This window comes from Paenibacillus cookii, assembly GCF_018333375.1.
GTDB lineage: Bacteria > Bacillota > Bacilli > Paenibacillales > Paenibacillaceae > Paenibacillus_AQ > Paenibacillus_AQ cookii.
The window spans coordinates 1-57,671 of the sequence record NZ_BORW01000019.1; the positions used below are offsets into that span (position 1 = coordinate 1).

51 protein-coding genes and 1 pseudogene (1 of these 52 running past the window's edge) are annotated in these 57,671 nt (G+C 53.3%); 43 read left to right on the forward strand and 9 right to left on the reverse strand.

The features are described 5' to 3' along the window. The first annotated feature begins 292 nt into the window (after positions 1-292). Genes KI367_RS16520 through nhaC form a run of 3 tightly spaced genes read left to right on the forward strand, consistent with a single transcriptional unit; the run spans position 293 to position 3,681 of the window. On the forward strand, positions 293-967 hold the full coding sequence (locus tag KI367_RS16520; protein WP_036713705.1) for a helix-turn-helix transcriptional regulator: 675 nt from the start codon (positions 293-295) through the stop codon (positions 965-967). An 11-nt stretch (positions 968-978) separates the two neighbouring features. Continuing rightward, positions 979-2,154 (forward strand): MalY/PatB family protein, encoded by a 1,176-nt coding sequence (locus KI367_RS16525; protein WP_212950994.1) that lies wholly within the window; start codon positions 979-981, stop codon positions 2,152-2,154. A 33-nt stretch (positions 2,155-2,187) separates the two neighbouring features. Beyond that, positions 2,188-3,681 carry a Na+/H+ antiporter NhaC gene (nhaC, locus tag KI367_RS16530; RefSeq protein WP_212950996.1) on the forward strand — a complete coding sequence of 498 codons (1,494 nt, stop codon included), beginning with the start codon at positions 2,188-2,190 and terminating at the stop codon, positions 3,679-3,681. 165 nt (positions 3,682-3,846) lie between these two features. Here nhaC and KI367_RS16535 read toward each other — a convergent pair whose 3' ends face one another. Next, on the reverse strand, positions 3,847-4,800 hold the full coding sequence (locus tag KI367_RS16535) for a metallophosphoesterase family protein (protein ID WP_212950997.1): 954 nt from the start codon (positions 4,798-4,800) through the stop codon (positions 3,847-3,849). A gap of 19 nt (positions 4,801-4,819) precedes the next feature. Next, complete coding sequence (locus KI367_RS16540) at positions 4,820-5,641, reverse strand: alkaline phosphatase family protein (RefSeq protein ID WP_036713707.1); 822 nt, start codon at positions 5,639-5,641, stop codon at positions 4,820-4,822. 229 nt (positions 5,642-5,870) lie between these two features. On the opposite strand from KI367_RS16540, the gene KI367_RS16545 reads away from it, so the two are divergent. The 5 genes from KI367_RS16545 (at position 5,871) to KI367_RS16565 (ending at position 12,831) form a co-directional block, all read left to right on the forward strand. Beyond that, complete coding sequence (locus KI367_RS16545; RefSeq protein ID WP_212950999.1) at positions 5,871-6,797, forward strand: ABC transporter permease; 927 nt, start codon at positions 5,871-5,873, stop codon at positions 6,795-6,797. A gap of 27 nt (positions 6,798-6,824) precedes the next feature. Next, positions 6,825-7,715, forward strand: coding sequence for a carbohydrate ABC transporter permease (locus KI367_RS16550; protein WP_052147268.1), 891 nt, complete (start codon positions 6,825-6,827; stop codon positions 7,713-7,715). Between the two features lie 94 nt (positions 7,716-7,809). Then, a complete protein-coding gene (locus KI367_RS16555) occupies positions 7,810-9,321 on the forward strand; it encodes an ABC transporter substrate-binding protein (protein ID WP_212951001.1) in 1,512 nt (503 codons plus the stop codon). A gap of 148 nt (positions 9,322-9,469) precedes the next feature. Next, entirely contained in the window at positions 9,470-11,221 is a 1,752-nt protein-coding gene (locus tag KI367_RS16560) for a cache domain-containing sensor histidine kinase (RefSeq protein ID WP_212951002.1), read from the forward strand. Positions 11,222-11,244: 23 nt separating this feature from the next. After that, entirely contained in the window at positions 11,245-12,831 is a 1,587-nt protein-coding gene (locus tag KI367_RS16565) for a response regulator transcription factor (RefSeq protein WP_212951004.1), read from the forward strand. A 59-nt stretch (positions 12,832-12,890) separates the two neighbouring features. Here the strand turns inward: KI367_RS16565 and KI367_RS16570 are convergent, their stop codons facing one another. Further along, positions 12,891-13,940 (reverse strand): Gfo/Idh/MocA family protein, encoded by a 1,050-nt coding sequence (locus KI367_RS16570; RefSeq protein ID WP_212951006.1) that lies wholly within the window; start codon positions 13,938-13,940, stop codon positions 12,891-12,893. Positions 13,941-14,064: 124 nt separating this feature from the next. Between KI367_RS16570 and KI367_RS16575 the strand changes: the two genes are divergently transcribed. Further along, complete coding sequence (locus tag KI367_RS16575) at positions 14,065-14,958, forward strand: helix-turn-helix transcriptional regulator (protein ID WP_212951007.1); 894 nt, start codon at positions 14,065-14,067, stop codon at positions 14,956-14,958. Positions 14,959-15,060: 102 nt separating this feature from the next. On the opposite strand, the gene KI367_RS16580 is transcribed toward KI367_RS16575, so the two are convergent. Beyond that, positions 15,061-15,771, reverse strand: coding sequence for a G1 family glutamic endopeptidase (locus KI367_RS16580; RefSeq protein WP_052147269.1), 711 nt, complete (start codon positions 15,769-15,771; stop codon positions 15,061-15,063). Positions 15,772-16,283: 512 nt separating this feature from the next. Between KI367_RS16580 and KI367_RS16585 the strand changes: the two genes are divergently transcribed. The 18 genes from KI367_RS16585 to KI367_RS16670 all read left to right on the forward strand — a co-directional run bounded on the left by KI367_RS16585 (position 16,284) and on the right by KI367_RS16670 (position 38,939). Continuing rightward, positions 16,284-17,333 (forward strand): P-loop NTPase family protein, encoded by a 1,050-nt coding sequence (locus tag KI367_RS16585; protein ID WP_212951009.1) that lies wholly within the window; start codon positions 16,284-16,286, stop codon positions 17,331-17,333. A gap of 45 nt (positions 17,334-17,378) precedes the next feature. Continuing rightward, a complete protein-coding gene (locus KI367_RS16590; RefSeq protein WP_212951011.1) occupies positions 17,379-18,332 on the forward strand; it encodes an acetamidase/formamidase family protein in 954 nt (317 codons plus the stop codon). A gap of 73 nt (positions 18,333-18,405) precedes the next feature. Beyond that, a complete protein-coding gene (locus KI367_RS16595; protein ID WP_212951012.1) occupies positions 18,406-18,912 on the forward strand; it encodes a DinB family protein in 507 nt (168 codons plus the stop codon). Between the two features lie 135 nt (positions 18,913-19,047). Continuing rightward, positions 19,048-20,808: a sensor histidine kinase gene (locus KI367_RS16600; RefSeq protein WP_212951014.1), complete on the forward strand. Its 1,761-nt coding sequence runs from the start codon at positions 19,048-19,050 to the stop codon at positions 20,806-20,808. After that, positions 20,793-22,133, forward strand: coding sequence for a response regulator transcription factor (locus KI367_RS16605; protein WP_212951016.1), 1,341 nt, complete (start codon positions 20,793-20,795; stop codon positions 22,131-22,133). The genes KI367_RS16600 and KI367_RS16605 overlap by 16 nt, the downstream gene beginning before the upstream one ends. Positions 22,134-22,295: 162 nt before the next feature. Continuing rightward, positions 22,296-24,023 (forward strand): extracellular solute-binding protein, encoded by a 1,728-nt coding sequence (locus KI367_RS16610; RefSeq protein WP_036713756.1) that lies wholly within the window; start codon positions 22,296-22,298, stop codon positions 24,021-24,023. Between the two features lie 111 nt (positions 24,024-24,134). Next, complete coding sequence (locus KI367_RS16615; protein ID WP_212951018.1) at positions 24,135-25,025, forward strand: ABC transporter permease; 891 nt, start codon at positions 24,135-24,137, stop codon at positions 25,023-25,025. Between the two features lie 15 nt (positions 25,026-25,040). After that, positions 25,041-25,928, forward strand: a complete 888-nt coding sequence (locus tag KI367_RS16620) for a carbohydrate ABC transporter permease (protein WP_212951020.1) — start codon at positions 25,041-25,043, stop codon at positions 25,926-25,928. A gap of 30 nt (positions 25,929-25,958) precedes the next feature. Continuing rightward, positions 25,959-27,236, forward strand: a complete 1,278-nt coding sequence (locus tag KI367_RS16625; RefSeq protein ID WP_212951021.1) for a Gfo/Idh/MocA family protein — start codon at positions 25,959-25,961, stop codon at positions 27,234-27,236. A 354-nt stretch (positions 27,237-27,590) separates the two neighbouring features. Beyond that, positions 27,591-28,004 (forward strand): YciI family protein, encoded by a 414-nt coding sequence (locus KI367_RS16630; RefSeq protein ID WP_212951023.1) that lies wholly within the window; start codon positions 27,591-27,593, stop codon positions 28,002-28,004. Next, complete coding sequence (locus KI367_RS16635) at positions 28,001-29,254, forward strand: RNA polymerase sigma factor (protein ID WP_212951025.1); 1,254 nt, start codon at positions 28,001-28,003, stop codon at positions 29,252-29,254. Before KI367_RS16630 ends, KI367_RS16635 begins: the two co-directional genes overlap by 4 nt. A 123-nt stretch (positions 29,255-29,377) precedes the next feature. Further along, positions 29,378-29,794, forward strand: a complete 417-nt coding sequence (locus tag KI367_RS16640; protein WP_212951027.1) for a YciI family protein — start codon at positions 29,378-29,380, stop codon at positions 29,792-29,794. An 87-nt stretch (positions 29,795-29,881) separates the two neighbouring features. After that, positions 29,882-30,223, forward strand: coding sequence for a DUF1801 domain-containing protein (locus KI367_RS16645; RefSeq protein WP_212951029.1), 342 nt, complete (start codon positions 29,882-29,884; stop codon positions 30,221-30,223). 515 nt (positions 30,224-30,738) lie between these two features. Next, positions 30,739-32,652: a threonine--tRNA ligase gene (thrS, locus tag KI367_RS16650; RefSeq protein WP_212951031.1), complete on the forward strand. Its 1,914-nt coding sequence runs from the start codon at positions 30,739-30,741 to the stop codon at positions 32,650-32,652. Between the two features lie 180 nt (positions 32,653-32,832). After that, the gene (locus KI367_RS16655; RefSeq protein ID WP_212951033.1) at positions 32,833-35,235 is read left to right on the forward strand and encodes a BclA C-terminal domain-containing protein; all 2,403 of its coding nucleotides are present in this window, start codon (positions 32,833-32,835) and stop codon (positions 35,233-35,235) included. A gap of 119 nt (positions 35,236-35,354) precedes the next feature. Next, positions 35,355-35,819: a DUF1259 domain-containing protein gene (locus tag KI367_RS16660; RefSeq protein ID WP_052147106.1), complete on the forward strand. Its 465-nt coding sequence runs from the start codon at positions 35,355-35,357 to the stop codon at positions 35,817-35,819. A gap of 25 nt (positions 35,820-35,844) precedes the next feature. Beyond that, positions 35,845-37,551, forward strand: a complete 1,707-nt coding sequence (locus tag KI367_RS16665) for an alpha-keto acid decarboxylase family protein (RefSeq protein ID WP_212951035.1) — start codon at positions 35,845-35,847, stop codon at positions 37,549-37,551. A 284-nt stretch (positions 37,552-37,835) separates the two neighbouring features. After that, entirely contained in the window at positions 37,836-38,939 is a 1,104-nt protein-coding gene (locus KI367_RS16670; RefSeq protein WP_212951037.1) for a DNA alkylation repair protein, read from the forward strand. A 29-nt stretch (positions 38,940-38,968) separates the two neighbouring features. On the opposite strand, the gene KI367_RS16675 is transcribed toward KI367_RS16670, so the two are convergent. Beyond that, a complete protein-coding gene (locus KI367_RS16675; protein WP_246537021.1) occupies positions 38,969-39,457 on the reverse strand; it encodes a hypothetical protein in 489 nt (162 codons plus the stop codon). A 173-nt stretch (positions 39,458-39,630) separates the two neighbouring features. Between KI367_RS16675 and KI367_RS16680 the strand changes: the two genes are divergently transcribed. The 13 genes and pseudogenes from KI367_RS16680 to KI367_RS16740 all read left to right on the forward strand — a co-directional run bounded on the left by KI367_RS16680 (position 39,631) and on the right by KI367_RS16740 (position 52,618). Continuing rightward, the gene (locus KI367_RS16680; RefSeq protein WP_036712029.1) at positions 39,631-40,713 is read left to right on the forward strand and encodes a LacI family DNA-binding transcriptional regulator; all 1,083 of its coding nucleotides are present in this window, start codon (positions 39,631-39,633) and stop codon (positions 40,711-40,713) included. Between the two features lie 37 nt (positions 40,714-40,750). Next, the gene (locus tag KI367_RS16685) at positions 40,751-41,911 is read left to right on the forward strand and encodes a Gfo/Idh/MocA family protein (RefSeq protein ID WP_036712030.1); all 1,161 of its coding nucleotides are present in this window, start codon (positions 40,751-40,753) and stop codon (positions 41,909-41,911) included. 31 nt (positions 41,912-41,942) lie between these two features. Then, positions 41,943-42,662 carry a ThuA domain-containing protein gene (locus KI367_RS16690; RefSeq protein WP_212951039.1) on the forward strand — a complete coding sequence of 240 codons (720 nt, stop codon included), beginning with the start codon at positions 41,943-41,945 and terminating at the stop codon, positions 42,660-42,662. A 31-nt stretch (positions 42,663-42,693) separates the two neighbouring features. Continuing rightward, the gene (locus tag KI367_RS16695; RefSeq protein WP_212951040.1) at positions 42,694-43,797 is read left to right on the forward strand and encodes a Gfo/Idh/MocA family protein; all 1,104 of its coding nucleotides are present in this window, start codon (positions 42,694-42,696) and stop codon (positions 43,795-43,797) included. A 156-nt stretch (positions 43,798-43,953) separates the two neighbouring features. Beyond that, on the forward strand, positions 43,954-44,343 hold the full coding sequence (locus KI367_RS16700; protein WP_212951042.1) for a hypothetical protein: 390 nt from the start codon (positions 43,954-43,956) through the stop codon (positions 44,341-44,343). Between the two features lie 179 nt (positions 44,344-44,522). Continuing rightward, positions 44,523-44,729 carry a hypothetical protein gene (locus KI367_RS16705; protein ID WP_036712033.1) on the forward strand — a complete coding sequence of 69 codons (207 nt, stop codon included), beginning with the start codon at positions 44,523-44,525 and terminating at the stop codon, positions 44,727-44,729. Further along, positions 44,719-44,994 carry a LexA family transcriptional regulator gene (locus tag KI367_RS16710; RefSeq protein ID WP_036712035.1) on the forward strand — a complete coding sequence of 92 codons (276 nt, stop codon included), beginning with the start codon at positions 44,719-44,721 and terminating at the stop codon, positions 44,992-44,994. Before KI367_RS16705 ends, KI367_RS16710 begins: the two co-directional genes overlap by 11 nt. A gap of 512 nt (positions 44,995-45,506) precedes the next feature. Beyond that, positions 45,507-45,770, forward strand: a complete 264-nt coding sequence (locus tag KI367_RS16715) for a hypothetical protein (RefSeq protein WP_036712037.1) — start codon at positions 45,507-45,509, stop codon at positions 45,768-45,770. Between the two features lie 113 nt (positions 45,771-45,883). Further along, positions 45,884-46,945, forward strand: coding sequence for a hypothetical protein (locus KI367_RS16720; RefSeq protein WP_212951044.1), 1,062 nt, complete (start codon positions 45,884-45,886; stop codon positions 46,943-46,945). A gap of 69 nt (positions 46,946-47,014) precedes the next feature. Next, entirely contained in the window at positions 47,015-47,761 is a 747-nt protein-coding gene (locus tag KI367_RS16725; protein ID WP_306433247.1) for a metallophosphoesterase family protein, read from the forward strand. Between the two features lie 159 nt (positions 47,762-47,920). Beyond that, positions 47,921-49,924, forward strand: coding sequence for a Na+/H+ antiporter (locus KI367_RS16730; protein ID WP_036712043.1), 2,004 nt, complete (start codon positions 47,921-47,923; stop codon positions 49,922-49,924). Between the two features lie 348 nt (positions 49,925-50,272). Then, positions 50,273-50,505, forward strand: a pseudogene (locus KI367_RS16735) (glutamate--tRNA ligase family protein); the annotation flags it as partial. 130 nt (positions 50,506-50,635) lie between these two features. Next, positions 50,636-52,618 carry an elongation factor G gene (locus KI367_RS16740; RefSeq protein WP_212951046.1) on the forward strand — a complete coding sequence of 661 codons (1,983 nt, stop codon included), beginning with the start codon at positions 50,636-50,638 and terminating at the stop codon, positions 52,616-52,618. A 64-nt stretch (positions 52,619-52,682) separates the two neighbouring features. Here KI367_RS16740 and KI367_RS16745 read toward each other — a convergent pair whose 3' ends face one another. The 4 genes from KI367_RS16745 to KI367_RS16760 all read right to left on the reverse strand — a co-directional run bounded on the left by KI367_RS16745 (position 52,683) and on the right by KI367_RS16760 (position 55,669). Continuing rightward, on the reverse strand, positions 52,683-53,297 hold the full coding sequence (locus KI367_RS16745; RefSeq protein ID WP_036712046.1) for a diadenylate cyclase: 615 nt from the start codon (positions 53,295-53,297) through the stop codon (positions 52,683-52,685). Between the two features lie 36 nt (positions 53,298-53,333). Further along, positions 53,334-53,951, reverse strand: a complete 618-nt coding sequence (gene cdaS, locus KI367_RS16750; RefSeq protein ID WP_036712049.1) for a sporulation-specific diadenylate cyclase CdaS — start codon at positions 53,949-53,951, stop codon at positions 53,334-53,336. Between the two features lie 177 nt (positions 53,952-54,128). Further along, on the reverse strand, positions 54,129-54,641 hold the full coding sequence (yraA, locus tag KI367_RS16755) for a cysteine protease YraA (RefSeq protein ID WP_212951048.1): 513 nt from the start codon (positions 54,639-54,641) through the stop codon (positions 54,129-54,131). Between the two features lie 161 nt (positions 54,642-54,802). After that, on the reverse strand, positions 54,803-55,669 hold the full coding sequence (locus tag KI367_RS16760; protein WP_036712052.1) for a pentapeptide repeat-containing protein: 867 nt from the start codon (positions 55,667-55,669) through the stop codon (positions 54,803-54,805). A 244-nt stretch (positions 55,670-55,913) separates the two neighbouring features. On the opposite strand from KI367_RS16760, the gene KI367_RS16765 reads away from it, so the two are divergent. From KI367_RS16765 to KI367_RS16775, 3 genes are all read left to right on the forward strand, one after another. Next, entirely contained in the window at positions 55,914-57,047 is a 1,134-nt protein-coding gene (locus KI367_RS16765; protein ID WP_212951050.1) for a glycosyltransferase family 2 protein, read from the forward strand. A gap of 82 nt (positions 57,048-57,129) precedes the next feature. Next, complete coding sequence (locus tag KI367_RS27640; RefSeq protein ID WP_081992523.1) at positions 57,130-57,225, forward strand: hypothetical protein; 96 nt, start codon at positions 57,130-57,132, stop codon at positions 57,223-57,225. A 402-nt stretch (positions 57,226-57,627) separates the two neighbouring features. Beyond that, a protein-coding gene (locus KI367_RS16775) for a MarR family winged helix-turn-helix transcriptional regulator (protein ID WP_036712055.1) crosses the window boundary here: on the forward strand, positions 57,628-57,671 show its start. Its footprint extends 400 nt past the window's final position; the window shows 44 of its 444 coding nt (coding positions 1-44); it begins with the start codon at positions 57,628-57,630; its stop codon lies beyond the right edge, outside the window.

Here is a 57,671-nt window from a genome sequence, read left to right on the forward strand (position 1 = left end):
CAATTGAGCCTGAACATCTCAATTTTATCGGGATGGTCTTGTTGGTCAAACCCTCGTTCCCTCCACCCGCATAGCGGGTGGTTTTTTGTTTCGCACGCTTCGCGAGCTCAACTGGCTAAAGCCTAAATCAGAAAAACTCCGCCAACCGCGCGGAGTTTTTTCTTTTCGCATTTTAGGGATTGAAACCGTTTTATGAATATAATATAATCTTATCAAGATAATAATTTATTATAACGATAATTTAAATGCAGACACATCCTTCAACGCTAGAAGAAAGGAACGGAATCGATCCATGAGCGAAAATCGGCAGTACCTTGAGAAGTTTTTTCCCATCGCTTCATTTATCGCCGCGATCGTCGGCCCGAAATGCGAAGTCGTCATCCATGATATCAGCGACTTGGAACGGTCCATCATTTTTATCGAAAACGGCCACATTACCGGGCGGAAAGTCGGAGACGCCTCTACCGACCTGGTGTTGAAGCTGCTTAAAGCCGAAGCCTACCACGAGCAGCAATTCATCGCGAATTACAAAGCTTCCGGCAAGCTGGGGCAAAGCTTCAGGTCATCGACATATTTCATTAAAAACGACAGCGGCACCTTGGTTGGCCTGATGTGCTTGAACATCGACGTCACCCATATGGAGGTGGCCGCGGAATGGGTGCAGCATGTGCTGCAGGGCGGTTCGCTGGTTCCTCCGGCTGCCATCGATTCTCCCCAGGAGGACAAGCAGCAATCGAAGGAATATCTGCAGGGCAATGCGGACGATTTGCTGCAGCATATGATATCGAACGTGCTCGGAAAAATCACGATTCCGATCGACCGCCTGTCTTCCAAGGAGAAAATCGAAATCGTCAAGGAATTGAACGATCAAGGCGTATTTCTTCTTAAAGGCGGCGTTTCGCAAGTCGCGGCGTCTTTATCGATCTCGGAGCCGACGGTTTACCGGTATTTGCAAAAATTGAAATAGAAGGTGACAGCATGACATACGATTTTGACCGAATCATCAGCAGATTCGGCACGAACAGCGCCAAATGGGACGGAATGGCCCAGGCGCACGGCAAAGATATGATTGCGCTTTCCGTAGCGGATATGGATTTGCAGGCGCCGCCGAAGGTGGTCGAGCAAATAGTCGAATCGGCGCGGCACGGGATTTATGGATATACGGATCCGTTTCCGCCTTACTTTGAGGCTGTGCAGCATTGGCTGGACAAAGCTTACGGCTGGCAGGTTCCGCAGGAATGGATCGTGTTCAGTCCCCGCATCGTCCAGGCGGTGTCGGTCCTGATCCAGAGATTTACGAATGAGGGCGACCGGATTTTGATCCATACGCCGGCTTATCAGCCGATTGCGAAAGCGGTTGCGATCAACGGCAGAAAGCTTGCGGAAAGCCCGCTTCGTCTGGTCGACGGCCGGTACGAAATCGACTTTGAGGATATGGAACGGCAAATGCAGCAAGGCGTAAAAATGGTGCTTCTGGTGTCGCCGCATAATCCGACGGGCCGGGTATGGACGCGGGAGGAGCTTGAACGACTTGCCGAGCTTTGCATCACATATGACGCGCTGATCGTGTCGGACGATATTCATGCGGATTTTATCCACGAAGGCCATGAGCATACGATCATCGCCAAATTATCGGAGGAGATCGCGGACCGTTCGATCATCTGCACTTCGCCGGGGAAAACCTTCAACCTCGCCAGCCTTGAAATCGCCAACATCGTCATTCCGAATGAAGGGCTGCGGGAACGGTTTAAGGATGGATTGCAGCAAGCCGGAATGCACAATCCGACGTTTTTTGCGGTACCGGCTTTGGAGACGGCGTATACGGCATGCGATGACTGGCTGCAGGAGCTTCGCGCATATATTACCGACAATATTTCGTTTGCGGAGTCGTTTATGGCCGAGCATATGCCGGAATTGAAAGTGATGAAACCGGAAGGCACGTATTTATTGTGGGTCGACTGTACGGCTTGCAGCCGGAATGAAAGCGATTTAGTGAAGTGGATAGAGGAACAAAGCAGGGTTAGCGTCAGCTTCGGAACATCCTTCGGACAGGCCGGGGAAGGTTTTGTGCGCATCAACGTTGCGGCTCCAAGACCGCTTCTTCGCGAAGCGCTGGAGCGCATGGCGGCACATTATCCTTTAAGCAAAAACTAACCAGATTTTTATCACACCCAGGGGGAATACAAAATGGCTGAGCCGAAACAAGTAAAAACCATCAAGAAACCGACATTATTCCTGGCCTTGCTTCCGATCATCACCATGGTTTTGCTGCTTTGCTTGGGATACGTCATGTTCGAGCTGCCGCCCGAGCCGCTGATCATCGCGTCAACGGTCGTCGCGGGGATCATCGCGATCAAGCTTGGATACAGCTACAACGATATTTTGGAGTCCATTTCGCAAAAAATCGCCAAAACGATGCCGGCGATACTCATCCTCATCTGCGTTGGTCTGATGATCGGCGCGTGGATGGTCGGCGGCACGATCCCGATGATGATTTTTTACGGACTGAAGATCATTAACCCGCAATTTTTGCTGATTACCGCATTTCTCGTGACCTCCGTCGTTTCCATCTGCACAGGCACATCCTGGGGGTCGGCGGGCACGATCGGGGTAGCGTTTATGGGCGTCGGCGCAGGACTCGATGCCAACCTGGCTGCCGTCGCCGGCGCCGTCGTGGCCGGTGCATACTTCGGGGACAAGCTGTCTCCGCTGTCGGATACGACGAATATCGCGTCTTTGTCCACGGGCGTGAACCTGTACGAGCACATCGGCCACCTTTTGTATACGACGCTGCCATCGTTTGTCGTCGCCGGGATCGCCTATGTCATTACGGGTCTCAATACGGACGGAGCAGGCGCCTCGATTCCGGAAAAAGTCGGCACGATCATGGATACGCTGAGCACGATTTACCATTGGAACTTCTGGCTTGTCATTCCGGTATTGATCGTATTGTACGGATCGATCCGCAAAAAACCGACGCTTCCGGTCATGCTGGTGTCCTCCGCCTTTGCGATGGCCAACGCCCTCATTTTCCAAGGATTTTCCCTGCATGACGTCGTCAGCTCCGTGATTAACGGATTCGACATTTCGATGGTTCATGCTCAAGGTTTCGATGCGGCGAAAGTCATTCCGGACATCCCGAAATTGCTCAATCGCGGCGGCATGAACTCGATGATGGGAACGCTGCTCATCTGTTTCAGCGCAATCACGTTCGCGGGCACGATTTCGCTTACCAAATCGCTTGAACTTATCGTCGATAAAATTTTGAAATTCGTTCGTTCCACGGGTTCCCTCATCGTAGCAACGATCGTCACCGGGTTGACGATGATCGGGGTAACGAGCAACGGTCAGGTTTCCATCCTGATGCCGGGCGAAATGCTGCGGGAAGCTTACATCCGCCGCGGCTTGCATCCGAAAAACCTGGGACGGACGATCGAAGACTCCGCCACGATCATCGAACCGATCCTGCCTTGGACGGCGGCCGGGGCTTACATGGCGGGAACGCTGGGCGTCGCAACGCTTTCGTATTTGCCGTGGGCGATGCTGTGCTGGACGGGAATCATTTTCGCAACGATCTGGGGATTTACCGGATTCGGGATCGCGAAGCTTTCTCCTGAGCAGCAGAAGGAAATGATGAAAGAGTATGAGGAAAAGGATACGGCCGAAGCGCAAAAAGCATAACAAGAAAGCCGAATCCTCATAAATAAATGTTGGCGAAGGGATATAAAACAGCCATGGATAGGCCGTACGGCACTTATCCATGGCTGTCTTCGTATATAGACAAGACATTGAGAAAAGAGGGATACCTGCGAGCATATACATTCGGCCGGTTCTAGCCGCTGCGGGTTAGACCTGAAGCGGACGCCCCTCCGGCCGATGTTCCGGCTGATCCGCAATGAGCGTACCGTCTTCGAGATGAAGCCAGGTATCGAAGCTCCGCTGCCCTTCCGTCAGTTCAATGACCCGCGCTCCCGTCAGGAAAGGCTGATTCAAATAGGCATTTCGGGTCGTGCGTCCGTAACAGAGACGGATACCATGCAGCGTTCCCCAGAAGTCATTTCCGTGGTCATGTCCGACGAAGGTCCCCATGATATCTCCCATTTCCACCATGGCGGCAAAAAAGCCGGAGTTAATCCATGGCGCGCAGCAATATTTGTCGAGCTTTTGCCCATAACATACCGCAAAATCCCAAACGTCGTTGTATTCGGGAAGAGGAATATGGAAAAAGCCGAGGGAAGGGAGGGGGGAGCCTCCGTTCCTGACGGTCAACCGGTAAGAGGTTTCCGTATACCAAGCGATCTGGCTTCTGCGGATCCAATCGTAAAAACCTAACCGCAGGTGTTCCAGCGGCGAGTAACTCCCCGAATCGAGAAAATACAGCGCAGCCGCGGCCTGATGGTCTCGCCCCAAAATTTCGAGCACGTAATTTCCGGATCCCTGGACATTCGGCGGATCGGGCTGGGCGTAGCAGTAACGATGGGCGAGCTGAAGGTTGTGCAGCTGTTCGCGCGTGACGTTCGGCGCCTCGGAATCATGGTTCCCGAACACGGCGGCCCACGGCAACTGCATCTCTTCGGGCACGGACACGGCGTCTTTGAATGCCTGAACCGGATCCGGACTTCCGCCGCTTGCGATCACATCCCCGGTATAGACCGCCAAATCGGGTTTTTCGGCCTCCAGGATTTTTGCCATCATCGCTTTCATTCGCGTTTCTTCTTCGCTTGCCCGCGAAAATTCCGTATCCGTAAACTGAACGATCTTAAATTTGCCGTCCGAATTAAAATGAAGTGATTTTCTCATGCCGGATTCTCGTCCTTATTCATTGAAGGAAAGAAGGGAGTTTGGCATCCCAGCTCTCCGGCCGTTCGAGACCCAGCGCATGCGCAGCCACGGCAGCCGTATCCACGATATACAGGCCCGATACTTCCGTGCCGGGTTCAATCCCGGGAGCCACGCAGCCCCAGAACACGTTTTTATCCATCGGATGGTCGCTGCCATGGCTGTATTTGTTGTCTCCGCCTCCGCCGTGATCGGTCAGGAGGATGATGAGGCTGTCCTCCAGCAGTCCCAATCTCTCGATGGCGCCAAGCACGCGTCCGAACAATTCGTCGTTTTTGGAGATCGCCTGCAGGTACAGCTTGGAGTCCGGGCCGTAGCCGAATTTATGCCCTGCCGCATCCGGCTCGTCGAGCTGCATGAACAACAGCTTCACGTCGCGGTTTTGTTCCAGGTAGGATTCGATGGCGCCGACAAGTTCCTCATCCGGCAGCGATTCCTTATGTATCCCCAGATCTTCCTCGATAATTCCGCTGTTGATCGGCCTCCAGCTGGAGAAGGCGGCCAGCTTCGCTTCGGGCCACGCTTCCCGCGCCAAACGGAAGATGGAAGGGTACGGGGAATCGCCAGGGAACGTAGTCGTCGCGGCCGCTTCATTATTTAATCGATGTTTTTCCGGCGTTACTCCGTGAAGGATCGAACCCCAGCATTCCGCGCTGATCGTCGGCGATTGCGCCTGCGCCATGTAGGTGTACGCCCCTTTTTTCAAAAATGCGTCAATGATCGGGGTTTCGGTGTTTTGAATGAAGTTTCCGGCCCCGTCCATCCCCAAAATAAATACTCGCTGAATTCCGTTGCTGCCCATGAATCGAAATACCTCCCTCGGATGAAATGCAATGAAAGCGTTATTATGACCCTTAGCATATAGAGTACGGCGAAGGCTGTCAATAACTTCCGGCCAACTCGCCGCGCAGGTTCGGAAGAAGTCATGATCGTGGCATCAGAAAGTCACGAAGATGGTGGTGAACCGGACGAGCCGCAAGATAAAATGTGTATGAAAAGGTTTACATGACATGCTGCGAAGGGGCTGGAACATGAGGAATACGTCATATCTGCGAAGAAGCTTAAAAAAGTATAAGTGGCTGCTGTTGATGACGCTGCCCGGGGTCGTATATTTGTTCATCAACAACTATATCCCGATGTACGGCGTGATCCTTGCGTTCAAAAACTACAATTACGTCGACGGCATCTGGGGAAGCGAGTGGGCGGGACTCGATAATTTCAAATTCCTGTTCAATTCGGAAAACGCGTACGTCATCACGCGGAACACCTTTCTGTACAACTTCGTTTTTATCGTGCTGAATCTGGTTTTGTCGGTTTTTGTCGCGCTGCTGATCAACGAGATCAAGGATAAGGTGATCAGCCGATTTTACCAAAGCACGTTTTTGCTGCCCCATATCATTTCGATGGTCGTCGTGGCCTACCTGGTATACAGCTTCCTGAACGTGGACAGCGGTCTCGTCAACCGGCTGCTGATCAAATGGTTCGGGGCGGAAGCCGTCTCCTGGTACGGGGAACCGAAATACTGGCCGTACATCCTGGTCATCGTCAATGCATGGAAAAACGTCGGCTATTTGTCGATCATCTACTTCGCCTCCATCATCGGCATCGACAAGGAATATTACGAAGCGGCCACGATCGACGGCGCAAGCAAGTGGAAGCAGATGACCCGCATCACCATCCCGCTCATTTTGCCCGTCATCACCACGATGACGCTGCTGGCGGTCAGCGGCATTTTACGGTCGGACTTCGGCTTGTTCTACCAGGTGCCGATGAACACGGGAGCGCTTATTCCGACGACGAATACGATCGATACCTTCGTGTACCGCGCCATGGTCCAATCCGGCGATATCGGCATGTCCACGGCCGCGGGATTCTACCAATCCGTCGTCTGCTTCGTGCTCATCCTGGTTGCGAACGCGGCGGTCAGACGCATCAACAAACGGGATGCCTTATTCTAAAACCGGGAGAGGAGACACAGTGAGGGAATGAACTTAACGAAACGCATCGGACCTGCTTTGATCCACCTGTTTTTTTGGGGATTCACCATCGCATCCTTGGTTCCTTTTGTATTGGTGTTCATGGTGTCCATTTCGAGCGAGGATTCCATTTTGAAAAACGGCTATTCCTTGTTTCCGAGCACGATCAGCTTTGCGGCCTACCGGTTTTTGTTCAACGATTTTTCGGAAATCGCCAAAGCTTACGGGGTCACGATTGTGAGCACGCTCATCGGGACGGTCGTCAGCCTGCTGATCACCGCGCTGTTTGCGTATCCGCTGTCGAGGCCGGATCTGCCGTTTCGGCGCACGCTTTCCTTCTATATCTTTTTTACGATGTTGTTCGGCGGGGGCATGGTGCCCTGGTACATTACTTATGTCAACATGTTCGACATGAAAAACACGATTTTCGCGATGATCATCCCGAACCTGCTGTTGAGCGCGTTTAACGTGCTGCTGATGCGAAGCTTTTTCGCTTCGAGCATTCCGGAGTCGGTCATCGAATCGGCAACGATCGACGGGGCGGGCGAGCTCAAAATCTTTTTCAAAATCGTCGTTCCGCTCTCGCTGCCCATCATGGCGACGATCGGGCTGTTTAATACGCTGTCCTACTGGAACGATTGGTATAACTGCATGCTGTTTATCGACAAGCCGGAGCTGTACAATATCCAGTATTTGATGACCAAAACGCTGACGAATATCCAGTATCTTTTGATGAAATCCAACAGCACGGCCCAGGTCGGGGAGCTGCTTGCCAAAATGCCGCAGGAAACCGTCCGCATGGCGCTTGCCGTCGTCGGGATCGCCCCTTTATTGTTCGCTTACCCGTTTTTCCAAAAGTACTACATCAGCGGGATTACCAGCGGCGCAGTCAAAGGTTGATATACCTTATTACGCAGGAGGGGGTGGGACAAACGTCTTCGATGCATCTCCATGAATTCCAAAAGCCATTATCGAGAGGGGAACGTCAGTGAACATGAAAAAAGCCTATCATTTGGTTCTGATGATCATGCTGAGCAGTATGCTGGCTTTGGCAGGCTGCGGCAAAGGGGATCCCGGCAAGCCGGCGGATTCCGCATCGGCAGGGGGAAGCGGTTCGGACGCGGGGCTGAAGCCTTACAAAATTACGCTCGTCTATCCGGCCACGGCGCCTAAAGATTTGCAGCTGGTGCAGGATGAAATGAGCAAATATTTGACCGAAAAAATCAATGCCACGATCGAGCTCAAGCCGATCGAATGGGCGTCCTGGGACGACAAAACCAACCTGATGAAAATTTCGAACGAACCGTTCGACCTGATGTTTACGGCCAGCTGGTTCTCTTACGCGAAGGATGCCGCCAAAGGGCAATACTTGGAGCTCGACGAGCTCATGTCCCAATACGGCAAAGATATTCCCGGCGTTCTTGGCGAAGATTTTATCAAAGGATCGAGAATCGACGGCAAGCTGTTTGCGCTTCCGACCAAAAAGGAGTTCGGCCAAGGGTTCGGTTTCCTGTTCGACAAAAAGCTGGTGGACAAATACAAGTTCGATATCAGCGGCGTAAAATCCCTGGAAGACCTGGAAGCGATATTCAAAACGATCAAAGAGAACGAACCCGGCGTGACGCCGATCGTATCCAGCAAATTCACGAATATTTGGGAGGCGGCCAACTATGACGGGGTCGTCGCCAATCTTGCCATTCCGCGGGGAAGCAAGGAACTGAAAGTGGTGGATACGCTCGAAGATCCGAAGTTCATCGACTTCTACAAACGGATGCACCAGTGGAATCAGAACGGCTGGTTCGACAAGGACATTTTGACCTCCGACGCGGACCAAGGCGTCAACATGATTAAAGCAGGCAAGGCGTTTGCGGTGGCCCAATCGTTGAAACCGGGCAAAGACAAGGAAATGAGCATAAGCGCGGGCGTCGAACTGGTGCAGGTGGAAACGGCGGAGCCGTTCACGACGACCGGCGACGCGCAAGGCGCGATGCTCGGCATCTCTCGGACTTCCAAAGACCCTGCACGGGCGATGATGTTCCTGAATCTGCTGTACACCGATCCGAAGCTGCTCAACATGCTGGATTGGGGGATCGAAGGCAAACATTACGTCAAAAAATCCGAAAACATGATCGATTATCCGGAAGGCGTCAACGCGGACAACCAAGGATATCCGAATCCGGGCGGCTGGATGTTCGGCAACCAGTTCAATTCGTACCTTTGGGCCAACGAGGATCCGAACAAATGGGAAGAATTCAAGAAATTCAACGAAAGATCGGAGCATTCCATCGCCCTCGGGTTTGCGTTCAACCAGGAACCCGTGAAGTCGGAGCTGGCCTCGATCAGCAACGTGGAGCAAGAATTCGGGTCGACCTTGAGATCGGGCGCAGCCGATCCGGAAGAGATCATCGCCAAGTGGAAGAAAAAACGCGATGCGGCAGGTTTCGCAAAAGTGAAGGCGGAAGTGGAAAAACAGCTTGCCGAATGGGCCAAAACCCAAAGCAAGTAACAGAAACGGATGACGCAACATCGGGAATTTCCGAAGGCGGGACTATGGATTGGAGTCCTTCGTCAGGGATTCCCTTTTTTTCCGTATGTCACTATACTCAAAAGGTAGGGACTGATCCTACCATTTTTTGAAAGAGCCGGGGAAGTGCATGAAACTGCTGAACATTAAACATTCGCTACGCTTCAAGCTGATTATCGGTTTCGTTACGGTGGCGGTTCCGCTTGTGGCGCTGCTTCTGTACAACAACTATTATGCTTCCAACACGATCCGGGAACAGGTGGCCGATTCGAATAAAAACTCGATGATTCTTTATTCCCACCAGATCGAAGCGGCACTGAACAAAGAAACGAATTTTTTGTACAACATCGCCCTGGAAGACCCCAATATCGTTGCGTTTTCGCAGCTGCGTGAACATACGGACGAATATTACTTGGCCAAAGCAAGGATTTTGAATACGCTTACGAGGTATCACCGGTTCGATAAAAGCGTCGATCTGCAATTCATTTATTCGGTGAACAAACAGGATCTGTTTCATACGCCGATCAAAACCTCGTCTTATGAAGAATTGGAATCGATCCAAACGACGATCGAAAAGCTGGTCAAAAGCGTCCGTCCCGAAAGCGAATATTTCAGGGAATGGAAGGCGGTCGAATACGGTCCGGACCGATTTGCGCTGATCCGTTTGGTCGATGCGGGGGACGGGTTTTATCTCGGCGCTTTCGTGCAGCTCGAAAATTTGATGATCCCGCTGGACCTGATCCATTTGGAGGACGGATTCGCCGGCTTCGTCAATCGCCAAGGAGAATTGATCACCAATGCGGCGGCCATCGGGCGGCATAGGCTCGATATATCGCTCGCTTCTGAGGCAAACGAGGTCTATCAGGTCGTCCGGAAGGATGACCGGAAATATGTCGTCGTCATGAATCCCATCCAGGGAACGGACGTTATCTTGAGCGCGTTTGTGCCTGAATCCCAGATGCTGAAAAACTTATATCATTTTCGCAGGGTCATCGTCCTCATCTCCATTGCGGCACTGATCACCCTGATCATTTATTTGGTCTACCTCAACGATATCCTATTAAAGCCGTTGAACAATCTCGTGCGCGGAATGCGGCGGATCAAACACGGGGACTGGGAAACGCGCCTGCATTCGTCGAAGGCGAAGGAGTTTGCCATCATCAACGAAACGTTCAACGGCATGGCAGCCGAAATCCATGACCTCAAAATCAGCGTATATGAAGAACAGATCAAAGCCCATAAAGCCGAGCTTAAACATTTGCAGCTTCAAATCAACCCTCATTTTTTATTGAACTCGATCAACATCGTATACAATTTGGCCGAAATCAAAAATTACGGCGTCATACAGCTTATGTGCATGAATCTGGTCAAATATTTCCGTTTTACGACCAAAACCCATCAGGTTGCCGTGACGATCGCCGAAGAAATGGAGCATATGGAAAGCTACATCAAAATTCAGCAGGTCCGTTTCCCGGAGCGCATCACATACGCGTTTCACATCGCCGAGCAGGCGCAGAAGGCGGCCATCCCGCCGCTGCTCATCCAGCCGTTCATCGAAAATGCGATCAAATACGGGTTTGATTTCATGGATCATCCGTTCCATATCGGCATCGAAGTCCGTTTCATCGGTTCGGACCAATTGGAGATCGTCATCCAAGACAACGGAAACGGCTTCTCTGCGGACGTGCTGTCCCAGCTTCAATCGGGAGGCTTGAAGGCCAATCGGGACGGGCAGCATTTGGGCATATCGAACGTGCAGTACCGGCTGAAGCATATTTTCGGGCAAAAAGCATCCTTGGAATTCGATAACGCCCCGGACGGCGGGGCCCGAATCAGAATCATACTTCCTTTCCGGACCGTAGAACAGTTTACTTCATATTGATGAATGAAATGGGGGAGCAAAGGGTGTATAAGGCATTGATCGTCGATGATGAAATCTATGCGGTCATGGGAATCAAGAGCGGGGTGAATTGGCAGGAACTGCGGGTGTCCGAGGTCTATGAAGCGTACAACATGAGGGATGCCTTGCGAGTATTCGAACAGACCCCGATCGATATCATGATCTGCGACATTGAGATGCCGAAAGGAACGGGGATCGAGCTGCTGGAACGCGTGAACGAAATCTCGCCCGAAACGGAGACGATTTTTCTGACCGCCCATTCGGCTTTCGATTTCATGAAGCGGGCGATCCAGCTGGACGGGTTCGATTACCTGCTGAAGCCGGTCGAATTCGACGTGCTGCAGGAGACGATATCCAAGGCGCTGGCTTCGATCGAAGAGGAGCGGGAATTGCATCAATTGCGAAAACAGTATAAGCCCTATTATGACATGTGGCGGAAGAAAAAGTCGCTGATCGTGGACAAGTTTTGGAATGACCTGTTCTCGGGCAGAATCGTGTGCACCCCCGACAACGCGGCCGGCATTCTGGAAGAACATGAGCTGTCGGATTTGAAGGATGCCGTGTTTCTCCCGGTTCTCGTCAGCGTGGAATCCTGGCTGCGCGAGTTCAGCACCAGAGACGAGGAAATCATGGAATACGCGGTACGCAAAGGGGCTGCCGAAATGCTGCTGCCTGCCGGAGGCGGCGAGGTCATTCAAACGAAGCAGGGCGTGAACGTGGTCGTCATCGTAGGCGAGGCAGGGGAGTATGGATGGGCGGATCTTCGTTCCCGCTGCGAAAAATACGTGCAGAACTGCCATAAATATTTCGGGTGCAATCTTTCCTGCTACATTGGAAGAAGCTCCGGTTTGTACGAGGTCGCGGACACTTACAAGCAGCTGCTGGAGCTTGAATACAACAATTTGAACAAGTCCAATCAAGTGTATTCCCTTGCATCGCAAGGTCCCGATCCGATCCAAACGATGATCCCGCGGATCTCGACCTGGACGATTCTTTTGGAGCAGGGGAAGCTGGAGGAGCTTCAAAAGGAAATCCGCAGCCGCATCGCGGAGTTGAAGGGGATGGAAGGGCTTTCCTTGGCGAAGCTTGAAGGATTCCGCCATGAATTTATGCAGATGGTGCATTATATCCTACATAAAAACGGGTTGTCCGCCTACGAGCTGTTCCAGCAGCAGGAAGGGATCCTGCTGAACGCCCAGCCAAGAAACCTCGAGCAGCTGGAGGCGTCGGCCCTTCATATGGCAGGCATCATATATCATGAACTTCATCAGAACAACTCCGTCATTCAAAGGGTCCAGTATTACATTAAAGAGCGTTTGAACGAGCCGATCACCCGGGAGCAGCTGGCGAGCTACGTGCATTTGAATCCTGCGTATTTATCCCGGCTGTTCAAACGCGAAGTCGGCGAATCGATTACGGATTACATTTTGCATGAGCGGATGGCGCTGGCCAAAGATTTGATCGCAAACTCCTCCATGCCGATTTCGGACGTGGCCAAAGCGTTGGGTTACCACAACTTTTCGCATTTTTCAAAAATGTTCCGCAAAGTGCATGACGCTTCGCCGCAGCAGTTCAGACAGCTGTCGGTGTGATGCCGGCAAAACAGACAAAAGGACCTTGGCTGAAGGCCAAGGCTCCTTTTTTGCTTTTTCTAACGATGGACCGCATTCATCCATTCCGCGATGCGCACCTTGTTTCCGGTTTTTGCGCTTTCCAGCGCCGCGAGCACCATCGCCATGCTGTAGAGATTATCGCTGCAGTCCGTTTCGGGTTTGCGGTTTTCGTCCAAGGCAGAGAACATTTCGTCCAGGCAGCCGTGATGGAACGTATGTTTCATCTCCACGGTTTTGCCGGAAATCCGCTCGTAGTCCCGCACGAATTTGCCCGTCTGATCCTTGTCAGCCACCACTTCGGCGAAGGGTTCGCCTTGCCCGTCCCACATCGCAGTTCCCCGTTCCCCGGTGACGCGCCATGCCGCTTCCCAGGAAGTCGGAGCTCCCTCGGCGCACCAGGAGCCGCGGTAATCGAATACGGACCCGTCCGACATTTCGAAAATGCAGATGGCCATGGCGTTCCCCGCGTACCACGAGCCGGGGGGATTAAATTCATGGCAATATACGGTCAGCGGGTCCGCTCCCGAAATGAATCTGGCCTGGTCGAAGGTATGAATGGCCATATCCACCAGCAGCGGACTGGCCATCGCTTCCCGGAATCCGCCGAAATGCGGGCCGAGGAAAAAGTCGGCCCCGATAAATCCCGGCCGGCCGATCGTCCCCTCCGCAATGAGATTCCGGAATGCGCGGATGCGCGGATCGTAGCGGCGGTTTTGCATGACGGCATGCGTCCGCCCCGTGCGTTTCGCCGTATGAACGATGTCCAAGCACTCCTGCATCGACTCAGCCAAGGGTTTTTCCGCAAACACGTGGCAGCCCAGCTCAAGAGCCGCGATCCCGACCGAATGGTGGCTTGACGGGACGGTGACGTCGAAAACCAGATTGGCTCCGGTTGACGTAATGGCCTCTTTTACATCCGTAAACGCGGGACATCGCAAGCCTTTGCGCTCGGCCATGGCCTCTGCCGATTCCGGACGGATATCCACCAAACCGACAATTTCCGTATCTTCCCTGCTTAGGGCATAATCGACCCAGGTATTCGCCATGCTCCCGCAGCCGGCCACGACGACCCGATGCTTGATTGTCATCTTGTGATCACTCCTAAATTGGCCTATAGTAATCGTAACATCCTTCATTATAACGGGCGGTTTTGCCGTTGGCTCTATACGTTCTTGCGCAATAATAGTCCGATTTTGTGGTGGTGATCAAATCATGACCTATCCGAAGGAACTTTGGGAGGATACCCTGCTTGAGAATCCGGCTTATCCGTTCCAGCTGTTCCAAAACCGCTGCCCGTCCGTACAGCCGGGAGAATCCATTTTATATTTGCATTGGCATGAACACTTCGAATTTTTGGCGATGCAAAAAGGAAGCGCAGTCTTCCATATCGACAGCCGTCCTTATGTCGTTCAGGCAGGGGACGTTCTGCTGATTCCCGGCGGAAGCCTGCACGTCGGCTACTCGCTTGCGGAAGGGGACGTCCATTACGATTGCGTCGTCGTCAACGCCTCCTTGTTTAACGATTGGCTCCACGATCCGCTGCATGCCCAATTTGTCGCGCCGTATTTGGAGGGGAGGAATCAATTTCCCGTCAAACTGTCGGACCGGGACGAATCGGCTGCCGGCTGCATGCCTCTGCTGCATGACATTATCGGGGAGCTTGCAGCCAAACCGCCGGCGTATCCTTTGGTCGTCAAATCCCGGCTGCATCTGCTGTTTACGCTGCTAGCCAGGACGTATATGCCGAAGACGGACGAATGGAAACCGGAGACGGACTATTTTCCCAACCGCGAACGGTTCAAGGAACTGATCCGCACCGTCGAGGCGAGTTTTTCCCAAAAACTTACCGTCGAGCAAGCCGCCGGGCAAGTCAATCTGAACCCCTATTATTTTTGCAAGCTGTTCAAGCGGCTGACCGGCCGCACGTTTATCGAATACGTCAACATTTGCAGGGTCAAGGAGGCCAAGAGATTGCTTGATTCCACCCAGGATTCGGTGACCGAAATCGCGGCGAAGGTCGGCTGCGAGAACCCGAATTATTTTACGAAGCTCTATAAAAAGTATATGGGGGTCACTCCCTCCCAAACGAGAAAGGGAAGGGGATAGCGGCTGGAAGGAGTAGGGGCAAAAAAACGGAAAAACCGGCCATGCCTCATGGGCAGGCCGGTTTATGGCATGGTCCTTAAACCGTACATCATAGAATTCCAGCTATGAGCTTTTCTGCAAAGTGGAGCTTCCCGATGAGCGTCCTACGGCGTTTCTGACTTGGAAGGCGTCCCCCTCGCGGTTCGGGGCCGTCGGAATCGATGTAACATTCTCTCCTTGAAGCATCACGCCGAGTTCGTCCGACGTCAGCTTCGGGCTGCGGCCGTTCAAGCGGCAGCATGAAAATCTGACCGTCGAAATCCGGGCCATCCGGGATATGCTTGACCCAACCTGCGGCGCCTCGACGATCCATTCCGCCGAGGATTGCGGTCCGGTATAACGTTTCGTCGTTCGGAACGTCCAATTTTGGGATGAATTGCGCAAATAAATAAGCCAAGTCGAACCTCTGACTTTCGAGATGACGGCATGCATCCGGTCACCGGGCTGGACGGGGTTAGGTATCGGCGTCATGACGTCGGGAAGAATTTCCCACCATGCGTAATACTGGGCTCTTCCGTTCACATAATCATGTCCGGTTCCGACTTGAATCAGGTCCGTATTGCCAAAACCATCGATCCCGATCCAAGCGGATGAATAAGTAGATTGGGAGCTGGGACGCACAACGGGGACCGTCCATTTTGCGGATATGCGATGAAAGGCATTGGTTCGTCCCGATACGGCGTAACCGCTCCAATTGGCGGAAACCCATCCCAAGCTGTTTAACCGGGGCTTGCCAGACCTTGCGATTTTGCACACTCTATGAAACTTGTTCAATCATTCCACCACCTCTATGTCGGATAATCTATCATATTGTGCTGATAGAAGAATTGCGTGGGGGAATGAAGGTTATTAAAAGCTTGTTTTCTTGCAAACCTGGATGGCATGTTGGATGAAACGCTATTGAATGCCGGGGCCCGTTCCCAAGACATTGGACGAATGGCATGAAGCCATGAAAGCGATCTCTTCCGGGTGTAACTTCTACTGAAATCGGGTGTTTATATATTTATAGCGATTTTCATGCACAGATTGGAGGATCCGCGGAGACATGTCCATAAATTGGCCAAGCATCATCATTTTCTTGCTATTTATCGCCATTGTCATTTTATCGATCGTTGGATTTTTGCGGTTTGTATTCAAGAATCGCTGATTTCGATTCATCCTCCTTCCGAAAACTGCTCATCGAGCAGTTTTTTTGTTTGCATTCATATGTAGAGGATAACTGTAAAGAAATGTATTTACTTTATGGAGGAAATAAATTACTCTATAAAGTAAGGTGGTGGTGGAATATGGAAGACATTCATTTAAACGTGTCCCTGCTGCGCGCCAAAATTCCGAACCTAACGGTGGCGGCACGATCTGCGGGACTCAGACCGGCAACCGTGTCCAACCTTTGCACAGGCAAAATCCCGGTCGGAAGGGCCGAGGTCCGGACGCTTGCGGCACTAGCGGAGCTTGCAGGATGCACCATGGACGAACTCATCCTTCGGGGAAGACCTTTGGGCATGCTGGAGACAGGAATCAAAGTGATCGATTTACTGGCTCCATTGGTCCAAGGCGGCAGCATCGGTCTGGTGGCGCGCCAGAATGTCGGGCAGCTGGCCTTGTTGGCGGAGCTTTTTTACAGGTTCAACACATCGGATTACGCTACCGTATTTTGGAAGCCTGAAGCATATGCAAAAGGGATCGACGAGCTGCTTCAAGAGGCCGAAGCCGTGGGCAGCACGTCCGCCGAAGTGTATGAGCGGATTCTCCAATGCGCCAACAGCAAAGAAGTCGTATTGGGAGCGGATCGCGCCATGGTATTGTCGGGCGAGATATTCGATCTCGAAGAGAAACTGAAATCGGCCGGCATACGTCCCGTTACGACCATTCTCGTCGACGTGAGCGGCGATGCGGCGGACGAAGAGCTGCCGTTTGGACCGCTGGATACGTTTTTGCGTTTTGACGCGGAACTGACGACAAGAGGGCTTTTTCCGGCCATAGATCCCGTCGTATCCACGTCCGTGATGCTGGAGGGAGCGCAGCTTGAGCCGCTTCATTTATCCATCCAGCAGGAGGCCCGGAAACTCATGCGCCGTTACCGCGAATTAAGGCCGTTGGTCCTGTTTCGCGGCGAAGAAAAGCTTCCCGGTTCCGAAAGGACTTTGTTCAAGCGGGGCGAGCGCTTGGAAGCTTATTTATCCCAGCCGTTTTTTATCGCCGAGCCGTTTACCAAGAAAAAAGCGGAGTGGATTCCCCTTCGGGATACGCTTCAAGATGTAAGGACCATTTTGGACGGCAGGGCAGATCATGTCCCGGTTGAAAAGATCCGTTTTGCAGGCCGTTTAGACGTGTAATAGCCTTAGCGTTTCCCAAAAATCATCTTCCTTGGAGGCGATCCTATGGTTGTGCATCAGATGGATTTGAACTCAAAAGCGCTGATCGGGAGTTTAACGAAAGAGGTTCCTCCGCTCCTGACCGTATCTTCCGGAGATACGATCCGATTTGCCGTCCCGGATGCGGCTTGGGGAGTCGGGGAGTCTTATGCCGAACGGAAAAAGCCTTATGCCAGACGGGATAAGCTGGATCGAGGGCATGCCTTGATCGGTCCCTTTTTCCTGGAACACGCCAAACGGGGAATGACCCTCGCCATCCGCTTTAACCGGATCGTCCCCGGAAGGTACGGTTTTACGTCGGCGGGACAATATCCGAACTGGCAAAACCAAAAACTGCATCTGACGGATGAACGGGAACTAACGCTGGACTGGGCATTGGATCCGGAAAAAATGGAAGGAAGCTGCCAAATCGACGGGGCGACGTATTCGGTCCCGCTTCGTCCCTTCATGGGCATCGTCGGCATGCCGCCGGAAGAGACGGGGATCCATTCGACTTGGCCGCCCCGCTTTTGCGGCGGGAACATCGATTGCAAAGAGCTCGTCAGCGGCAGTACGATCTTTTTGCCGATTCCGGTTGACGGAGCTTATCTGGTCATTGGCGACGGGCATGCGGCGCAAGGGGACGGCGAGGTCAGCTGCCAAGCGATCGAATGTCCGATGGAAGAGGTCGAAGTAACCGTAGATCTTTTGCAAGATATGCATCTGACATATCCGCGGGCGAACACGCCGTCCGGCTGGCTCACGTTTGGTTTTCATGAGGATCTAAACGAAGCGACGGTTCAAGCCTTGGACGGCATGCTCGGTTTGATGGGCCAATTATACGGCTTGAATCGCGTGGAGGCAATGGCGGTCGGCAGTGCCGCGATCGATCTTCGAATCACCCAAATCGTTAACGGCGTGAAAGGTGTACATGCTTGTTTGCCGCATGGTCGCATCACGAAAAAAACGGCAGCTCCTTGAATAACTATGACAGTATGCATGCCGTCATGTTTCGGGTGCTAAAATGAACCCAAGATAAAGGAGGAGATCGATAATGACGCATCCAGCCATTGAAATGTACGATTACCACGTGTGGGAGGTTTCCCGGATCATGGACCGCCTGAAGGAGATTCCGGAGGAGCTGTACCGGCAAGAGATCGCCAGCAGTTTTCCGTCCATCGCCAAAACGCTGGCCCATATTTATATCGTCGACAACGTTTGGTTCCAAACGCTGCAAGGGGCGGAATTGGCGGATGCCCTGAATTCTTCCTGGTCCATCAGGGAGGAACTTGAAAACGGATCGCTGCCGGAACTGGAAACGAAATTCAAACGGCTGTCCGAAGCGTGCTCCCGTTTCCTTCGTGCGCAGGAAGACCTGGAAAAACGCGTCATGCTGAACAATCCGTATGCAGGCAGCCGCGAAACGAGCTTGGCCGAAATCGTCATGCAAATCGTGACGCACGGGACATACCACAAAGGCAATATCTCCACGATGCTGCGGCAAACGGGGAATTTGTCCGTCATGACCGACTACATCTATTACTTGTATGCAAAACAGTAAATCCGTCCATGGCCAGTACCGAAAACCGCGCGGATTCGAAAAGAATCAATCATCCAAAAGGATGGTTCTTTTTTTGCGAAGCCTTATACTAAAGATGAAAAGATTCGATCATCCAAGCAATAGCGGGAGGTACATATGAAGCTGCAGGCGGCGGGCAAAGCGTCCAAATGGTATGTCTATCAAAAAATCGTCATCGTGTTCATCTTATTTTTGCTTCCTCTCATTTCCATGAATATATGGCTCAACTACAAAGGCATGTCGGTCACGAAAAACGCCATTCTGAATTCCTCGCAGGCCGGGGCGTCCTTTTATTCCAAACAGCTCGACAAAGAGATGTATTTTATCCGCAATCTGCAGCTGCAGCTGATCAACGACAAAGACCTGCAGAAGCTGAGCTTCCGGGGAAGCCTGCTGGGGGATTACGAGGAAGTGCAGCTGATCGAACAGGTCAGGGACCGGCTGTCCACGCTCATGGCGTCCAGCGAATACGTGGTGAACAGCGGTGTGTACGTGGAATCCATCCGAAAGACCATCTTGATGAACTCGGGGGTTACGGGCACGCCCAATGAGGAAATGAAGCTTATGACGTCGCTGAGCGAAGTGACGCCCAAGCCGTCCTTTTACCGCAGCGGGAACCGGATTTTCCTGATTGAAAGCGCAAACAACGGCAGCATCGTGACGTATATCGAAATCTCGAGGCCCATGCTGCTGCAGTCCTTGAACGAAATCGCGAAACTGTATCCCGAATCGGAAGTGCTGCTCGGAAGCCAAGAATCCGGAACGATGCTGACGACGGCGGAAAATGCGGACGAATCGGAGGAGATTTTGAAACTGACGGCGGACGAATCCGTGGATCAAGAACCGCCGCAGTTCAAAAAAATGAACGGAGTCAATTATTTTATCACCCGAAGCGCCGTCGGCTCCCTGCATTTATCCATGATCATGTACGTGAACCAAAATGAGCTTACGCGCCCGTTAAGCCAATTTATTACCTGGTTCTATACGCTGTTCATTATCGCGATCATCGTGATGATCCTGTATTCCTTTTCCGTCAACGTGATGATCCATCGGCCGTTATCGAAGCTGGTTAAAGCGTTCCATATGATCGAAACCGACAACCTCAATATTACGATTGAATCGAAAACCAAAGACGAGTTCCATTACGTGTTCAACAGCTTCAACAATATGGCGCGGCGGCTCAAAAATTCGATCGAGGAAAACTACGAGCAGAAAATCGCGCTGCAGCATTCCCAGCTGAAACAGCTCCAGTCCCAGATCAATCCGCATTTTTTGTACAACAGCTTTTTCAATATTTACATGATGTGCAAGGTAGGGGATTCCGACAGCGCGGCGGAGCTTTCCCAGCGGCTTGGAAGCTATTATCAGTACATTACGAGAAGCGGGTCCGACGAGGTTCCGTTTTATAAGGAATACCGCCATGCGCTGGATTATTGCGACATTCAATGCATCCGTTTCGCCAACCGGGTATCCTTCGAATACGAGGAGGAGACGGAAATTCCGCCATCGATCACGGTGCCGCGGCTGATCATCCAACCGATCGTCGAAAACGTGTTCGAGCACGCTTTTGAGGACGGCATGATGGAAGGGAAGGTGTTGATCGGCACGGCGTACCGGGAAGGGATGCTGCGCGTCACGGTCGAAGACAACGGAAATTTGGCGACCGACGGGATGATTGAGGAGCTGCGCGGCAAACTCGCCATGGATTCGAAAACGGTGGAAAACACGGGACTCATCAACGTCAACAACCGTCTCCAGCTTAAATACGGGCCGGATAGCGGGTTATCGGTGTCGAGAAGCCGGCATGGCGGCTTAAAAATAGATCTGGTTATCGCACTTGAAAACATGAAGGAGGCAGCAGCATGTACCGATTGTTAATCGTCGACGACGAGCCGGTCATCGTCAACGGATTGATTCAGCTTTTCCAGGAAAATACCGAATTCGAACTGGATGTTTGCAAAGCCTACTCGGCGGCGGAAGCGTTAAACATCGCCAAAAAAATGAAACTCGACATTCTCGTCAGCGATATCCGCATGCCCCAAAAAAGCGGGCTGCAGCTTGTCGACGACATCGCCTACTATTGGCCGCACTGCCGGATCATTTTTTTGACCGGTTACAGCGAATTCGATTACGTCCAGGAAGCCCTGCGCAAGAGAGCGGACAATTACATCTTAAAAACGGAAGGCATCGAACCGATCTTTGGGGCGGTAAAAGCGGCCTGCCAAAAACTCGACGAGGAAAACCGCCGCAGAATCCGGGAAGAAAAGGCGAAAATGCATTTTCAAATCGCCGCTCCCGTGCTTAAAAACGAGCTGGTCGGCAGGCTTTTGAAGGGGGAATCCGCGGCCGCATTGCTGTCCGACCCCCGGTATGAAGAACTGGACTTCCGAATTCGCGTAAGCGAGCCTGCATTTTTTGTCGTCGGCAGCTTGGATTCAATCGACGATCCGAATACGAAGGACAAGCTCGGGGCGGTGCAAAACGGCTTCAGCAACTATTTGCCCGATTCGATTGCATGCGAACATTCCGTGTTGGATGAAGGCGTCCTCGTTTGGCTGCTTCAGCCGCACGAAGAACTGCTTGCTCGTTTTTCCCAGCCGGATTCGGAGCCGCAGCGGTGGCGGGGATTTACGTCATATATGAAAGGGATTCTCGAGCTCGTGCAGAACGAATGCGAAAGCCTGATTGGCGTATCCGTATCCTTTGGCATATCGGGCAATTTAAGCGGATGCTGGGAGACGGTTTCCGGCCAATACAACACGCTGCTGGGCGTATTGCGTTCCAGGACTGCCCTCTGCCAAAACCTGATCGTCATCGATATCGAACATGCCGGCAGCGAACCGGAAGCCATGGACGATCCGGGGCTCCTGAAGCAGGAGGACATGAAATCTTGGGTGATCGGCCAGATCCAAAACTACATACAAGCCAACTTGTCCGGGGACGTATCCCTGACGGCAATCGCGGAGAAAGTGCATTTCAACCCATCGTATTTGTCGCGCTACTACAAACAAATGACGGGGCAAAATCTGCTGGACTACATCCAATCGAAAAAGCTTGAAGCAGCCGTGCACCTGATGATGCACACGAACCTGAAGCTGAACGAAATCGCTGCCCGCGTCGGGTTCGATTCGCAATCCTACTTTACGACCTTTTTCAAAAAAAAGACGGGCATCTCTCCCCAAGAATACCGCAATGCCAAATGAGAGCCCGATCATCGGTTTCGCAGCGATCGTTTTTAAAAAGGTAAATAAAGTGAAAGGGAAGTAAAAAACTCAAAATTGATAGCGTTTTCTTCTGAAATTTATAATTAAACACATAAAGCACTTGCAAATCGCAGCATAAACAAAGGGGGAAACGCATTGAACATGAAAAAAATCAATCCATGGAAAATGATTTTGCTCGTCACGATGTCGCTTTCGTTATTTACGGCATGCTCCAGCCAAGGCAAAGATACGGCAGGCCCGGCTGCAGACCCGTCCTCCAAGGAAGAAAAAAAGAGCACGGACGCGCCGCCGGAGCCGCTCGGGAAATATCCCGAAACCGTCACGGTGACGGAAGTGCTCGGCTACAACCCTCCGGAAGACCCGCGGACGCCGAAAGGCATCACGCCGGACCAAAACGCTTACCTCAAAGATTTGAAAGACATGCTGAACATCGAAGTCAAATACAAGTGGACCGTTCCGTCCAGCCAATTCGAGCAAAAGTTCTCGCTGGCAATGGCTTCGGCCGACCTGCCGGACATCATGGAGCTTGACCAGAAAAACTTCGAGAAGCTGAAAAAGCAGGGCATGCTGGCCGATTTGACCGAAGCTTATAACGATTACGCTTCTCCGGAGCTGAAGAAATACATGGAATCCGACGGCGGTTTTGCCATGAAGACGTTCACCGAGGACGGCAAGCTGCTCGCGATCCCGGCTTTCGAAGACCCGTTCCTGTCGACGCAGCTGCTCTGGCTCCGCAAAGACTGGCTTGAAAACTTGAAGCTGGAGCCGCCGAAAACGATGGACGAACTGGATAAGGTAGCCCAAGCCTTCGTGAAAAACGATCCGGACCAAAACGGCCAAAACGACACGTACGGCGTATCCCTGCAAAAGAACCTGTTTTTCTGGGCTTACGACCTTAGAGGATTTTTTAACGGCTTCGGCGCTTATCCTTCGATCGGCGACAATCAGTCCGCCTGGATCAAGGACAGCAGCGGCAAGCTGATTCCGGGCCTCATTCAGCCGGAAGTGAAAACCGCGCTGGGCAAGCTTCAATCCTGGTACAAGGACGGCATTTTGGACAAAGAATTTGCGCTAAAGGACGAAAACAAGGCCGTCGAAGACATCACGGCAGGCAAAGTCGGCATCGTGTACGGCGAATGGTGGTATCCGAACTATCCGCTGAACCTGAACGTCGACAAAGACCCGAAAGCGGAATGGATCGCGATTCAAATTCCGGGTCTCGACGGTCCCGGCAAATCGCTGGTGCCTAAAATCCGCAGCGGCAAAGTTTATGCCGTAAACAAAAAAATGAAAAATCCGGAAGCCGCCATCAAAATGATCAACTTCTACATCGAAAAAGGCAAAAAGAAATACATGGAGCAAAACAAAGCGGAAAACGGATACGTATACAACTGGTTTAATCCGCGGATTTACAACCCGGCCCAAATCGAGACGATCTATACGGAAGTCAACAAGGCGCTGGATGCGAAGCAGACGGAAATTACGCTGGACGATGAAAACTACAAAAACGTTGCCGACGTCTTTAAGGCAACCCAGGATTATCTGGCAGGCAACACGGCGAATGCCTCCAAAGGCGTCAACTGGGGCCAATACTTCAGCCGCGCGGCAAAAGACGGAGGCTGGGGCATGACCCGGCAGATCAAGGAAAGCGGAGCTTTCGTGAACAACGAATTCTTCGGCCTGCCGACGGAAACGCAAGTCGAAAAAGGCGCCCAGCTCGACAAGCTGATGCAGGAATCTTTCACGAAAATCATTATGGGCGGTTCCCTGGACGAATTCGACAAGTTCGTTCAAAGCTGGAAGTCCCTTGGCGGAGACCAAATCACCCAAGAGGTGAACGACTGGTACAGCAAACAGGCTGCGAAATAATCGCTTGCGCGGATGCTGCGACAATCCAGAATGATGTGATGAAACGGGAGGAGGAGCCTGATGGATGCCGGCGATTCCTCCCGTTTACGATTTGAACGGGGAGGTCCATCTGTGAGAACGCTAAAAAAGGAATATTTGCTTCATATCATGCTGCTGCCCGGCGTGATCGTCACGCTCATTTATGCTTACGGGCCCATGGCCGGGCTGGTGATGGCATTCCAGCAATTCGAGCCGCTTTCCGGCTTTTTCCATTCGAAGTTCGTCGGGTTCGACAACTTCAAATACGTTTTTAATATGCCGGATTTCAAGCAGGTGCTGTGGAATACGGTATTGATCGCCGTCATTAAAATGGTGTTGTTTCTGCTCGTCCCTCTGATTCTGGCGCTGCTGCTCAATGAAGTCACCAAGCGCTGGTTTTCCCGGTTCATCCAATCGGCCGTGTTCCTGCCGTTTTTCCTGTCCTGGACCGTGCTTGGCGGCGTCATCATCGAGCTGTTTTCGCTGAGCGGCCCGGTCAACGGGCTGCTGGCGGCGATGGGACTCAAGCCGATCATGTTCATGCTGGATAACGAGTGGTTCCGCGGCATCGTGATCGGGTCCGACGTCTGGAAAGGGATGGGGTATAACATGATCGTTATGCTGGCCGCGATTACCGGCATCAACGCGACCCTTTACGAAGCCGCTGAAGTGGACGGTGCGGGACGATGGAAGCAAATGATCCACATTACGCTTCCGGGCATGGCGCCGATCCTCATTTTGCTCGGAGTGCTCAGCCTTGGCGGCATTTTGAATGCCGGCTTCGAACAAATCCTGATCATGTATAACCCGACCGTTTACGAAGGGGCGGATATCATCGATACGTTCGTTTACAGGCTGGGGATGTTCAGCCAGCAGTTCGGACCGGCCGCCGCCGTCGGATTGTTCAAATCCGTCATTTCCCTGGTTTTGGTGTCCGTGACCTATTACGCGGCTTACAAATACAACAATTATCGGATCTTTTAAACGGGAGGCAGAGAGATGCATAAACCTACGATCAGCAGAAGGATTTTCGTCATATTCAATACGGTGCTGCTAACGGCGATCACGCTTCTCGGCATTATTCCGTTTATTCACCTCCTCTCGGTGTCCCTCAGCTCCAATACGGCGGCCATGGCGGGCGAAGTCAAGCTTTGGCCGGTCGGCTTCAACTTCGATGCTTACCGTTACCTCGGGGAAAAAGTCGAGTTTTTCCGTTCGCTGGGCGTATCCGTCGAGCGGGTGGTGCTGGGGACGGCCGTCAACATGTTTTTATGCTTCGTGACGGCGTACCCGCTGTCGAAATCGGTGGACCAGTTCAAATTCCGGACGGTATACGTGTGGTTTTTCGCGATCACGATGTTTTTTGGCGGCGGGCTGATCCCGACGTATATCATCGTCAAAAATACGGGATTGATCGACTCCATCTGGGCCTTGATTTTGCCGGGAGCGCTTAACGTGTGGAACATGGTGCTGATGCTGAACTTCTTCCGCACCATTCCGCGCGAGCTGGACGAAGCCGCGACGATCGACGGCGCGGGGCACTGGAGAATTTTGTGGCGGATTTATTTGCCGGTGTCCTTGCCGTCCATCGCGACCATCGGGTTGTTCACGATCGTGGGGCATTGGAATTCTTGGTTTGACGGCATTTTGTACTTGAACTCGCCGGAGAAATATCCGCTGCAAACCTATTTGTCCACGCTCATCATGTCGATCAATTCCCAGATGACTTCGGTATCGATCGAGCAGATCAAAGCGATGGAGAACCTGAGCGAAAAAACGCTGCAGACGGCGCAAATTTTCATGGGGGCGCTGCCGATCATGGTCGTATATCCGTTTTTGCAGAAATATTTTGTTAAAGGCATGACCGTCGGAAGCGTCAAAGAATAAGCGAATATGGCTAAGGAGCGGAGTTATCGGATGAAAAAGGTTAGAGTTGCATTAATCGGGGCGGGCCTTCGCGGCATCAACTACATGGACTATGCGCTGCAGCATCCTGCCGAGCTGGAGGTCGTTGCGGTCGCGGAGCCCGTCCGTCAGCGGAGGGAAAACTTCAAAAAAAGGCATGGTCTGGCAGAGGAGATGTGCTTCGAGCATTGGGACGATTTGCTCGCGAAACCGAAGCTCGCGGATGCGGTGCTGATCTGCACCCAGGACAAACAGCATTTCGAGCCGACGATGAAGGCGCTGCAGGCGGGATACCACGTGTTATTGGAAAAGCCGATGTCGCCTGATCCGGAAGAATGCATTCGGATGGGCGAAATGGCTTCCAAGGCCGGACTCGTGTTTTCGATTTGCCACGTCCTGCGGTACACGCCGTTTTTCAGCACGCTCAAAGAGCTCCTCGATAAAGGCGCGATCGGCAGGTTGATGTCGATTCAGCACAATGAAAACGTGGGGTATTGGCATCAGGCGCATAGTTTCGTGCGGGGCAATTGGCGGCGGAAGGACGAGTCCAGCCCGATGATTTTGGCCAAATCCTGCCACGATCTGGACATTTTGCTGTGGCTTGCGGGTTCGGATTGCGTCAAGGTTTCTTCCTTCGGTTCGCTGAGCCATTTCACGGCTTCGGAAGCGCCGGAGGGGGCTCCGCTGCGATGCCTGGACGGATGTCCGGTTGCGGATGAGTGCCTGTATTATGCGCCCAATATCTATTTGACGGAGGACACGAATTGGCCGACGTCGGCGATCAGCGACGATATGAGCTACGCCGCCCGCTACAAAGCGTTGGAGGAAGGGCCGTATGGCAGATGCGTGTACCACTGCGACAACGACGTCGTCGATCATCAGGTCGTGAATTTGGAGTTTGCGAGCGGGGTGACGGCCGCTTTTACGATGAGCGCGTTCACGAGAGATATCAGCCGCACGATCAAGCTGATGGGGACGACAGGCGAAATCCGCGGAGCGATGGAGAAAAACGAAATCGAAATCATCCATTTCGGCAGCGGGAAGGTCGAACGCATCTCCTTTGAAGACATGGGCGGCCACGTCGGACATGGCGGCGGCGATCTGCGCCTCGTGAAGAATTTTCTGAAGCTCGTGCGCACAAACGGCGCAAGCCAAGGCTTGACGTCGGCCGATGCCTCGGTTCAAAGCCATTTGATGGCATTCGCCGCGGAACGATCCCGGGTCGAAGGGACGATCATCGGTCTGCAGGAGTTTAAGGAAAGGTACCGGGCAAAAGAAGAAGCGAATTAAATTATTAGATCGAAACCTGCCGAGCATGAAGCGTTCGGCAGGTTTTTTTGCATTGGCTAGGAGCGTCCGTGTCAAAGGAAGAAGGAGAAGAAGGACTTTACGCCAAATGACCTTCATCCGGTTATCCGGAACTTTTTAGGAACAGATAGCAGAGGGAGATGCAGGAAACAGTCCTATTTGCTCGAAATAAATAAAACGCTTTGAAAACTGAAGCGTCCAATGATTTTTTTGAAAAAAATCGTTTGATGCGTCGATTTGCACGTCTTTCATTCGTTGTCCTTATAGAGGGCCGCCCCAAGCGGATGGAATGAAACGGTAATCGGCCCGCTTATCACATACCCGGGAGGAAAAAACATGCGTTTTATGATGATCGTCAAAGGAACAACGGATTCGGAAGCGGGCGTCAAGCCAAGCCAGGAGCTGCTCGATGCCATGCTGAGGTACAACGAGGAGCTGGCGAAAGCGGGGGTGCTTCTTGCGGCGGACGGGCTGCAGCCTAGTTCGAGCGGCATTCGGATTTCGTATCCGGAGCCGGGAGGCAAACCGAAGGTAGTGGACGGCCCGTTCACGGAAGCCAAGGAAATCATCGCCGGCTTTACGCTGATCGAAGTGAAGTCGCGGGAGGAAGCGATCGAGTGGGCGTTGCGCATGCCCGATCCGCATGGAGGCGGACAAGCAGAGATTGAACTTAGGCAAATCTTTGATCCGGAAGAATTGTCTTCGGATGAAAATAAGCAAGAAAAAATAAAGGGGCAATTTAGACTGTGAGCTTTTCTGACGCGGGGCGTACGATCGACGCCATTTGGCGGATCGAATCACCCAAACTAATCGCCGGTTTAACGCGTATGGTACGCGATGTAGGGTTGGCGGAAGATTTGGCCCAGGATGCGCTCGTGATCGCGCTTGAGCGGTGGCCGGAAACGGGCATCCCCGACAATCCGGGAGCGTGGCTCATGACGACGGCCAAACGGCGCGCGATCGACCTGCTGCGAAGAAACAAGCTTCGAGACCAAAAATACGAAGAGTTAACCCGCAGCGCCGAATGGTATACGGAAGAGGACATGGATCGTCAGCTGGACGGGGAGATCGGTGACGATCTCCTGCGCCTCATCTTCATGACATGCCATCCGGTATTGTCCCAGGATGCACGGGTGGCGCTTACGCTCCGGCTGTTGTGCGGCCTGACGACGGACGAAATCGCCCGCGCCTTTCTGGTTGCCGAAGCAACGATCGCGCAGCGGATCGTTCGGGCGAAACGGACCCTCAGCGCCAAAAAGGTCCCGTTCGAGGTACCCGTCGGCGCAGAGCTGAAGGAGCGCCTCGGCACGGTGCTTGAGGTCATGTATTTAATGTTTAACGAAGGTTATTCGGCAACCGCGGGCGAACATTGGGTCCGTCCCCTTCTTTGCCAGGAAGCATTAAGGCTCGGCCGCGTCCTGGCGGAGATTGCGCCGGATGAACCCGAAGTGCACGGGCTCGCGGCGCTGATGGAAATTCAGGCCTCCCGGCTGAAAACGCGGGTGGGAGCGGACGGGGAGCCGATCCTGCTCATGGATCAAAACCGGGCCCAATGGGATCGACTGCTGATCCGCCGCGGACTGGCCGCCCTCAATCGCTGCCGGCAGCTGGGAAAGCCGCTCGGCCCTTATGCGCTTCAGGCGGCCATTGCGGCTTGCCACGCACAGGCCGTGACGCCTGCGGACACGGATTGGGTCCGAATTTCCGCATTGTATGAAGCTTTGTCGCGTGTTCTGCCCTCGCCCATCGTGGAATTGAACCGGGCGGTGGCGGTCGCGATGGCCTTTGGGCCGCTATACGGGCTTCAGATCGTCGATGCGATCACGGAAGAGGAGGCCCTTTCGGAATATCATCTTTTACCCAGCGTTCGCGGCGATCTGTTGTTCAAATTGGACCGCTTTGAGGAAGCGCGGCTAGAATTTGAGCGGGCTGCAGCTTTGGCGAAGAACAGCCGCGAGCGGGATCTTTTGCTCGCCCGGGCATCCGAATGCATCCATTGAAAATCTTTTTTTAATTTTTCGATCCGTCCGTCGATTAGCCGCTTTCTCGTTCGTCGCTTAAGTAAAGGCAGAGACAAAGGCAGGAAGTCGCCAAATCCAACCTCTGCTTGAAGGAGCGAACCGATGAGATATGTATTGATATTCAAATCGACGGCATTTTCGGAAGCGGGCGTGAAATGCGATCCGCATTTTGCGGCCCGGCGGGAAGCATATGCCAAATCCTTGGCCAATGCAGGCATGCTGCTTGCCGACGAGTCGCTGCTTCCAAGCTCCGGCGGGTTTCGGATCACGTTATCGCCGGACGGCGAAGCAACAAGCACAGCTGCGGGTCCGTTTTCCGCGGAGAGCGGGCTGATGGAAAGCTTCATCATGCTCGAAGCTCATTCCATCGAGGAGGCCTTGGAGTGGGCGAAAAAGGCTCCCGTTCCAAAAGGCCGGGGCGAAGCGGAGATTGAGCTGCGTCAGCTGTCGGATCAGGAAGAAACCTATCATGATCCTAACATCATGGCGATGGAAACAAACTTGAGGGAGCACATTTAAAATCCCCGGGCTTATGTAACCATCCTAATTCAGTGCACGAACAGGGTCCGAACGGACTTACATTCCCGAAGCAAAGGAGAAGATGATATGAGCCAGGAAGTATCGGATTTTATTGATGCCATCAAGGAACCGTGGCAAAAGGAATTGGCAGCCGGGCTGCGCGAGGTTGTTCGTCAGGCCATTCCGGACGTGCAGGAGCGGATCCAATACAAAAAGCCCCATTTTTTGAAAAACGGGAAATATGCGGCGGTCATTTCGACTTCGAAGGATGCCGTCAGTTTTACGATTTTTAATGCGACTGAACTTGACCTTCCGGAAGGCGTTTTTGACGGTCCGCCGGAACGGAAAACGATGAAGCTCCGCCAAGGCCAAGGCTTTGATCCGGAACAGCTGCAAGCCTGGGTAGGCCAAGCTTCCTCGGCTTTGTAAAGCGCTACTCGGCAGGCTGTCCCGACATATGACACATAGATGACATGAACGACGCATCGCAGATGGACTGCGGTGCTTTTCATTTGGGAGCAACGAAAAACAAGGGCTTGACATTTATTTTGGTCTATGATTTGATTATAGCCATAATTCAACATTTGGCTTTGATCAAAGACATGACTTCCTGCACGAGCTGCCCAGAGAGAGAGGTTCCGGCTGAAAGCTTCTCCTGAAAACGGCATGAAGTTACCCCTTTGTAGCTGTGGCGTTGAACCCGCTTTTGCATCACGGAGCGGCAGTAAGCGGCACCGCCTGATCCCCGTTAACGGATTCCAATGAGAACCTGCAATTTCAACTTTGGCCTGCGGCCGAGGCTGGTTGACGGCAGGTTGAATTAGGGTGGAACCACGAGATGAACGCACTCGTCCCTTGAGGATGAGATGCGTTTTTTTGCGTTCATAAATGGAGTTTTGAAGTCACCAAACGTAAACCAATTCAAAGGAATGGAGGTCAGAACAATGGAGATTCAAGTAACGCTGCCAGACGGTTCGATAAGGAGGTATCCGCAAGGCACCACGGTGGAACAAATCGCCGGATCGATCAGCATCGGGCTAAAGAAAAACGCGATCGCAGGCAAAATCGACGGCAAGCCCGTCGACCTGAGCCATGCGCTCGAAGCGGACGGACGGGTGGAAATCGTCACCCTGGACAGTCGGGACGGGCTTGAGATCTACCGTCACAGCACGGCGCATCTGATGGCGCAGGCGATCAAACGGCTGTATGGCGAAAAGGCGGTCAAACTCGGCATCGGTCCGGTCATCGAAGACGGATTCTACTACGACATCGATATCGAGAAGCCTTTAACGCCGGATGACCTGGCCGCGATCGAAAAGGAAATGGAGAACATTGCCCGGGAAAATCTGCCGATCGTCCGCCGGGAGGTTAGCCGCGAGGAAGCCGTCGGAATCTTTGAAAAACTCGAAGATCCGCTGAAGCTGGAGCTGATCCGCGATCTGCCGGAAGATGCGGTCATTTCGATTTACGACCAAGGAGAATTTTTCGACTTATGCCGCGGGCCTCATCTGCCATCCACGGGCCGAATCAAGGCATTCAAGCTGCTGAACGTATCGGGCGCCTACTGGCGCGGAAATTCCGACAACAAGATGCTGCAGCGCATATACGGAACGGCATTTCCGAAGCAATCACAGCTGGAAGAGCATCTTCATTTTCTTGAGGAGGCCAAAAAACGCGATCACCGCAAGCTGGGCAAGCAGCTGGAGCTGTTCATGTTTTCGGAGGAAGCGCCGGGCATGCCGTTTTTCCTGCCGAAAGGGATGACGATCCGCACGGAGCTTGAAAACTTCGCAAGGGAAATGCAGGGGAAAAGGGGCTACGACGAAGTCCGGACGCCGCTTATGATGAACCAGCGGGTGTGGGAACAATCGGGACACTGGGATCATTACAAAGACAACATGTACTTCACGAACGTCGACGACACGAAATATGCGCTGAAGCCGATGAACTGCCCGGGACATATGCTGATTTTCAAAAACAAGCTCCGTTCCTACCGCGATCTGCCGCTGCGCATTTCGGAGTTCGGCCAGGTGCACCGGCATGAATTCTCGGGAGCGCTCAACGGCATGCTGCGGGTACGGACGTTTTGCCAGGACGACGCGCATCTGTTCGTGCTCCCGAGCCAGATCGAAGAAGAAATCGGCAGCATCATCGAACTGATCGACAACATGTATCAAGTGTTCGGCTTTGAATACAAAATCGAGCTGTCGACGCGTCCGGAAGACTCGATGGGTTCGGATGAGCTCTGGGAAGAAGCGGAGCGGGCGCTGCAAAACGTGTTGGACCGCCGCGGCATCGATTACCGCATCAATGAGGGGGACGGCGCGTTTTACGGGCCGAAAATCGATTTTCACATTTTGGACGCGCTCAAGCGGAGCTGGCAGTGCGGCACGATTCAGCTGGATTTCCAAATGCCCCGAAAATACGATCTCGCTTACATCGGCGAAGACGGCGAGAAACATTGCCCGGTCGTCATTCACCGTGCGGTGTACGGCTCGATCGACCGGTTCATGGGCATGCTGACGGAGCATTATGCCGGAGCCTTCCCGTTGTGGTTGTCCCCCGTTCACGCGAAGCTGCTGCCCGTGTCGGAGAACTACGCCGATTACGCTTTTGCGGTCAAAAAATCGCTTGAAGAGGCCGGTATTCGGGTCGAAATCGATATCCGGAACGAAAAGTTGGGGTACAAAATCCGGGAAGCCGAAATGATGAAGGTCCCTTACATGCTCGTTCTCGGCGAAAACGAAAAAAATTCCGGCGGTGTGTCCGTGCGGAAAAGGGAAGCAGGCGACCTGGGAGCAAAAAGCATCCCGGAGATCATCTCTATTATTAATGAAGAAATCGCTGCAAAAAAATAAGGATTTCACCGCTCCTTCACGTCATGTGGGGGAGCGTTTTTTTGGTTGTGCCGGGAAAAAGGGGAGTCACCCTTTCCGGGCAAACGGCATAGGGTGGAGTAACGTTTGGTTATAAACGCCTCGAAATACCCTGCATGGAACGTACAAGCTATTGGAGCATCGATCGTAAAGGGGGGATGAATGAGTATGGATGAAAATGAAGAGTTCGGCGTCATTCCGATTACCCGGCAGCAGACCGAAAAGCTCATCGGTCTCTTGCTGCGCCTGCTTCAAACGGTCCCTCCTGCGCTGCTCAGGCAAAATCCGGTATCGGTTGCGGCTTTGAAGGACGTGCTAAAGCTTCTTCAAATCTTTGTTACGGATTCCGATTTTCCCGTCAGAGACAAAGCCCGCCTGCAATCGACGCTTGAACTGGCGATTACGATGTGTGAGGCGGTGCCGGTCTCAGGAGCAGGGATTCTGATTAACCTCCAGGAGAATCTGGATGACCTTTTATCCACGATCCTGCTGCTTCATGTCTCGCGGAATATCAAAGATACGTTGGTCGATCTGATCAGGAAAATCCAGCGTTCGATATCCGACGTTCTGTCCTCGGTCGCGCTTGGGGGCACCGGAACGCCAGGGGGAATCGGCGTATCTGGTCCGCCCGGGCCACCGGGTCCTCCTGGCCCACCCGGGCCGGCAGGCGATCCCGGCCAAGTTGGTGCGACCGGCCCGCCGGGGCCGACAGGAGCGGGGTTCAACGGGATTCTGCCGTTTGATCCTGAACAGAGCCGGTTTTATCCGCAGGGACAAATCGTTACTTTTCATGGAAGTACGTATATCGCTAACGTGGCATCGCCGGCAGGCATACCGGGAAGTTCGCCCGATTATACGCTTCTGGCTGCAGCGGGAGCGACGGGTGAAGCAGGAGCCGCGGGACCTACGGGAGCGGCCGGCGTTGTCGGCCCGACAGGCGCTATGGGAGAGCCGGGAGTTACAGGAGCGACGGGTCCCACCGGTGCGACAGGAGCGACGGGAGCGACAGGCGACACAGGTGCAACGGGTACGACGGGAGCAACAGGAGCGACAGGCGACACAGGTGCGACAGGAGCTACAGGGGCAACGGGCGCAACGGGAGCGACAGGTGCAACAGGTGCAACAGGTGCAACCGGTGCGACGGGCGCAACCGGGCCAACAGGTGCTACAGGAGCGACAGGCGCAACAGGAGCCACAGGCGCCACGGGCGAGACAGGCGCAACCGGGCCAACAGGTGCTACAGGAGCGACGGGCGCCACGGGCGAGACAGGCGCAACCGGGCCAACAGGTGCCACCGGAGCGACAGGCGCAACAGGAGCCACGGGAGCGACGGGTGCGACGGGCGAGACAGGTGCCACCGGAGCGACAGGTGATAAAGGAGCAACCGGGCCAACAGGTGCTACAGGAGCGACGGGTGCAACGGGCGAGACAGGCGCAACCGGGCCAACCGGAGCAACGGGAGCAACCGGAGCGACAGGTGCAACGGGAGCAACGGGAGCGACGGGAGCTACAGGAGCTACAGGAGCGACGGGCGACACAGGTGCAACCGGGCCAACAGGTGCTACAGGAGCGACGGGTGCAACGGGCGAGACAGGCGCAACAGGGGCAACGGGCGCAACGGGAGCTACAGGAGCGACAGGCGACACAGGTGCCACTGGTGCGACAGGTGATACAGGAGCAACCGGGCCAACGGGTGCAACAGGAGCGACGGGTGCAACGGGCGAGACAGGCGCAACCGGGCCAACAGGTGCCACCGGAGTGACAGGCGACACAGGTGCAACAGGAGCAACAGGAGCGACGGGTGCAACGGGCGAGACAGGCGCAACCGGGCCAACAGGTGATACAGGAGCGACAGGCGCAACAGGAGCCACGGGAGCGACGGGTGCGACGGGCGAGACAGGTGCAACAGGAGCCACAGGAGCGACAGGCGACACAGGAGCAACGGGAGCGACAGGGGCGACGGGAGCTACAGGAGCAACAGGCGCCACGGGCGAGACAGGCGCAACCGGGCCAACAGGTGCTACAGGAGCCACAGGAGCAACGGGAGCGACAGGTTCTACAGGAGCAACCGGGCCAACAGGCGCTACAGGCGCTACGGGAGCAACGGGTGCGACGGGAGCCACAGGAGCCACAGGCACCACGGGTGCGACAGGGACCAGCGTGACCGAAAATCACGCATTTGCGGCCAATACGTCCGGCACCGTCATCGCTGTAGTTTTAGGCGGAACAAACGTATCGTTCCCAAACGCGCAGGATTTCGGACCAGGCATCACGATAAATGCGGCCAATAATACATTTACCGTCGCCAATGCAGGAAACTATTATATTTCATATTCGGTCAACTTGAACGTTTCTTTGCTGGTCAGTTCCCGCATACTAATCAACGGAAGCGCCGCACCGGCCTCAACGATATCGCCCGCAGTCGGCACGACTTCCTTCCAAACAAACGTGATTACGCCTGTTCCTGCAGGGGCAACCATAAGCATTCAGCTGTTCGGTGTGCTTGCAACCGCAACGCTTACGACCACCACGCCGACCAATGTTACGATCATACGATTAAGTTGACCCTCCCTGAGGGAATCAGGCAAAAAGAAAAAAATCCTTATTGCCAAAAGCAATAGGGATTTTTTGCGCTTTTTCGTAAAACAATAAGCTAAAATCCCAAACTTGGAGGAATGGACAAGATGAAAAAAATCTTTGGGTTCATGGCTGCTGCATTTTTGCTGCTCGTCCCGTCGGGCACCGTCTTGGGGGCTGAAGCGCCAGATTGCCAAGTATTCGACAAAGTTTTTAACACGGAATTGAAGCATGAAAACGGCTTGTGCAAATTGGGGATTCACCGCAAAAGTATCAAGGTTTCAAACTTGGGAGTGCCGTTATCTCCGGAAGAAATCGAACTTTCATTCGGCGCGAATTTTGAAAAGGTAGGCGATAAAACGGCGGTGATCGGGGAGTTTGCGCTTCTCGGCAACGAGGTGAATCCCGTCATCGATGCGCTTCGCAAAGGGAACATCAACATATCCGCCCTACATAACCACCTCATCGGCGAAGAGCCGCGTATCCTGTTTCTGCACTTCCAAGCGCTGGGGGATGCCGAATCGCTGGCCAGGACGGTGAAAGAAGCGATTAACGCGGCTGCCGGACACTAAAAAAGGAAGGAGCCTAAAATCGCCGATGGCACAACAAGAGCTTAACAACCAAAATCTGGAACCAATGCGGCCGAAAACGTTGGGTGAATATCTTTTGGACTGTTTGAAACAGGAGGGACTGACCGACATTTTCGGCGTGCCCGGAGACTATAATTTCTCTCTGCTGGATGCGATCGAACGGTACGCCGGACTGCTATTCATTAACGGACGAAATGAGCTGAACTCCGGATACGCGGCGGATGCTTATGCGAGAATCAGAGGATTGTCCGCGCTCGTCACCACGTTTGGCGTCGGCGAAATGAGCGCCTGCAACGCCGTTGCCGGCGCCTGCAGCGAGCATGTGCCCGTGATCCATATCGTCGGCTCGCCGCCGGATGCGGCACAGAAGCAGCACAAGCTGATGCATCATACGTTAATGGACGGCAATTATGACGTATTCCGCAAGATGTATGAACAAATCACGGCCTATACGGCCGTACTGACGCCCGAAAATGCCATGCTGGAAATCCCGAATGCCATCCGGATCGCCAAGGAAAAAAAGCAACCGGTGTATCTCGTCGTTGCCGACGATTTGGTCGCCAAGCCGGTGGTTATGCGCCAAGAAGCCAGCCCGGCGTCAACCAATTCGAGTCCCGAAGCGCTGCAGACCGCCGTCGAACACATCACCAGGATGTTGATGCAGGCGCAAAACGCAATCCTTTTAGTGGACGTCAAAACGATGAGGTTCCATTGGGAGCCATACGTACGCAAACTTGCGGAATCGCTGAATTTGCCGGTAGTTTCCACGTTGTACGGCAAAAGCGCGTTCGACGAATCGCATCCGCTTTTTATGGGCATGTATGGAGGAGCCTTCGGCCGTCAGGACGTCCGCAGCCTTGTGGAAAGCGCGGATTGCGTCATCGCAGCCGGCTTTGTGGAGGCGGACGGCAATACCGCGAATTTTACGGCCAAACTGGACCCGCTCCGGCTTATAGACATTCAACCCTCGAAGGTTAAAGCGGGTCTGGCGGAATATCCCAACGTGAAGGCGGAGGATCTGTTGCTCGCTTTGCAAAACATCGGGTGGAAACAGCCGGGAACGCCAACCAAAGGGCCCGGACCGTACGACGCCGTTACAGGCAATCCGGATGATTCGCTTCAGGCGGCTTCCTACTATCCCCGGTTTCAACGGATGCTCAAAGAAGGGGATATCGTGATTGCGGAAACGGGAACATTTTATTACGGCATGAGTCAGGTTTCGCTCCCGGTCAACACGCTGTTTATCGGCCAGGGAGCATGGCAATCGATCGGTTACGCCACGCCTGCAGCCTATGGAGCATGCATTGCGGCCCCTTCGCGCAGGGTCCTGCTTTTCACGGGCGACGGCTCCTTGCAGCTCACGGCCCAGGAAATCAGTTCCATGCTGTATTACGGCTGCAAGCCGATCATTTTCGTGCTGAACAATGACGGATATACCATCGAAAAATATTTGAACGCAAAGACCGAAAACCAAACCTATAACAACATCCCGAACTGGTCCTATACGAAGCTTGCGGAAGCCTTCGGCGGGGAAGCTTATGCCGTAACGGTTCGGACCAATCAAGAGCTGGATGACGCGATCTCCCGCGCGGAAAAGGAATGCGCCGGCAAAATGTGCATCATCGAGCTGATGGCGGGCGACCCGATGGATGCTCCGGACTACATGCGCAAGATGCGCGACTATTTGGAGCAGCAGGAAAAACTGAAAAAATAATTCACTTATATAGAATGAATTAAAGTTTTTACTTGTCATTCCTTGATCCACAGGGACTATCCGTTTCAAAGATGTGACTTACTTTAATTCAAATCTATATATAGAATGAATAAAAGTAATGAAGGTTATAGGGCCGCATCGGGTTCTTTGAACAGGAAGGTTCAATGCAAACTTTAGTTCAATCTATATGGATCAAAACTGTACACCCGTTTCGTTTCTTGCTATAGTAAACGAAAACGGGTGTTCGCATTTTGCGGAACCTTTGAACGACGGGGGAGAAAAATTTGGCTGAAGCGTTAAAAGCGATGTACGATCGGGAGTTTTTAGGGGATTTCGCCGGGAAGGTCAGATCCGCATATCCGGCCTTTCAGGCCGAGGACTTTGTTGCAACAATCATGGACGATGCTTGGGAGGGACTGGAGCTAAAGGCGAGAATCCGCCGAATCGCGACCGTTTTGGGCGAATTTTTGCCTTCGTCTTATCCGGCTGCGTTGGAGGTGTTGTTTTCGATCGATGAGGATTGTACCGGGTTTCCGTACCTGTTTTTTCCCGACTATGTCGAAGTGTACGGGCAGGATCCGCAACATTGGGATCTTTCGATGGGGGCGTTGGAGCGGTTCACGCAGCGTTCCTCGTCCGAATTTGCGGTCAGACCGTTCATTTTGCGCGATCCGCAGCGGATGATGAACCAAATGCTGATATGGTCGCAACATCCGAACGAACATGTCAGACGTTTGGCGAGCGAAGGCTGCAGACCCCGTCTGCCGTGGGGACAAGCGCTTGCGCCATTCAAAAAGGATCCTTCCCCCGTGCTGCCGGTGTTGGAGCGGCTGAAGGAAGATCCGTCGCTTTATGTCCGCAAGAGCGTGGCCAACAATTTGAACGATATCGCCAAAGACCATCCTGACATCGTGATTCGGCTGGCCAAAGCGTGGCTCGGGAACCATCCGGATACCGATTGGATTGTCAGGCATGCCTGCCGGACGTTGATCCGGAAAGCGGAGCCGGACATCATGAGGCTGTTTGGCTATTCCGGCAGCAGCGAGGGAAACGCGCTTGTGCAGTCGGCTGTGCTTGCGGTCGAGCCCAAGAAAATATCCATTGGGGACCACAGCATGATTCATTATGAGCTTTCCATTCGGGAAGGAACCGACGCGCGCTTAAGGATCGAATATGGCATTTATTTCGTGAAAGCCAACGGACAAACCTCACGCAAGTTGTTCCTCCTGTCGGACAAAACCGTCCCCGGCGGCTCGAAGCTGACAGGGCGGCGCAAGCACGGCTGGTCCGATTTGACGACAAGGCGCCATTATCCGGGGGAGCATCGCATCGTGCTGGTCGTCAATGGCGAGGAGGTCGCGGAAGACACTCTATGGCTCAAGGCCTGACTAGGATTGAAACGAAAGGGCCAAAGCATTTAGATGACTTCCAATGCAAAAACATAAAAAGCGTCCCCAAGGGAAACATGCTCCCGTTTTTCATCCATCCACCAGACCCCGTATGAAAAATAGTAGGTTCCTTTTTGAGTCGGAGCTCGGAAGGTATTTTCTTTCACGGCAATCTCCGTGTTCTTGCCTTCCGAAATTTGCTCCAGGTGGATTTTGTTCGGAAGGGGTTCGTAATCCATCACAAATTTGATTTCGGCGCCGGGTCTTACCTTGACCGGCTTTTTGTTTTTTAGGAGTTCGGCCGGACCGACCGCGTCTATGCACGTGCTAGTGTTTTTGGAGGACCAGCAGTAGGTGCCGAGTTTGGTCTCGTGGAGTTGCTCCCCGATTTGTATCGAGGCTTTGGGGGGCTGGCCCCCGGTCAATTCGCGAACGGTCGTCTTGCCTCCGTTGTTGGCCTGGATCGAACATCCCAATAGGGAGAGCAATATGAAGAGCGTAATGGGCATTTTGATCATGTGCACCCCTCCTTTAAGAAACAGACGGTGCAAACATTATGGTTGTTGCGATTGAAAACAATTCCCTTGACAATTTGGAAAAAAATACGAGATAATGTACGCGCGTACATTAAAGTTTTTCAGCTTGATTCACTATCAACAACTTGTTTGTGGAATGCAGGGGGTGATGCCGTATCGTCACACGAAAAGCGGTTGCGGACATGGCGGGCGTATCGGAAGCAACGGTTTCCCGCGTGTTCAACCGGGTGGGTCCGATCAAGGAAGAAACGAGGCTGAAAGTGCTGAAGGCGGCCGAGACGTTGGGATATTACCCCAATGCCATCGCCCAAAGCTTTGCCCGCAGAAAAAGCGGCAATCTCGGCGTCGTGCTTCCTTATGTGCCGAAGGTACATATTTTTTCAACGTATTATTTTTCGGAGATTTTGAGCGGGATCGGGGAACAGGTTCGCGAGCTTGGTTACGATATGCTGCTGATTTTTCGCAAACCCGGCGATGACAACGGTTACACGGAGCTGTTTCGATCGCAAAAGATCGACGCGTGCATCCTTTTGGGAACGACGGATACGCCGGAGGAGCGGAAAGCGCTAAGGGCGCTGAAGGAGGCGAACCATCCGTTTTGTTTGGTAAACCAGCATTTTGCCGGCGAAGAGTTTCTTGAAGTGGATGCGGATCATGAACAAGGCGCCTATGAAGCGGTGAAGCATCTGCTTGACGAGGGTTACCGCCGCATCGCGTTCCTGAACGGTCCGCCCGGATATTCGAACAGCGCCGACCGTCTTAAGGGATACGTACGCGCGATGACGGAAGCCGGCATTTTCAATCCCGGGTATGATCCGGATAAAGCGATCCCCGCCAAATGGCTTGAAACGGGCAATTACAGCCGGACGAGCGGATATGAGGCCGCCTTTCGTTTCGCCCGCCATCTCGATAGCATCGATGCCGTTTTTGCCGCGAATGACCGGATGGGCATCGGGCTTATTCAAGGCTTTCGGGAACTGGGCGTTATACCCGGCAAAGACATCGCCATCGTCGGTTATGACGATTCGGATGGCGCCCGGATCACAGATCCGCCGTTGACGAGCGTGGCCGTCCCTTTTTACCGGATGGGGGCGCTTGCCGCCAAGCTTTTGCTTACGGAAAATGCGGACGAGGCTGTGTCGGAATTCGGGGAAGGGGTAAATCATATCAGCGGTCATTTATATCAAATGGCAACCCGGCTTGTCGTTCGATCATCGAGCGCAAGGAGCCAAGCATAGGTATGAATAGGGTGCATATGAAAAGGAGGCGTATTCAATGCAGCAGATTCGAGTAGGAATGGTAGGCTACAAATTTATGGGGAAGGCGCATAGCCATGCATACCGCGACATTCCGATGTTTTTCCCGGACGTCGTTCATCCCGTCATGCAGGCGATTTGCGGCCGCGACGCGGAAGGGGTATCCCAAGCCGCAAAACAGTTCGGTTGGAAGGAATACGTCACGGACTGGAAAGAGCTGATCGGACGGGATGACATCGACCTCATCGATATCAATGCTCCAAGCGATATGCACAAAGAAATCGCCCTCGAAGCGGCAAAAGCAGGAAAACATTTGCTCTGCGAGAAACCGCTAGCGCTGACCCTCGAGGATTCCCGGGAGATGCTGGCGGCAGCCGAAGCGGCAGGGGTCAAACATATGGTCGGATTCAACTATCGATTTGCCCCCGCCGTGCAGCTTGCCCGCAAACTGATCCAGGAAGGGCGTCTGGGACAAATTTATCATTTCCGCGGCTGGTTTTTGCAGGACTGGATCATCGATCCGGAATTTCCGCTCGTATGGCGCCTCCAGAAAGATATCGCCGGTTCCGGTTCCCATGGGGATTTGGGGGCGCATATCATCGACATGGCCCACTTCCTTGTGGGCGACATCGAGGAAGTCATCGGGATGAGCGAGACGTTTATCAAAGAACGGCCGCTGCCGGGCTCCATGAGCGGTTTAAGCGCCAAGGGCAACCAATCGGACGAAAAAGGCCCGGTCACCGTGGACGATGCGACCTTGTTCCTGGCGAAATTCGCCAACGGCGCATTGGGAAGCTTTGAAGCGACCCGGTTTGCCGCCGGCCACCGCTGCACGAATTCCTTCGAGATCAACGGAAGCAAAGGCAGCTTGAAATTCGATTTCGAACGGATGAACGAACTGCAGGTTTATTTCACGGAGGATGCCGAAGACGTGCAGGGCTTCCGCCGCGTTCTGGCGACCGATCCCGCGCACGCTTATGCCGAAGCCTGGTGGCCGCCGGGACATACCATCGGGTTCGAACATACGTTCATCCATGAAACGGTCGAGCTGCTTCAGGCGATCCGCGAAGACCGGCAGCCCGTTCCGAATTTTGCGGACGGCGTGAAATGCCAGCAGGTGCTTGAAGCCGTCGATTTGTCGATCGCGGAGAGAAGATGGGTGCGCACCGAGGAGCTTTAAAATATAAGCTTAAGCCTAAGGAGATGTTGACATGAAAAAAGCGCTAATCGTTTGGGGAGGCTGGTTAGGCCATCAACCCGAGGAAGTATCGGCCTTATTCCGCGGCATTTTGGAAGGGGAAGGATATGAAGTCGAAGTTTCCGATACGCTGGCGGCTTTCGACGATGGCGAAAAATTGAAAACGCTTGACCTGATCATCCCCGTATGGACGATGGGCGAAATCAGCCAGGAACGGGTTAACCGCGTGTCCGAAGCCGTTCAGAACGGAGTCGGTCTCGCAGGCTGCCACGGCGGCATGTGCGACGCCTTCCGCAACAACGTCGACTGGCAGTTTATGACCGGCGGCAACTGGGTGGCCCATCCCGGAAACGACGGGACCCCTCACCGTATCCACATTGCCAATACGTCGAGTCCGATCGTGGAGGGGATCGAAGATTTTGACGTGTCCACCGAGCAGTATTACCTCCATGTCGACCCGGCGGTCGAAGTGCTGGCAACGACCCGGTTCCCGGTTGCCGACGGGCCTCACGTGTATAACAAATCCGTTGATATGCCTGTCGCATGGACCAAACGGTGGGGGCTCGGACGGGTGTTCTATTGCTCGCTCGGGCATCAGGCGAACGTGCTCGAGCTCCCGCCGGTGAAGGAAATCATGCGCAGAGGCATGCTGTGGGCGGCGGAAGGCAAAGCGAAGGCGGCGGGTCAGCGTGCGGGAAGCGGGTATACCGGCATGATGGACAGCCAGGTATAAATTTTTATAGGAATGGAGAGCGTTCATCATCATGAAGAAAATGAATGTCGGCATTATCGGATGCGGAAATATCAGCTCCATCTATTTTGAGAATTTAAAAACGTTCCCGGCGGTTGAAGTCACCGCCTGCGCGGATTTGGATCTTGGCCGGGCCAAGGAAAAAGCCGAGCGGTTCGGAATCGCCAAGGGCTGCACGGTTGCCGAATTGCTTGCGGATCCGGAGATCGAGCTGGTCGTCAACCTTACGATTCCGGCTGCCCACGGTCAGGTATGCCTGGATATTTTGGAAGCCGGGAAGCATGTGTACGTCGAAAAACCGCTGGCCGTTACCCGCGAAGAAGGGCAAGCCATTTTGGCTAAAGCCGAAGAAAAAGGGCTTCTCGTCGGCAGCGCCCCGGACACGTTCCTTGGCGGAGGCATTCAAACCTGCATCAAGCTTATTGCGGATGGCTGGATCGGCACGCCCGTGGCCGCAACGGCGTTTATGATGGGGAGAGGGCATGAACATTGGCATCCGGATCCCGAGTTTTATTACGCCAAAGGCGGGGGGCCGATGTTCGATATGGGACCGTATTACCTGACGGCCTTGGTCGCCATGTTGGGTCCGATCAAACGCATAGCCGGCATGGCAAAGATCTCCTATCCTGAGCGGACAATCACCAGCGCCAAAAAATTCGGGCAAACGATCCCGGTGGAGACGGCGACCCATGTCGCGGGCGTACTCGATTTCCACGGCGGGGCGATCGGTACGATGATTACGTCCTTTGACGTGTTTGGCGGGAGCCGGCTGCCTTGCATCGAAATTTACGGAAGCCAGGGAACGCTTGTCGTTCCGGATCCGAATACGTTCGGCGGGCCGGTCACGCTCAAGCGCCATGACAGCCAGGAGTGGAAGGAAATCCCGCTGTCCCACGGCTATACCGGGAATTCGCGGGGGATCGGCGTGCTTGATATGGTTTATGCGCTGAAAAGCGGCAGAAAAAACCGGGTGAGCGGCGATTTGGGCTTCCATGTTCTTGAAGCGATGCACGCCTTCCACGACTCTTCCGAGCAGGACCGATATTACATCATGAAAAGTAGCTGCGAACGTCCCGAACCGATTCCGCAACATCTTCCCTACGGCGTGATGGATTAATCCATCGCGCTTTTTTTTCCGCGCGGGCGGGCCACCAGGCCAGGCATCGTAATCTATGGCAAAAAACACAAGAATATCGTAGAAACCTAGAATACACTATTACCTGCAAGGTCAATGACAGACGATTCTTGAAAATGACTGCCCGAGGTGAAATCGATGCCTGTTAAAAAGAAGAAACAGAGACGGCGCTCGTCCAAATGGACGGGAAAACCGGTGCTTGTCGTGTTGAAGGACGGCAGCAGCTATATCGGCACGGTGAAGAAACAAGACCGCAGCGGCCTCGTCCTTAGCGGAGTATGGGCCGATCCGCAGCGAACGGCGGCGATTTTGGAGAACAGGAACAAGGCCCATGTATCCGGCATATTAAGTCTTCTGTTCGGCGGGGGATCCAGCCGGTCCGCGCCATCCGCCAGTCTGAACAGATCGGAAGAAACGGATGGAAGCGGAACGGGAATGTTCGGCTTCATCGGCAAAATCATTCCCACCATCCAAATCGGCATGAATGTCATGCGTTCGATTATGCCTCTGGTAGGATTGCTGAAATAATGACCTATTCGCATAACCCCTGAGGCTCCCGGAAGGGAGCTTTCTTTTTTGGTTCGTTTTATGAACGTCCGATGCGTCAACATCCGCTGCCCTCCTTCCAATTTGTATTTTTTAACATTGAATACCGAATATACGTTCGCATATAATAAGAACAAAAGTTCTTGTTTGGGGGGATATTCATGCCGCAAAAATACGTCGGTCAATGTCTGGAAATCGTGTATATCGACCGAGCCGGAAACATCACGCAGCGCAAAATCGAGGTGAAGGGCATTCGCGGCCCGCTCGTTCGCGCGACCTGCCTGCAAACGGGGGAACCGCGAACCTTTCGGGTGGAGAACATTTTGGCATGGAAGCCGGCCGGAGGGGATCGCCGCAGTGCTTGCTGACATCGAACGGAAAATACTCCGGATTTTTTACAACTATTCCAGCGGGCGGCGGAGAATGCCTTCCATGCGGGAACTCATCATCAAAACGGGGAGAAGCCGGCAGGACATCGCTCGTGCGCTTGCTTCCTTGGAAAATCAAGGGTTTATTGTTTGGGAAGACAAACAGCGCACCCAATCGGTTCTGATTCTTAAAGGCTGGGAAGATGGCCTTCCAGCGCGCCAAAAAAACGCAACGAGCAGCTTGGATTACTGGACGCAATATTAGTTGGCGGAAACGGGCCGCCGGTACGGCGAAAGACCGCTCATGGTTCCCCGTGCCCGGTTTTTTTGTGCTGCCGGGAAAATGGAAGCATTCGGCGCATCAAGGGCGAGAAATAGGTTATACTGCAAAAAATATCCAAACAGGAGGATGATCTTTATGAGTATGGAATCCGAAGTTGCCGCTCAAATATACCGGCTGCAGGAATTGCATAACCGTTTTGCCGCGGGGGAGTACGAGGAGATGCCATAACGTACATAAATGGCGCCAAGGTCGTCAGGGCCCTCTCTCTGGAAACGTGGAGGCAAGAAGCGGACGGAGTTTGGAGAATGATACGTTGGCATGAAGAAAAGGGCCAATGAATTTTTTTGATCCAAATCGCCTATTTTTTATTGAAAGCCTTTTCATCGGTGTTTAAATGTGGTATCTTGGAGATAACCTAATTGTGTCTAAATTGTGAATGGATGCGGCGTCATTGCGTATGATAAAGCATCACCGTTACCGAGGGGGAATGTTCCATGACCACGTTGATTCTTGCATTGTTCACCGCAGCGATGATTGGAGTCGTTATGTTTGGGAAAAAACATGAAATATTGATCGCGAGCATCATAAACGCCGTTTTGCTTGCCGGGCTTGTCACCGCATTCAGCCTGAATCCGGGACCGGACGGACTGTTTTATATGGCGCTGGTGTTCTATTTCGTGATTCCGATGTACGGCGTGATCGCGTTGTTCGGTGCCATGAAGAAAAGCCGCGTCAAGAAGGAAAATTCCTTGGTTTGATCGAATAATAACATCGAATGGCCATTCATATAACTCTCTGAAACCGACTCCGTATGGAGTTGGTTTTATTTATGGAGGGCATAGAAGACAGAGAAACGGGAGAGATCAGCAACATGATTCAAACCACGAAAGAACTCATTCATCGACTCGAAGCCGACCCGAGAACCGACTCCGCCATCATTACGGCCTATTGCCGCATCATATCCATATATGGAGACGATGAGGATGCAAGGGCATTATTCCGGGTATTTGCGGAAGATCCGTCGGATTACAGGCGCGTGCTGCTCCTTGATCCGGTGATGAGATGCGGCGGCCTGGAGCTCGCCGAAGACATCGCCCGGGTTAGCTTCGACCAGGGATCGCTGCGCGAAGACATGCCGAGCGATATTTTGCATGTGCTCGGGTACATGGGCTATGAAAAATATATGGATTACATGGCCGCTTGCGTTTGCGAAGACGATTGGGACCTCTCGAAGGATGCCTGCCTTGGATTGCTGCATCTTCCTTGTCAAGCGTACCGGGAACGGTTTGAGAGCGAATGGAATAAGGTGGCCGGACAGCCGCTTTTTCCTGAATTTTTGCCGGCATTAAGTTACACGTTTGCGGATGAACGCATCGTGCCCAAACTTATGTCTTGGGGGAAAACGGCCTCAACGGATTGCAACGCGGGGCTGCTGCTTGGCATATCCATGTTTGGACCTTCGCAAAAAGAGCGGGTGCGGCAAATTTTGATGGATCCTTTCTGGGAATTGAACAGCACGGGGACGGGAAGCCATTGGTGGGCTTACATGTGCATGCCAATGACCGGGTTGACGTTCGCCGAGATCATCGCGGACCTGAAGAATCGAACGCCCGTCGGCGGGGGAACCGGGGACCATAGGCCCGATGAAATATGGATCGGTCACGGATATCATGTGTTGCATGATTTAATCGAGGTAAAGCTGGCAGGCGATCCGCATCCGATCAAATACGCGCCGCAAAATACGGAAAAAATGATCGATCTGTACCGGGACTTGTTCCAGTGGAGCAGCAGTCATGAAGACGACTCGGTGCCGGGAAGAATCAGCGCTTATTTGGGATACGACCATCCGCTGATCGATCAATATGCGGGCCTGAGAATGAAGATGGAAATGGCTTTGCAGAAAGAGCTCGAAATGGACTTGATGCGCAAGTAGAGTTTCGCAAAAGGGAAACATTTTAAAAAAAACAAAAGCAAGGTAGAAGGAGAGATTCGTATTAGAACGTTGGCGATCAGCGATATTCACGGATGTTTGGACGAGTTCAACCTGCTGCTGACGAAAGTGAACTACGACCCGTCCAACGATAAACTCGTGCTCCTCGGCGATTACGTAGACCGGGGGCCAAGCAGCAGGGGAGTCGTGGAACAGGTGCAAGCTTTTAAGGAAATATGGAACGTCACCGTACTTCGCGGCAACCACGACCAGATGATGTACGATGCCATCGTGAAGGATACCGAAACGTTTAATGCCAGATGGATCCGCAACGGTGCCCGTCAAACGCTCGAAAGCTACTGCGGCGCCGATTTTTTTGGCGGGGACATGACCCGGGAACGTTACGACGAAGCAAAAGCGCACATCAAAAAACATTATCAGCAGCACTTGGAATTTCTCGGCAGCCTGGAGCTTTATCATGAAACGAACGAGCATATTTTTGTGCACGCCGGCATCAATCCGGAGCATGACGACTGGAGGAACCAGCCGCAGGACGATTTTATTTGGATCCGGGAGCCTTTTTTTGAGCGTCGGACGGGGCTGAGGCAGCAGGTTGTATTCGGTCATACCCCGGTCGTATATCTTCATGAGTCGGCCGACATCTGGTTTAGCCCCGCAGGGGATAAAATCGGGATCGACGGCGGCTGCGCATTTGGAAAACAGCTGAATTGCCTGGAAATCGACGAACAAGGAACATACAAGACGCATTCGGTCCGAAGGGGAGAAGACTCCATGATGGATGGGAATGCTACCGCCTGACCCGCTTTTCGAGCGGGTTTTCTTTTTGCGCGGAACGGGTAATGCATGGAGGATGATAAAGCATGGGGAATTGGATCAAAATAAATGGTAATTCATCCAGGGTCTTATTCTGCCATGCCAATCGAAATAATCCTTCGGGTTAAAGGGGCGCGCTAATCAATGGAAATACTTTTAATGGTGCTGGTGCTGCTGATTCTTATAGGGATATCGAATGTCGTCAACCACTTTTTGCCCGTCGTTCCGGTACCCATCATTCAGATTGCATTGGGGGTGGCGGCCGCGTTTTTGCCCGGGCTTCACCACATCCCGCTGAATCCGGAGCTGTTCCTGCTGCTGTTCATCGCGCCGCTGCTGTTTAACGACGGCAAAATGACGCCGCGGGACGAGCTGTGGCAGCTCCGATCGAGCATTTTGCTGCTCGCTTTGGGACTCGTATTTGCGACGGTGCTTATCGCAGGACCGTTCATTCATTGGATGATCCCCGCGATTCCGCTGTCCGCCGCTTTTGCGCTTGCGGCCATTCTTTCGCCGACGGACGCGGTGGCGGTCAGTTCCTTGTCGGGCAGGGCGAAGCTCCCCGGCAAAATTATGCGCCTGCTGGAAGGCGAAGCGCTGATGAACGATGCCTCCGGCCTGGTTGCCTTTAATTTTGCGATCGCCGCGACGGTGACCGGGCATTTTTCCTTGCCGAAGGCCATCGGGAGCTTTCTCGTCATCGCCATTGGCGGGGTCATCGCGGGCGTCGTATTGGGTTTTCTGATCATCGGGATGCGGATGCAGCTGCGCCGCATGGGGATGGAGGATGTAACGCTGCATATGCTGATTATCATCCTGACGCCGTTCGTCATTTATTGGGTCGCCGAGGAAATGCATGTTTCCGGGATTTTGGCCGTCGTCGCCGCCGGAGTGACGCATGCCATCGAACGGGATCGGATGAGAAGCGGATCCGCCCGGCTGCGGGTCGTGTCCGACAGCACCTGGTCGGTCATTCTTTTTTGCCTGAACGGTCTGGTGTTCATTTTATTGGGGCTTGAAATTCCGGGAGTCATCCTCGAGATATGGAAAGACCCTGCCTACAATAACGGACAAGTGATCGGGTATATCCTTCTGATCACCGCCGTGTTGATTTTGCTTCGTTTCGTTTGGGTGTGGGCGGCCAACCGGCATTTTAAATCGGCGCTGCTTACGGCTTTATCCGGCGTCCGGGGGGCCTTAACCCTTTCCGCGGCTTTCTCGATTCCGTTGACGCTGGCCGATAATAGCCCGTTTCCGGAGCGCAGCCTGATATTGTTTATTTGCTCGGGCGTCATCCTGTTAACGCTCGTCATTGCCAGCGTGCTGCTGCCGATCCTGACGAGGGAAACCCAGGCCGATCCCGAAGAGCTGGCCGAGACGGAACGATCTGCGCGGATTCGCGTGCTTGAAGCGGGATTATGCGCGGTGCGCGAAGAGATGAACGACGATAACCGGCGGGAAGGGATCGAACTGATCACGGCCTACAACCGCAGGCTTCAAATGGCGAGGTTCCACAATAAGGACGAGTCCGGAAAAGCATGGAAGCAGGCGCTCGACATCCGAATCGGTGCCCTGCAAGCGGAACGAAAAACCGCTGAACGGTGGCTGCAGGAAGGGCGGATTTCCCCTAAGCTAGCAGACCGGTTCCAATCGTCGCTTAGCCGGATCGAAATGCTGCTCACGACCAGTAGAAAGTTCAAAAAACTGCTTGTTCTCGGATGGGGCGGACTGCAGCGGGCGATGCGCAGGGCAAGACATAAAGAGGCGGCATTCGATCCTTCGCATCCGAAATGGAAACTCTATAAAGCGCTCAAACTGGAAGCCGTCCGTGCGGCCATCGCGGAGGTCAAATCGATGGAAACCGACCAGAACCGCGAAATGATACGAAGCATTCTCGCCGATTACCGGGGGATGGAGCTTCAGCTGCTTGACGACAACGTCCCGGCCGAAACGGGAAGGGAGACCGATGCCAGACGCAGGGAGCTTGAACTGAAGGCGATTCAGGCCGAACGCAACGAAATTCAGAACATGTTCGAACAAGGCAAAATCAGCCGGACCATCGCCAACAATCTGCGGATGGACGTGAATTACCACGAAGGGCATCTCTATGAGGCGGAGTCGGTGCATGATGAAGACGCCGGGGATTAGTGGAAACGGATGAAGAGAAGAGTAAATGAAACGTGATTCCTGACAGAGAGCCCCGTCTGCTGAAAAGGGGCAGGAAAAACTTCATTGAACCAAGCCTCTGAGCGGCGCTTCGGAAGCGAATATTCGCGGATGATGCGACATGAGCTCCTGTTACAGAGCTAGGGTATACGCAGCTTAAACGCGGTTGCCGTACCCGAAGAGGCGGATATAGCGATATATTCCGCGAACCGGGGTGGCACCGCGAACGCAAATCTCGTCCCCAAGACCCATCGTCTTGGAGGCGGGATTTTTTTGTTTTTTATGAAGCATGGACAAAATTCGAATGATGAGAGAGGTTTATCGAACGTGATGAATCGAAACAAGGATGTTGAAGCGCCTGTCGACTTTTTGACGAAGGAGGTATGGGAAGACGTCAGGGACAACGCCTATTCAAGGCCTGTTGCGACGCGATTTCCCCCGGAGCCGAACGGTTATTTGCATATCGGAAGCGCTTATGCGATTTATATCAACCACTCCGTGGCCCAGCCCGGAAGTTTAACGGAACGTTCAACCTGCGCCTGGATGACACGAATCCCGTTAAACGGCAAGGACAGCCCGTTCCGGAACCGTTCGATTGAAGAAAATTTTATCCCGGATTGATGACCGGATCGCCGCTTTTTTCTGTTATACTCAAAATGAGATTTTTACAGAAGGGACGGGCGTGATCGCTTCATGGGAGACACAAATATCACCATCGGTCTGCTGGCGCATGTCGATGCGGGAAAAACGACGTTTGCGGAGCAGCTTTTATACCATACCAACAGCATTCGCAGCAGGGGAAGGGTGGACCATAAGGATGCCTTCCTGGACAGCCATGAACTGGAGCGGGCGCGCGGCATTACCATTTTTGCGGACCAGGCCGTCATGACGTACGGGGATTCGGCTTACGATTTGATCGATACGCCGGGGCACGTCGATTTCTCCGCGGAAATGGAGCGGGCCGTCCAGGCGATGGATTATGCGGTCATCATCGTGAGCGCGGTCGAAGGCGTCGAAGGGCATACCGAGACGGTATGGCAGCTTCTTCAGGCGTATGGGGTGCCGGTGCTGTTTTTTATCAATAAAATGGACCGCGAAGGGGCGGATGCCGCGGCCGTGCTGGAGGAGATCCGCCATCATCTGACTCCGGACGCCGTGATCCTTCAGGGTTCTTTAGCGGAAGGCATCTCCGAAGAGGTGCTGGAATTCGCCGCGGAACGGGATGAGGAGCTGCTGCGGATGTATTTGGATGGCCTAGCGGATGAAGAGTCCGCGATTCGAAGCTTGCGTACTTTGGTAAAAACACGCTGCCTGTTCCCGGTCATGTGCGGTTCGGCATTGCAGGATAGGGGAGTCAAAGAATTTCTTGCGAACCTGGGCACGCTTGCGGAGGTCAACCGGGATTCGTCGGGCGAACTTTCAGCTCGCGCGGTCAAAATCCGCCATGATGCGCAGGGCGTGAGGCTGACCCATTTGAAACTATTGCAAGGCCGGCTGCGCGTCAGGGACGAAATCGAATACGAAAGCTGCGGCGGCGAACGGTTGCGGGAAAAAATCACATCGATCCGTATTTATAACGGCGAAAAATATGCCGCGGTTGATGAAGCCCGCGCTGGTCAGCTCGTGGCTGTGACGGGACTTGCCTCCCTGCCGGCCGGGGCGGGAATCGGCCATATCGGCGAACGAAAGCCTTACGAGCTTGTTGCGGCGCTGAAATCGAAGGTGTTGTTCGATCCTGCCGTATCGATCCGGGAAGTGTTGCGCTGTTTTCAACTATTGGATGCCGAGGACCCGTCGCTGACGGTAAACTGGGACGAATCGCTGCAGGAGCTGCACATTCACGTCATGGGCGTGATCCAGCTCGAAGTGCTGAAGCAGGTCGTGTATGACCGTTTCAACCTGGCCGTCTCGTTCGGAAAGCCGGAAATTCTGTACAAGGAAACGGTAGCGGACGCCGTGATCGGGTCGGGCCATTTCGAGCCGTTAGGCCATTATGCGGAGGTCCATCTAAAGATCGAACCGGGGCCACCGGGCAGCGGCGTCAAGTTCGTTAACGACTGCCATCCCGACGATCTCGGAGTCGGATACCAGCATCTGATCGGCCAGCATGTGACGGAGAAGGAACATCGCGGCCTGCTCACGGGCTCTCCCTTGACGGATGTCGTCGTGACGCTGCTGACGGGCCGTTCCCATAACAAACATACGTCAGGAGGCGACTTTCGGGAGGCGACGCTCCGGGCGCTGAGGCAAGGGCTGGAAAAAGCGCAAAATGTGCTGCTGGAGCCGGTCTACGACTTCAAGCTGAAAGTCGGCGTCGATCACATCGGCCGGGTGATGTCCGATATCCAGCAGGCGCGCGGCGTCTTTGACGCTCCGGATATCGAGGGAGACACGGCGGTGATCACCGGGCAGGCCCCCGTCGCCACCATGATGGATTATCCGGCGGAGGTTGCCGCTTTCACGAAAGGAAAAGGCGCGCTCACGCTCCGGCTGGCGGGTTACCGGCCTTGCGGCAACGCGGAGGAAGTGATTGCGGCCAAAAGCTATGATAAAAACGCCGATCCCGAATACACGTCCACGTCGATTTTTTGCGCCAAAGGGAAAGGATTCAGCGTCCCCTGGGATGAGGCGGATCGGTACATGCATCAAGAGACGGCAAAGAGGACCGGCGTCTAAAAGTTTGAGATATGAAGAATAATGGGCAGTAGGCAGCGGTCAGGCCATGCGCGCTGTATGTTTATCAGGCGGTCGTGAAGGGATAGAGATTTCCTTCCAGGCAAAACGACGTGGTTCCATTCGCCGCGACCAGCAAAATCAAGGCATCGCACCGTTCCGACAAGCCGACGGCGGAGGCCTCGTTCAAGTCAAACAGCCGATCCCAAAATATTTGCTGCGTGACGGGAAGCACATTTCCTGCGGAAAGGACCGTATCGGCTTTGATGAGAACCGCGCCCTGCTGCAATTTGCTTCCCGGATAAAAAATCGATTCCAGCAAGGGACTTGAAATTTGGGCGTTAATAGGGGTTCCTCCCTGGATATGGGGGGTTACCGGGTCGCTTTTTTCCAGAACGATCAACGCCTGCTGCCTTTTCAAGCTCAGTTTGTGGACGGCGCGTGACAATTCCTTGCTGGATTCCGTATATTCCGTGAGCAGGCAGTTCAGAAAATACGTGGATACCAGCATTTCCAAATCGGCAAATTCCTTGGATATTTCCTCCAAGTCGTTCAGGATTTGAATGTCGTTTTGATCGAACGTGGAAATCCCGTGCCGCAGAATTTCCGCGACCCGGTTGAGCTGCTTTGCCATTTCCGCTTGCAGCAGAGCGGGGTTGTCCCGGCAGTTTTTGTTATTCATAACGTCATGTCACGCTCCCAGTGATGCTTTTGACCGTTACGGGCTGATGGTTTGAAAAGGGTAAAGGGCTCCGTTAAACGAAAACGACTCTTTCCCAGTCTCCTCGGATACGACGAAAACCAAGGCATCCGTTCGTTCCGACAAGCCGATGGCGGCGCGATGCCGGGTTCCGAGCTTTTTGCCTTTGTAAATCTTTTTCGTAAGGGGAAGGATGTTGGCTGCCGAGACGATCTTATCGCTGCGGATCAGCACGGCCCCGTCGTGCAGCGGACTTCCGACATGGAAGATGGAATCCAGGAGCTCGCCGGATATTTCGGCGAACAAGGGCGTGCCCCGGGTGATCCATTCGTCGACCGGATCTTCCCGTTCGATGACGATCAGCGCACCTCTGCGGATGTCGCTAAGCTGACCTAACGTTTGAAGGATGACGTCGCATTTCGTGGTATAAGGAAAGAGCAACCGATTCAAGTGGTAGGCGGATGCCATTTTGCTTGTAGCCGAAAACCGTTTGGAGAGCTGCCTGACTTCCTTAAGAATGCCGATTTTCTGCTGATCCAAAGACGAAATCAATGCGTCGACGCCGTCCGCGATATGGTTGAGCCGTTGTTTGATTTCCTCCGGCTTTGGTGAAAAGCCGCCGAATTCGTTCTCCACGGGATGGGCCTCCTTTGATATGCATTACAATTATCCCCTTTGAAGGGGATAATTATTTGCTCGGCGGCGCGATCAATGGATTGGACGTTGCCGGGGGACGAAAAACAGCCCTCGCCTTATCGAACAAGGCGAGGGCTTTATGGTTCAGACCGCTTTCAAACCGGTAATGCGCGCCGCTTAATCCGCCAACAGCTTCAAGGACTCGCGGTTGAAGGCAGGCAAATCGTCCGGCGTGCGGCTCGTGACGATGTTGCGGCTTACGACCACTTCTTCGTCTTTGTAGTTGGCGCCGGCGTTTTTCAGATCGTTGCGGATGGATCTGTATCCGGTTATGTCAACGCCCTTCAACAAATCGGTATCGATCAGCACCTGCGGTCCGTGGCAGATGGCAAACACCGGTTTACCTGCTTGCACGAAGGCTTTGGCGAATTCGCCAAAACGGTCGTCCGCGCGCAGGATGTCCGGAGAAAATCCGCCGGGGATGAGCAGGGCGTCGAAATCCTCCGGTTTCGCTTCATCAATGCCCAGATCGATGCTGACCTTCTCTCCTTTTTTGCCGGTGACTTGCTGCCCGGCCTTTTTTTCAATGGTTATCACTTCATGGCCGGCCTCTTTGAAAGCCTTGGCCGGATCGGTAAACTCGACGTCTTCGAACATGTCGGTGATGAGGGTTGCGATTTTTTTGCCCATGGTTGTCATCCTCCTTCGTAATCATTCAAATGGGTCATAAGATACTTACCACCAGGAACGCCATGTGAATACGGCAAGCCGCAAAAAAATAAAAACAGTCAAGCCAGAACTATAAAAGATCTGTCGCTTGACTGTTTATTTTTATGAAATGCAGCATTCGTTCATGGCGCTTGCCAATGCTCGGGCCTCATTAAGGAAGGAGGCAGCTTGGTACGGGCATCTCCTTTTGCGGCATTAATCTGGGCTTGAGCGAGAAAGAGGCTTCCCCGGAGGTCGGCGCCCCGAAGATCGGCATCCCGCAAATCCGCTCCGATCAGATCGGCCATTCGTAAGTCTGCCGACCTGAGATCGGCCGCAATGAGGTAAGCGCCCCGCAAGCTTTGGTACCTCAGATCGGCCCCCTTCAGTTTGGCCCCGATGAGGTCGGCCCCGCGGCCGGCAACCTTTTTTTGTTTGAGCGGTCCTTGATGTTTGCGCCGCGCGTCTTCGCGGACAAGCTCGCTTGTGCGAAGAAGAAGGACGTTCACGCTTGCCCGATAGGCGGTCATGTCGATGCTTAGGAGCGATTCGGGATCAAGCTCCGTGAGCCGCCAAGTTTCCTGGAGCGCCTCATCCAGCTCCTCATGAATAGGGGACGCGGGTTCCAAAGAACGTGCTTCCGTCAAATACCACAGCAGCTCATGAAGCTGCCACATGACGGGAAACACGTCGAACATTTGGCGCGCTTTTTTCGGGTCCTGGCGCCAGTCGCGCCCGCCGTACGTTTGTTGGGATACTTTTTGCCCGGCTCCGAAGCAGTCGTACACCGTGCACCCGCGCATGCCAAGGTTTCTAAGCTTCTGGTGGACGCCGCAGCGGAAATCCGCATTCAAATGCCGGCAAGGCGTCCCGGCCGGTTTGTCGAACGCGAAGTCTGCCGATGCGGCATAAGGCAGGGCCACGCAGCACAATCCGAAGCATTGTCCGCAGTCTGCCCGAAGCTCCTCCCGATCCGGATGCCGCGCATCATGTTCTGGTAAGTTAAGCATGCAAAATCTCCTTGGTCGTTTTAGTGTTCCGGTTCCGGCTTGTTTTTTCCGTGTTTACATTGTACATGATTTTTTTGCCGAAGAACAAAGATTCTTTCATTGCCAATTGAAATCATTTCCATTATGATAACATTAGTACGGTCGTTCTATTTATGTTTCCATAGGATAAGATCAAAGGTGCAATTCCCATTCTTTTATCAAGATTAGAACGATCGTCCAAAATATTCGAAAGTGGTGGAAGATCATGAGTTGGGTGTATTGGGTATTGGGGGGACTCAACGTGCTGATGTGGGGAAGCATTGCGATCATTTTTACGGCCAACGCCGGAAAGATCGGCATCCTGCATCGTACCCGGGAAGAGCCGGCGGGACGGCAGCCGTTCATTTCGGTCGTCATTGCCGCGAGAAACGAACAAAAGGCATTGGAACGCTGCGTCGAATCGTTAATGAATCAAACCTACGACCCGCTGGAGGTGATCGTGGTCAACGACCGCTCCGAAGACGGCACCGGCGCGATCGCGGCCAAGCTTGCACAGGCTTATCCGAATGTTACCGCGCTGGACGTGCGTGATTTGCCCGAACAATGGATGGGAAAAAGCCACGCGTTGTTCCAAGGCACGAAAATGGCCAAAGGAGAGTGGCTGCTGTTCACGGATGCGGATATTTTGTTTCAGCCGTCGTGCATCGCCAAAGCCGTTGCTTACATGGAACGCCATGAACTGGATCATCTGACCATGATTCCCGATTTTATCGGTCCTCATGCGCTTTCCAAATGGTATGCCTCTTTTATTTTCATGAGCGCGTCTTCCTTCGGCCAACTGTGGAAAATCAAAGATCCGAAGGCATCGCATTCGCTTGGCGTGGGGGCGTTTAATCTGGTCAAACGGGAGGCTTACGAGAAGATCGGAACCCATGAAGCCTTTTCTTACGTCACGACGGATGATGCCGAGCTTGGAAAACGGATAAAGCAGGGGGGATACCGCCAAGATGCGGTTTACGGAACCCGGATGATCGGCGTCTGGAATTGGTACGAAAGTTTGAGCCAACTTATCGGAAGCGTGGAAAAATCGGTGTTCAGTTACCCGAAGGCCGTCATCACCGCGGTCTCCTGCCTGTTGACGATGATTTATCCCTGGATCGGGTTGTTTATCGGTCCGCTCTCCGCGCGCGTTTTATGCGGCGTAAGCATCGTATCCGTATTATGGCTCTATTTCATCTATTCAAGGTATTCCGGCAGCGGTTTTTGGTATGGGATTGCCCATCCTTTGATAGGCCTCATTCTGACGATCGGAGGCTTTCGAGGGGCTTACCGCGCCGGCCGGCGGGGAGGCATGACTTGGCGCGGCACGACGTATGATCGTACTCATCTGAAAGCATAAATGAAGGAATGGAAGGTCTAGAACCCGTGCAAGGCACAGGCGAAAAAAAGCGGAAGCCGTCGTCGTTTCGGCCGATTATCGGTTGGCTTCAAAATATCCGTTTGCGGCGTTGGTCACGGATTGCTTCGATGCGGCAAATGGACTCATGAACATGCGGGAGAGCTTGGCGTCGATCTGATTTTTGAATATGCAGGAGCCGACAAGCATGACCCGTATTTTTCGCCGCTTCATGTAGAGGATTTGGACGGGCAGCTGGAATCTCAATACAAGCAAGCAGGAAAGCAGGTTCTCTTAACGGGGGCCTGTTTTTTTGTTTTGGACCTGAGGCGGTAACTGTATTCATTTTATTATGAAATTATATACATAAAATTTGCTTGACTTCGTCTTTGCGACGGAGTATATTACTTAAGTGTTAAATGATTAAGTCGTTTATTTATTTACACCTTATTAAATAAAACTTAATTATTTCAAAGATTTCAGCAAAGGGTTTTGCACGGAATCCCGCAGGCGGACTTCACTCGTCAATGTTCGCAAAATCCTTATGACAAAGCACTTGAAAACGTACAAGGAGGTTGGCATTTTGCCTAAGAACGAACTATTGTTTGAAGTCTCGGGGATGTTCCG

Excerpts from the sequence above, each read along its gene's own strand:
- KI367_RS16520 (WP_036713705.1), top strand. The coding sequence starts at position 293 with ATGAGCGAAAATCGGCAGTACCTTGAGAAGTTTTTTCCCATCGCTTCA.
- KI367_RS16525 (WP_212950994.1), top strand. The coding sequence starts at position 979 with ATGACATACGATTTTGACCGAATCATCAGCAGATTCGGCACGAACAGC.
- nhaC (WP_212950996.1), top strand. The coding sequence starts at position 2,188 with ATGGCTGAGCCGAAACAAGTAAAAACCATCAAGAAACCGACATTATTC.
- KI367_RS16535 (WP_212950997.1), bottom strand. The coding sequence starts at position 4,800 with ATGAGAAAATCACTTCATTTTAATTCGGACGGCAAATTTAAGATCGTT.
- KI367_RS16540 (WP_036713707.1), bottom strand. The coding sequence starts at position 5,641 with ATGGGCAGCAACGGAATTCAGCGAGTATTTATTTTGGGGATGGACGGG.
- KI367_RS16545 (WP_212950999.1), top strand. The coding sequence starts at position 5,871 with ATGAGGAATACGTCATATCTGCGAAGAAGCTTAAAAAAGTATAAGTGG.
- KI367_RS16550 (WP_052147268.1), top strand. The coding sequence starts at position 6,825 with ATGAACTTAACGAAACGCATCGGACCTGCTTTGATCCACCTGTTTTTT.
- KI367_RS16555 (WP_212951001.1), top strand. The coding sequence starts at position 7,810 with ATGAAAAAAGCCTATCATTTGGTTCTGATGATCATGCTGAGCAGTATG.
- KI367_RS16560 (WP_212951002.1), top strand. The coding sequence starts at position 9,470 with ATGAAACTGCTGAACATTAAACATTCGCTACGCTTCAAGCTGATTATC.
- KI367_RS16570 (WP_212951006.1), bottom strand. The coding sequence starts at position 13,940 with ATGACAATCAAGCATCGGGTCGTCGTGGCCGGCTGCGGGAGCATGGCG.
- KI367_RS16575 (WP_212951007.1), top strand. The coding sequence starts at position 14,065 with ATGACCTATCCGAAGGAACTTTGGGAGGATACCCTGCTTGAGAATCCG.
- KI367_RS16585 (WP_212951009.1), top strand. The coding sequence starts at position 16,284 with ATGGAAGACATTCATTTAAACGTGTCCCTGCTGCGCGCCAAAATTCCG.
- KI367_RS16590 (WP_212951011.1), top strand. The coding sequence starts at position 17,379 with ATGGTTGTGCATCAGATGGATTTGAACTCAAAAGCGCTGATCGGGAGT.
- KI367_RS16595 (WP_212951012.1), top strand. The coding sequence starts at position 18,406 with ATGACGCATCCAGCCATTGAAATGTACGATTACCACGTGTGGGAGGTT.
- KI367_RS16600 (WP_212951014.1), top strand. The coding sequence starts at position 19,048 with ATGAAGCTGCAGGCGGCGGGCAAAGCGTCCAAATGGTATGTCTATCAA.
- KI367_RS16605 (WP_212951016.1), top strand. The coding sequence starts at position 20,793 with ATGTACCGATTGTTAATCGTCGACGACGAGCCGGTCATCGTCAACGGA.
- KI367_RS16610 (WP_036713756.1), top strand. The coding sequence starts at position 22,296 with ATGAAAAAAATCAATCCATGGAAAATGATTTTGCTCGTCACGATGTCG.
- KI367_RS16620 (WP_212951020.1), top strand. The coding sequence starts at position 25,041 with ATGCATAAACCTACGATCAGCAGAAGGATTTTCGTCATATTCAATACG.
- KI367_RS16625 (WP_212951021.1), top strand. The coding sequence starts at position 25,959 with ATGAAAAAGGTTAGAGTTGCATTAATCGGGGCGGGCCTTCGCGGCATC.
- KI367_RS16630 (WP_212951023.1), top strand. The coding sequence starts at position 27,591 with ATGCGTTTTATGATGATCGTCAAAGGAACAACGGATTCGGAAGCGGGC.
- KI367_RS16640 (WP_212951027.1), top strand. The coding sequence starts at position 29,378 with ATGAGATATGTATTGATATTCAAATCGACGGCATTTTCGGAAGCGGGC.
- KI367_RS16645 (WP_212951029.1), top strand. The coding sequence starts at position 29,882 with ATGAGCCAGGAAGTATCGGATTTTATTGATGCCATCAAGGAACCGTGG.
- thrS (WP_212951031.1), top strand. The coding sequence starts at position 30,739 with ATGGAGATTCAAGTAACGCTGCCAGACGGTTCGATAAGGAGGTATCCG.
- KI367_RS16655 (WP_212951033.1), top strand. The coding sequence starts at position 32,833 with ATGAGTATGGATGAAAATGAAGAGTTCGGCGTCATTCCGATTACCCGG.
- KI367_RS16660 (WP_052147106.1), top strand. The coding sequence starts at position 35,355 with ATGAAAAAAATCTTTGGGTTCATGGCTGCTGCATTTTTGCTGCTCGTC.
- KI367_RS16665 (WP_212951035.1), top strand. The coding sequence starts at position 35,845 with ATGGCACAACAAGAGCTTAACAACCAAAATCTGGAACCAATGCGGCCG.
- KI367_RS16675 (WP_246537021.1), bottom strand. The coding sequence starts at position 39,457 with ATGATCAAAATGCCCATTACGCTCTTCATATTGCTCTCCCTATTGGGA.
- KI367_RS16685 (WP_036712030.1), top strand. The coding sequence starts at position 40,751 with ATGCAGCAGATTCGAGTAGGAATGGTAGGCTACAAATTTATGGGGAAG.
- KI367_RS16690 (WP_212951039.1), top strand. The coding sequence starts at position 41,943 with ATGAAAAAAGCGCTAATCGTTTGGGGAGGCTGGTTAGGCCATCAACCC.
- KI367_RS16695 (WP_212951040.1), top strand. The coding sequence starts at position 42,694 with ATGAAGAAAATGAATGTCGGCATTATCGGATGCGGAAATATCAGCTCC.
- KI367_RS16700 (WP_212951042.1), top strand. The coding sequence starts at position 43,954 with ATGCCTGTTAAAAAGAAGAAACAGAGACGGCGCTCGTCCAAATGGACG.
- KI367_RS16705 (WP_036712033.1), top strand. The coding sequence starts at position 44,523 with ATGCCGCAAAAATACGTCGGTCAATGTCTGGAAATCGTGTATATCGAC.
- KI367_RS16715 (WP_036712037.1), top strand. The coding sequence starts at position 45,507 with ATGACCACGTTGATTCTTGCATTGTTCACCGCAGCGATGATTGGAGTC.
- KI367_RS16720 (WP_212951044.1), top strand. The coding sequence starts at position 45,884 with ATGATTCAAACCACGAAAGAACTCATTCATCGACTCGAAGCCGACCCG.
- KI367_RS16730 (WP_036712043.1), top strand. The coding sequence starts at position 47,921 with ATGGAAATACTTTTAATGGTGCTGGTGCTGCTGATTCTTATAGGGATA.
- KI367_RS16740 (WP_212951046.1), top strand. The coding sequence starts at position 50,636 with ATGGGAGACACAAATATCACCATCGGTCTGCTGGCGCATGTCGATGCG.
- KI367_RS16745 (WP_036712046.1), bottom strand. The coding sequence starts at position 53,297 with ATGAATAACAAAAACTGCCGGGACAACCCCGCTCTGCTGCAAGCGGAA.
- yraA (WP_212951048.1), bottom strand. The coding sequence starts at position 54,641 with ATGGGCAAAAAAATCGCAACCCTCATCACCGACATGTTCGAAGACGTC.
- KI367_RS16760 (WP_036712052.1), bottom strand. The coding sequence starts at position 55,669 with ATGCTTAACTTACCAGAACATGATGCGCGGCATCCGGATCGGGAGGAG.
- KI367_RS16765 (WP_212951050.1), top strand. The coding sequence starts at position 55,914 with ATGAGTTGGGTGTATTGGGTATTGGGGGGACTCAACGTGCTGATGTGG.